38 protein-coding genes are annotated in these 42,365 nt (G+C 64.5%); 19 read left to right on the top strand and 19 right to left on the bottom strand.

The annotated features are described in order from the left end of the window. Positions 1 to 337: 337 nt before the first annotated feature. The gene (locus tag DFS21_RS26205; RefSeq protein ID WP_102684702.1) at positions 338 to 1,213 is read left to right on the top strand and encodes a formate/nitrite transporter family protein; all 876 of its coding nucleotides are present in this window, start codon (positions 338 to 340) and stop codon (positions 1,211 to 1,213) included. On the opposite strand, the gene DFS21_RS26200 is transcribed toward DFS21_RS26205, so the two are convergent. Next, positions 1,210 to 2,304: an MBL fold metallo-hydrolase gene (locus DFS21_RS26200; RefSeq protein ID WP_111533450.1), complete on the bottom strand. Its 1,095-nt coding sequence runs from the start codon at positions 2,302 to 2,304 to the stop codon at positions 1,210 to 1,212. The genes DFS21_RS26205 and DFS21_RS26200 overlap by 4 nt on opposite strands. A 125-nt stretch (positions 2,305 to 2,429) precedes the next feature. On the opposite strand from DFS21_RS26200, the gene DFS21_RS26195 reads away from it, so the two are divergent. Both DFS21_RS26195 and DFS21_RS26190 read left to right on the top strand, forming a co-directional pair. Next, positions 2,430 to 3,506 carry a diguanylate cyclase gene (locus DFS21_RS26195; RefSeq protein ID WP_178082062.1) on the top strand — a complete coding sequence of 359 codons (1,077 nt, stop codon included), beginning with the start codon at positions 2,430 to 2,432 and terminating at the stop codon, positions 3,504 to 3,506. A 52-nt stretch (positions 3,507 to 3,558) separates the two neighbouring features. Continuing rightward, complete coding sequence (locus DFS21_RS26190) at positions 3,559 to 6,141, top strand: EAL domain-containing protein (RefSeq protein WP_111533449.1); 2,583 nt, start codon at positions 3,559 to 3,561, stop codon at positions 6,139 to 6,141. A gap of 16 nt (positions 6,142 to 6,157) precedes the next feature. Here the strand turns inward: DFS21_RS26190 and DFS21_RS26185 are convergent, their stop codons facing one another. Continuing rightward, positions 6,158 to 6,478 (bottom strand): DUF2025 family protein, encoded by a 321-nt coding sequence (locus DFS21_RS26185; RefSeq protein WP_110704414.1) that lies wholly within the window; start codon positions 6,476 to 6,478, stop codon positions 6,158 to 6,160. Between the two features lie 183 nt (positions 6,479 to 6,661). Between DFS21_RS26185 and DFS21_RS26180 the strand changes: the two genes are divergently transcribed. Next, positions 6,662 to 7,876 (top strand): GAF domain-containing sensor histidine kinase, encoded by a 1,215-nt coding sequence (locus DFS21_RS26180; RefSeq protein ID WP_110704412.1) that lies wholly within the window; start codon positions 6,662 to 6,664, stop codon positions 7,874 to 7,876. On the opposite strand, the gene DFS21_RS26175 is transcribed toward DFS21_RS26180, so the two are convergent. After that, positions 7,815 to 8,732, bottom strand: coding sequence for a LysR family transcriptional regulator (locus DFS21_RS26175; RefSeq protein WP_110704410.1), 918 nt, complete (start codon positions 8,730 to 8,732; stop codon positions 7,815 to 7,817). The genes DFS21_RS26180 and DFS21_RS26175 overlap by 62 nt on opposite strands. Before the next feature lie 113 nt (positions 8,733 to 8,845). On the opposite strand from DFS21_RS26175, the gene DFS21_RS26170 reads away from it, so the two are divergent. After that, a complete protein-coding gene (locus tag DFS21_RS26170; RefSeq protein WP_110704408.1) occupies positions 8,846 to 9,604 on the top strand; it encodes an SDR family NAD(P)-dependent oxidoreductase in 759 nt (252 codons plus the stop codon). 21 nt (positions 9,605 to 9,625) lie between these two features. Here the strand turns inward: DFS21_RS26170 and DFS21_RS26165 are convergent, their stop codons facing one another. Continuing rightward, complete coding sequence (locus DFS21_RS26165; protein WP_102684694.1) at positions 9,626 to 10,405, bottom strand: LysR family transcriptional regulator; 780 nt, start codon at positions 10,403 to 10,405, stop codon at positions 9,626 to 9,628. Between the two features lie 101 nt (positions 10,406 to 10,506). Here DFS21_RS26165 and DFS21_RS26160 point away from each other — a divergent pair, with 101 nt between their 5' ends. Continuing rightward, positions 10,507 to 11,235 (top strand): SDR family oxidoreductase, encoded by a 729-nt coding sequence (locus DFS21_RS26160; RefSeq protein WP_110704406.1) that lies wholly within the window; start codon positions 10,507 to 10,509, stop codon positions 11,233 to 11,235. Positions 11,236 to 11,344: 109 nt separating this feature from the next. Here the strand turns inward: DFS21_RS26160 and DFS21_RS26155 are convergent, their stop codons facing one another. The 7 genes from DFS21_RS26155 to DFS21_RS26135 form a co-directional block, all read right to left on the bottom strand. Next, positions 11,345 to 12,205, bottom strand: coding sequence for an HlyD family secretion protein (locus tag DFS21_RS26155; protein ID WP_110704404.1), 861 nt, complete (start codon positions 12,203 to 12,205; stop codon positions 11,345 to 11,347). Positions 12,206 to 12,216: 11 nt separating this feature from the next. Further along, on the bottom strand, positions 12,217 to 12,423 hold the full coding sequence (locus DFS21_RS26150) for a DUF1656 domain-containing protein (protein ID WP_046854496.1): 207 nt from the start codon (positions 12,421 to 12,423) through the stop codon (positions 12,217 to 12,219). Next, entirely contained in the window at positions 12,410 to 14,398 is a 1,989-nt protein-coding gene (locus tag DFS21_RS26145) for an FUSC family protein (protein WP_111533448.1), read from the bottom strand. Before DFS21_RS26145 ends, DFS21_RS26150 begins: the two co-directional genes overlap by 14 nt. Before the next feature lie 176 nt (positions 14,399 to 14,574). Then, the gene (gene ccoM / locus DFS21_RS27125; RefSeq protein ID WP_023629476.1) at positions 14,575 to 14,691 is read right to left on the bottom strand and encodes a cytochrome c oxidase subunit CcoM; all 117 of its coding nucleotides are present in this window, start codon (positions 14,689 to 14,691) and stop codon (positions 14,575 to 14,577) included. A gap of 135 nt (positions 14,692 to 14,826) precedes the next feature. Next, positions 14,827 to 14,988 (bottom strand): hypothetical protein, encoded by a 162-nt coding sequence (locus DFS21_RS26800; RefSeq protein WP_172670873.1) that lies wholly within the window; start codon positions 14,986 to 14,988, stop codon positions 14,827 to 14,829. A gap of 59 nt (positions 14,989 to 15,047) precedes the next feature. Beyond that, positions 15,048 to 15,374 (bottom strand): aspartate-semialdehyde dehydrogenase, encoded by a 327-nt coding sequence (locus DFS21_RS26140; RefSeq protein ID WP_110704400.1) that lies wholly within the window; start codon positions 15,372 to 15,374, stop codon positions 15,048 to 15,050. Between the two features lie 112 nt (positions 15,375 to 15,486). After that, a complete protein-coding gene (locus tag DFS21_RS26135) occupies positions 15,487 to 16,179 on the bottom strand; it encodes a M949_RS01915 family surface polysaccharide biosynthesis protein (RefSeq protein ID WP_110704398.1) in 693 nt (230 codons plus the stop codon). A gap of 124 nt (positions 16,180 to 16,303) precedes the next feature. Between DFS21_RS26135 and rapA the strand changes: the two genes are divergently transcribed. After that, positions 16,304 to 19,150, top strand: a complete 2,847-nt coding sequence (gene rapA / locus DFS21_RS26130; protein ID WP_110704396.1) for an RNA polymerase-associated protein RapA — start codon at positions 16,304 to 16,306, stop codon at positions 19,148 to 19,150. 257 nt (positions 19,151 to 19,407) lie between these two features. Then, entirely contained in the window at positions 19,408 to 21,672 is a 2,265-nt protein-coding gene (locus tag DFS21_RS26125; protein WP_111533447.1) for a bifunctional diguanylate cyclase/phosphodiesterase, read from the top strand. Here the strand turns inward: DFS21_RS26125 and DFS21_RS26120 are convergent. Continuing rightward, positions 21,572 to 22,459: an NAD(P)-dependent oxidoreductase gene (locus tag DFS21_RS26120; RefSeq protein WP_110704392.1), complete on the bottom strand. Its 888-nt coding sequence runs from the start codon at positions 22,457 to 22,459 to the stop codon at positions 21,572 to 21,574. The genes DFS21_RS26125 and DFS21_RS26120 overlap by 101 nt on opposite strands. Positions 22,460 to 22,754: 295 nt before the next feature. On the opposite strand from DFS21_RS26120, the gene DFS21_RS26115 reads away from it, so the two are divergent. Then, a complete protein-coding gene (locus DFS21_RS26115) occupies positions 22,755 to 24,836 on the top strand; it encodes a hypothetical protein (RefSeq protein ID WP_371918144.1) in 2,082 nt (693 codons plus the stop codon). A gap of 160 nt (positions 24,837 to 24,996) precedes the next feature. Here the strand turns inward: DFS21_RS26115 and DFS21_RS26110 are convergent, their stop codons facing one another. After that, entirely contained in the window at positions 24,997 to 25,302 is a 306-nt protein-coding gene (locus DFS21_RS26110) for a DUF2288 domain-containing protein (RefSeq protein ID WP_046854488.1), read from the bottom strand. A gap of 359 nt (positions 25,303 to 25,661) precedes the next feature. On the opposite strand from DFS21_RS26110, the gene DFS21_RS26100 reads away from it, so the two are divergent. From DFS21_RS26100 to DFS21_RS26065, 7 genes are all read left to right on the top strand, one after another. After that, entirely contained in the window at positions 25,662 to 26,777 is a 1,116-nt protein-coding gene (locus tag DFS21_RS26100; protein WP_111533446.1) for a branched-chain amino acid ABC transporter substrate-binding protein, read from the top strand. A gap of 237 nt (positions 26,778 to 27,014) precedes the next feature. Continuing rightward, positions 27,015 to 27,938, top strand: a complete 924-nt coding sequence (gene livH, locus DFS21_RS26090; protein WP_028692119.1) for a high-affinity branched-chain amino acid ABC transporter permease LivH — start codon at positions 27,015 to 27,017, stop codon at positions 27,936 to 27,938. Further along, positions 27,935 to 29,191 (top strand): high-affinity branched-chain amino acid ABC transporter permease LivM, encoded by a 1,257-nt coding sequence (locus tag DFS21_RS26085; RefSeq protein WP_102684683.1) that lies wholly within the window; start codon positions 27,935 to 27,937, stop codon positions 29,189 to 29,191. Before livH ends, DFS21_RS26085 begins: the two co-directional genes overlap by 4 nt. Beyond that, complete coding sequence (gene livG, locus DFS21_RS26080; RefSeq protein WP_023631159.1) at positions 29,188 to 29,955, top strand: high-affinity branched-chain amino acid ABC transporter ATP-binding protein LivG; 768 nt, start codon at positions 29,188 to 29,190, stop codon at positions 29,953 to 29,955. Before DFS21_RS26085 ends, livG begins: the two co-directional genes overlap by 4 nt. After that, positions 29,956 to 30,657 carry an ABC transporter ATP-binding protein gene (locus DFS21_RS26075; RefSeq protein WP_102684682.1) on the top strand — a complete coding sequence of 234 codons (702 nt, stop codon included), beginning with the start codon at positions 29,956 to 29,958 and terminating at the stop codon, positions 30,655 to 30,657. Positions 30,658 to 30,778: 121 nt separating this feature from the next. Then, complete coding sequence (locus DFS21_RS26070) at positions 30,779 to 31,456, top strand: COG3650 family protein (RefSeq protein WP_046854484.1); 678 nt, start codon at positions 30,779 to 30,781, stop codon at positions 31,454 to 31,456. A gap of 103 nt (positions 31,457 to 31,559) precedes the next feature. Then, positions 31,560 to 33,173, top strand: coding sequence for an NAD(P)/FAD-dependent oxidoreductase (locus tag DFS21_RS26065; protein ID WP_111533445.1), 1,614 nt, complete (start codon positions 31,560 to 31,562; stop codon positions 33,171 to 33,173). A gap of 75 nt (positions 33,174 to 33,248) precedes the next feature. On the opposite strand, the gene DFS21_RS26060 is transcribed toward DFS21_RS26065, so the two are convergent. Beyond that, on the bottom strand, positions 33,249 to 33,713 hold the full coding sequence (locus DFS21_RS26060; protein ID WP_023632818.1) for a glycine zipper 2TM domain-containing protein: 465 nt from the start codon (positions 33,711 to 33,713) through the stop codon (positions 33,249 to 33,251). Between the two features lie 147 nt (positions 33,714 to 33,860). Between DFS21_RS26060 and DFS21_RS26055 the strand changes: the two genes are divergently transcribed. Next, the gene (locus tag DFS21_RS26055; protein WP_102684680.1) at positions 33,861 to 34,091 is read left to right on the top strand and encodes a hypothetical protein; all 231 of its coding nucleotides are present in this window, start codon (positions 33,861 to 33,863) and stop codon (positions 34,089 to 34,091) included. Positions 34,092 to 34,121: 30 nt separating this feature from the next. Here the strand turns inward: DFS21_RS26055 and pdxH are convergent, their stop codons facing one another. The 5 genes from pdxH to dinG all read right to left on the bottom strand — a co-directional run bounded on the left by pdxH (position 34,122) and on the right by dinG (position 41,550). After that, the gene (pdxH, locus tag DFS21_RS26050; RefSeq protein ID WP_110704384.1) at positions 34,122 to 34,769 is read right to left on the bottom strand and encodes a pyridoxamine 5'-phosphate oxidase; all 648 of its coding nucleotides are present in this window, start codon (positions 34,767 to 34,769) and stop codon (positions 34,122 to 34,124) included. Positions 34,770 to 34,787: 18 nt separating this feature from the next. Beyond that, positions 34,788 to 35,765 carry an OmpA family protein gene (locus DFS21_RS26045; RefSeq protein ID WP_110704382.1) on the bottom strand — a complete coding sequence of 326 codons (978 nt, stop codon included), beginning with the start codon at positions 35,763 to 35,765 and terminating at the stop codon, positions 34,788 to 34,790. Positions 35,766 to 35,864: 99 nt separating this feature from the next. Beyond that, complete coding sequence (locus DFS21_RS26040; RefSeq protein ID WP_111533444.1) at positions 35,865 to 37,010, bottom strand: serine hydrolase domain-containing protein; 1,146 nt, start codon at positions 37,008 to 37,010, stop codon at positions 35,865 to 35,867. 97 nt (positions 37,011 to 37,107) lie between these two features. After that, positions 37,108 to 39,324, bottom strand: coding sequence for a beta-galactosidase (locus tag DFS21_RS26035; RefSeq protein WP_111533443.1), 2,217 nt, complete (start codon positions 39,322 to 39,324; stop codon positions 37,108 to 37,110). Between the two features lie 81 nt (positions 39,325 to 39,405). After that, positions 39,406 to 41,550: an ATP-dependent DNA helicase DinG gene (dinG, locus tag DFS21_RS26030; RefSeq protein ID WP_110704376.1), complete on the bottom strand. Its 2,145-nt coding sequence runs from the start codon at positions 41,548 to 41,550 to the stop codon at positions 39,406 to 39,408. Positions 41,551 to 41,648: 98 nt separating this feature from the next. Between dinG and DFS21_RS26025 the strand changes: the two genes are divergently transcribed. Both DFS21_RS26025 and DFS21_RS26840 read left to right on the top strand, forming a co-directional pair. Continuing rightward, positions 41,649 to 42,113: a CopD family protein gene (locus DFS21_RS26025; RefSeq protein WP_111533442.1), complete on the top strand. Its 465-nt coding sequence runs from the start codon at positions 41,649 to 41,651 to the stop codon at positions 42,111 to 42,113. After that, positions 42,067 to 42,365, top strand: a 299-nt coding sequence (locus tag DFS21_RS26840; RefSeq protein ID WP_218281301.1) for a hypothetical protein, incomplete at its 3' end; no start/stop codon positions are given. The genes DFS21_RS26025 and DFS21_RS26840, both read left to right, overlap by 47 nt.

Raw genomic sequence — 42,365 nt, 5'->3', positions numbered from 1 at the left:
CACCCACACGAATTGCTTGATTCAATTTGTTAAAGAGCGTTTGGCTAAGCGCTTTTCGTCTCAACCGAGGCGCGCATTCTACGCTTTCCTCATTTGCTGTCAAGCGTTTATTTTGAAGTTTTTCAGAAGTCGCTTTTTGCAAAACACCTTCTACCTCAACAACTTACCGCTTGCCTCGTGGCGTTCAACGCTGCGAGGAGGCGAATAATACGCGGTTTGATTTCAGAGTCAACACCTTGATCTGAAAAAACTTTCGATCACCATCCAGCGGCACGTCGGCAACTATTCGCCACGCTTGCCGCTCTGTAGAGAAACACGCAAGCGGAGCGGCTTTGCCATGAGCGATGCACAGAATGAGAAGACCCCGGGGCTGTCGGCGGACGAAGAGCAGGAAGTCAGCCACAACCAGCCGCCGCGGGCGGCAGTGTTGCACGAGATCATCCGCTACCAGGGTGACCAGGAGCTGGAACGCACCCTCGCCGCCTTGTGGTGGTCGGCACTGGCGGCAGGCCTGACCATGGGCCTGTCATTGATGGCCATGGGGCTGTTCTATGCCCGCCTGCCGGAAGGCGACAGCGCCCAGGTGATCGCCAGCCTGGGCTACAGCGCGGGGTTCCTGGCAGTGATCCTGGCCCGCCAGCAACTGTTCACCGAGAACACCCTGACCGCCGTGCTACCGGTGATGACCGCGCCCACCCTGAGCAACCTCGGCCGGCTGTTGCGCCTGTGGAGCGTCGTGCTGCTCGGCAACCTGGCCGGCACGCTGCTGGTGGCCTGGGTGATGCTCGAACTGCCAATCTTCGACAGCAAGACCGACATCGCCTTCCTTGAGGTGGGCCGCAAGGTGATGACCAACGACATCAGCCAGATGTTCGCCAAAGGCATCGTCTCCGGTTGGATGATAGCCACCATGGTCTGGATGATCCCCTCCATGGAGCACGCCAAGATCTGGATCATCCTGGTGATCACCTACCTGATGGCCCTGGGTGACTTCACCCACATTGTCGTGGGCTCGGTGGAAGTGTCATACCTGGTCTGGGCCGGCGATGAAACCTGGCAGGCGTTCTGGCTGGACTTCGCACTACCCACCCTGGCGGGCAACATCATCGGCGGCAGCTTCATCTTTGCCCTGATCAGCCACGCCCAGGTTCGCAGCGACAGCGGCAAGCCCCCCTCGCAATTGCTCAAGGATGAAAAGCCGAAAAAGGACTAGCGCGCCGCAACCGCCCGCTCGGCTCCCCTGCCCCGCTGCGGCAATGGCCGTGGCCGCCACCAGTTCTGCCCGGGGTGTGGCGAGTCGAGGCTGACCCGCTCGCCCATCTGCGGCGTGCTCAATTGCACCTGGGCGGCGTTGGTCAGGGCCAGGATACGCTCGAAGGGCTCCTGCCAACCGTGGATGGACAGGTCGAAGGTGCCGTTATGAATCGGCAACAACCAGCGGCCTTGCAAGTCCAGATGCGCCTGCAGGGTCTGCTCCGGCTGCATGTGCACATTGGGCCAGGCAACGTTATAGGCGCCAGTCTCCATCAGGGTCAGGTCGAACGACCCATACTGCTCGCCGATTTCACGGAAACCGTCGAAATAGCCAGTATCGCCGCTGAAGAATAGCCGCAGCCCTTCGTCGATCATCACCCAGGACGCCCAGAGCCTGCGGTTGCTGTCGAACAGCCCGCGCCCGGAAAAGTGCTGGGCAGGCGTGGCGATGAAGCGCACGCCTTCGACTTCGGTTTCCTGCCACCAGTCCAGTTGCCGCACCTTGGCCGGCGGCACGCCCCACTCGACGAGCAGGTCCCCCACGCCCAACGGCGCGAGGAAATGCTCGGTGCGCGGTGCCAGCTGGCGGATGGCCTGCTCATCCAGATGGTCGAAATGGTCGTGGGAGAGAATCACCGCGGTCAGAGGCGGCAGGTCGCTCAGCGCCAGCGGCGGCGCATGGAAGCGCAACGGCCCGGCCCACTGCACCGGCGAGGCGCGCTCGGCGAACACCGGGTCGGTAATGAAGAAGCGCCCGCGTAACTTGAGCAGCACAGTGGAATGGCCGAGGCGCCACAAGCTGTGATCCGGTGCGTCAGCCACCTGCTGGCGCGTCATCGGCTGCAGGCTGAGCGCTGCGTCTGGCCGGGTCTGTGGTGGCTTGCGCAGCAGCAGGTACTTGACGCCGATGCGCAACTTCTTGAGCACGCCGTCCTTGGGCAGTTCGACCTGGTTGTGAAAGCGCCCGTCCCGATACGGAGCCGGCTCGCCAGCGGGGGTAGCCATGGAGACCATGAGCAACAGCACTCCGCAAAAGAGGAAAGCCTTCATATTACTCCACAGGGTCGGATCAACCGTGAAATGGCTTGTAAGGTCATTTTTCGCCGATGAACGATTGTTCAACAATATTCACATTACTTATGCGATAAACGGCGCTCCACAGAAGAACGACAACCATGATCGACAATCGCAGCGGCAAGGGGCTCTCTTTCGTCAGGCGCATCTACCTGCCGCGCATCATCGGCCTGGGAATCGGCCTGTTCAGCGTGATGGCTGCCATCGCCCCGCTGACCCCACCGCCCTGGGCCTGGGCCCTGCTGCTGTTCAATGGCCTGGCCTGGCCACACGTGGCCTACCAGTGGGCCCTGCGCTCGGCCTCCCCGTACCAGGCCGAGCAGCGCAACATCCTGCTGGATTCGCTGATGGGCGGTTTCTGGACCGCAGCTATCCACTTCAACCCGCTACCCAGCGTCACCATCCTGTCGATGATGACCATGAACAACGTCGCCGCCGGTGGCAAACGCGTGCTGCTGCGCGGCCTGTTGGCGCAGCTGTGCGGCATGCTCTTGGCCACCACGCTGCTCGGCACCGGCCTGCAGGCACAGGCCACGCAGTTGCAGGTCCTCGCCTGCCTGCCGATGCTGACCCTCTACCCCCTGGCCCTGGGCTGGGTGTGCTACCAGTTGGCGATCAAGCTGGCCGAACACAAGCGCCGCCTCAGCGCCCTGAGCCGTACCGACAGCCTCACCGGACTGCTCAACCATGGCTCGTGGAAAGACCTGCTGCTGCTCAAGTTCCAGATCTGCCAGCAGCAGCGGCTGCCAGCGGTCATCGCGCTGATCGACATCGACCACTTCAAGAGCATCAATGATACCTACGGCCATGTGGTCGGCGACTGCGTGTTGCGCCAGCTCAGCCAGGAGCTCAAGCGCACCCTGCGCGAGGACGACCTGGCCGGGCGCTATGGCGGCGACGAATTCTGCGTGATCCTCCCCGGCACCCACGAAGCCCAGGCCTGCCAGGCCATGGAGCGCCTGCGCGAACGCGTGTCCGCCTACCGCAACCCGCACTTGCCGGGCTTGCGCATCAGCCTGAGCATCGGCCTGGCGGACTTTCGACCCGACCTCGCCTCGCCCGAGCATTGGCTGGAACAGGCCGACAAGGCCCTGTATGCCGCCAAGCGCCAGGGTCGCGACCAGGTCAATTTCGCTCGCGGCGAGGCCGCCACGCTCAGGCTGGCCTATCCTGACTGAACCTTCGCCCAGGCCTCGGGCGCAAGACAGCAGTTGAAGGAGTCGCCCGTACATGGACAGGAACGTCGACCTTTCACCCTCCAGCCCCACCTCACGCCTGCAGGTGCGCCGCCTGGTCGGCGGTTTCTGCGCGCTGTTCGGGCTCGCTTGCGTGTTCACCCTGGTGGCGCTGTTCAACATCGCCGCCACGCTGGACCGCCAGGCGCTGGAGCAAAGCACCTTCCAGGCCTCCCAGGCGCTGGAACAGCGGCTGGTGGCCTCGCGCCAGTTTCTCTCCAGCTACGCCGTCTGGGACGCCGCCTACGAACATCTGGTGGGCAAGGTCGACTGGCAGTGGGCGTATGACCAGAAGAACGTCGGTGAGTCGCTGTACAGCGCCAGCGGCTACGAAGGCGTGTTCGTGGTCGAGGATGGCCGCACCACCTACGCCCTGTTCAAGGGCAAACCCACCGATTCGCCGGCTAGCGCCCATATCGACAGCCCCCTGGCGGCAATCATCGACGCGGCGCGCAAGGCGGCCCCGGCCCGCGAGCAGGTAACCCACTTCGTACGCTTCAACGGCTGGCCCGCAGTGCTCAGCGCCGCGGCAGTACGCCCGGACAAGGAAGTGACCGAAGCAGATGTAAAACAGGCACCGGTGATGGTGTTCGTCGACCAACTGACCGAAGCCAAGCTCGCAGTGCTGGGCAAAGGCGCGGGTTTGACCGGCATGCGCCTGGAGAAAAACGCTGTTGCCCAGGCCGGGCAACCGCATATCGCCCTCGGCGAAACCGGTTATCACCTGGTCTGGAACACACCGTTGCCGGGCCGCCAACTGCTTCATGCCTTCCTGCCGCCGCTGCTGGCAGTACTGCTGGTACTTGGCCTGGTGTTGCTCTACCTGTTCCGCCACGCCCTGCGCAGTTCCCGGGCAATAGATGAAAGCCTGCTGCGATTGCAGCAGAGCAACCGCGCCCTGGAAGCCAGCGAGCAGCGCTTTCGCGCAGTGGCCGAAGCCGCCTCCGACTGGATCTGGGAAACCGACCGCCATCACCGCCTGACCTACCTGTCGCAGCGTTTCGTCAGCGTCACCGGCTACCGCATCGAGGACTGGCTCGGCCAGCCGCTCAACCAGTTGCTGGCCTGCGACACCACGCCCCTGCTGCCGTGGCTCGACAGCCAGGCCGACGACAACCCGCAGCAACTGGCCAACCTGCGCTGCAACTACGATGACGCCAGCGGCCAGAACCGCTACTGCCGCGTCTCGGCGCGCTCGATCGTCTACGAGGGCAAGCTCGCCGGCTTTCGCGGCACCGCCAGCGACATCACCGACGAGGTCGCCGCCCATGCCCGCATCCAGCACTTGTCGATGCACGATGCCCTGACGGGCCTCGCCAACCGCAACAAACTGTCGCGCCACCTCGAGCAGGCGTTGTTGCGCGGCAGCGATTCACCACCGTTGACCCTGCTGCTGCTGGACCTGGACAGTTTCAAGCCCATCAACGATTCCCTCGGCCATCCGGCCGGCGACGCAGTACTGCAGGAGGTGGCCGGCCGTCTACGCGACACCACCCGCGACAATGACCTGGTCGCTCGCCTGGGCGGCGACGAGTTCGTCCTGGTCTTGCACGGCCTGGACAACCGCAGTGAAATCGACCGTTTCTGCGCGCGCCTGCTCGACCTTTTGCAGCAGCCCATTGGCTTCGAGGAACACCAGTTGCACATCGGCGCCAGCATCGGCATCGCCCAGACCCGGGCCCAGGGTTACGATGCCGGCGAACTGATCCGCTGCGCCGACATCGCCCTGTACCAGGCCAAGGCCGACGGCAAGAACACCTGGCGCTACTTCTCGCTGGAGATGAACCAGCAGATCCAGTACCGTCGCCAACTGGAAAACGACCTGCGCCGGGCGATCAAGCAGCACGAGTTCGTGCTGCACTACCAGCCACGCTACCGCCTGGACGATCTGCGCATCGTTTCGGTGGAAGCCCTTTTGCGCTGGGAGCATCCCCAGGAAGGGCTGATCGGGCCCGACACTTTCATTCCCTTGGCCGAACAGAGCGACCTGATCGTCCCGCTGGGTCGCTGGGTGCTCGAAGAAGCCTGCCGCAATGCCCGTGACTGGCCCGAAGAACTGCTGGTCTCGGTCAACCTGTCGCCCGCGCAGTTCTCCCGCAGCGATGTGGTCGCCGATGTGCGCCAGGTGTTGCTGGACACCGGCTTCCCGGCCCAGCGCCTGGAGCTGGAAATCACCGAGAACGTGATGCTCAACGATATCGAAGGCGCCCTGGGCACCATGCTCGCACTCAAGGAACTGGGCGTGCGCCTGAACATGGACGACTTCGGCACCGGCTACTCGTCACTGGGCTACCTGCGCACCTACCCCTTCGACAGCATCAAGATCGACAAGCGCTTCATCGCCGGGTTGAGCAGCCAGAGCGGCAACGACCGGGCCGTGGTCCAGGCGATCATCAACCTGGGCAAGGCCATGGGGCTGACGGTGACCGCCGAGGGCGTGGAGACCGAGCAGCAATTGAAGGCGCTGGACAAGGAGCAGTGCCATGAGGTGCAGGGCTACTACCTGAGCAAGCCCGTGGACCGGGCAGGGTTCGAGGCGCTGCTGGCGAACCGCGAAGTTCGCCAGGATGCGTCCTGAATGCACTGCCCTGGCGTCAACGCAGGTTACGCTCGGCGACGATTTCGGGCAGGTCGGTACGGTTGAGGTAGATGCGCAATGGCTCGCCGATGTTCAACCGATCGTCCACATGCTGCTCCAGCAGCAACGCCAGGCGCTCCCGGCTCAATGCCATGCGCGCATCGGCCTCGGGCCGCCAGACGAACTCGCTGCAGGGGGTGATGCTGTCGTCGGCCACGTCCATGCCGAACGCGTCCTCTGAAAACCGCACGATATGGGTGCCACGTTTGCCGTGAAAGCCGACGAAGCCCTTGAGCTGGTCGGCGGCGATGCAGATGTCCTGGGATGTGATGGCCATGGCGTAACCTCGCAAAGAATTCGGAAGTGACGCACGCAGAGGGGGCGGTCGCCTCTGGCGGGCAACGCGCAAGTGCCAGCCTAACCCAAGTGCCAGACCGTTCGCCAAGGTTTTTCACCCCTCGCGCCAAGGCCCGCTAGACTGGATTTTCGAGCCCCTTCGTCGTTATCGGATCTGCCCCTCATGACCCAGGCCGTCATCGCCGACATCGCCATCATTGGTCGCATCAACGCAGTGCCGGCCATCCTCCAGGTCATCTGCGAGACCACTGGCCTGCGCTTTGCCGCCGTGGCCCGGGTGACCGAGAGCAGCTGGACGGCCTGCGCGGTGCTCGACACCCTGGGATTCGGCCTCGAGGTAGGCGGCGAACTCGAGGTCGCCACCACGCTGTGCCACGAAATCCGCAGCACACGCCAGACCATCGTGATCGACAAGGCCAGCGAGGACGAGCAGTACTGCCGTCACCACGCCCCGCGCCAGTACCGCTTCGAAAGCTATATTTCGGTTCCGGTGCTACGTACCGACGGCAGCTTCTTCGGTACCATCTGCGCCCTGGACGCCAAACCAACGCCGCTCAAGGGCACGGCGATCCAGCCAATGATGGAATCGTTCGCCCGCCTGCTGGCCATCCAGATCGAAAGCGAGGAAAACGCCCAGCGCACCGAGCTCGCCCTGCACAAAGAGCGGGCCATGGCCGAGGTGCGCGAGCAGTTCATTGCCGTGCTCGGCCACGACCTGCGCAACCCGCTGTTCGCCATCACCGCCGGTGCCGAACTGCTCAGCCAGCGCCTGACGCACGACAAGCAACGGGCCATTGCCCAGCATATCCTCACCTGCGGCCAGCGAGCCACCGAGCTGGTGCGCGACATGCTGGATTTCGCCCGTGGCCGCCTTGGTGCCGGGATCCCCTTGAACCTGCAACCCTGCCACGATCTGCCGGACGCCCTCGGCCATGTGGCCTCCGAGCTGCAGCGTGTCCACCCGCAGCGGCGCATCATCCTCGACATCGGCCAGGTCGGCGGCCTGCTGTGTGACCGCGAGCGAATCATGCAACTGTTGTCCAACCTGATCGCCAATGCCCTCCTTCATGGCGACCCACAAGGCCCGGTGACCGTGCGCGCCAGCCTCAGCGACAGTACGTTCGACCTGAGCGTGCACAACCAGGGCACGCCGATCGCTCCGCAAACCCTGCCCTTGCTGTTCGAACCTTTCAGCCGGCCGATCTCTGGCGCGCCCCAGCCCGGCCTGGGCCTGGGGCTGTACATTGCCAAGCAGATCGCCCTCGCCCACGGCGGCCGCATGGAGGTGACCTCCAGTGCCGAGGGCGGCACCCTGTTCAGTTTTCGCCTGCCGAAGGATCGACCTGGGACTCCAGGAGCACCGCCAGCCAGTTCATGAACGCCTGGACCCGGCGCGGCACATGGCGCTGCCGCGCATACAACAGCGACACCGGCATGGCCCGCGCCTGCCAGGGCTCGAGCAGCGACACCAGTTCACCCGCGCGCAGGTGTTCATCGACACCTACCGCCGGCACCTGGATCAGGCCTAGCCCAGCCAGGCAGGCGGCGGAATAGGCCTCGGCGTTGTTCACCGTGACCACGCCGGCCATGGCCTGGAAGCGCAGTTCGCCGCCCTGCTCGTATTCAAACCCGGCACTGCGCGCGCCGAGGTTGCGCACGTAGTGGACCAGCCGGTGGCTATCCAGGTCCTCCAGGCGGCGCGGCACACCGTGGCGTTCGAGATAGGCGGGGCTGGCGCAATTGCGCATGCTCAGGCGCCCGACCGGGCGCGCCACCACGTCAAGGTCGCTGAGCGCGCCGATGCGCATCACGCAATCGAAGCCTTCGCGCAACAGGTCGACCTGGCGGTCGGTGCAACTGATCTCTACATCCAGGCGCGGGAAACGCTCGAGAAAACGCGGCAGCGCCGGCACGATGACCCGCCGCGCCATCATGGTCGGCAGGTCGATGCGCAGGCGCCCGGCCAGCTCGGCGTCGTCGGCGCTGAACAGGCTCTCGATCTCGTCCATGCCCGACAACAGGTCCTTGCTGCGCTCGTACAGCAAGGCGCCGTCCTGGGTCGTGCGCACCCGGCGCGTGGTGCGGTTGAGCAGGCGGGTGCCGAGCAGGTTTTCCAGCGCCCGCACCTGTTCGGAAACGGTCGAGCGCGGCAGGCCCAAGCTTTCGCCGGCCAGGGTGAAACTGCTCAGCTCGCTGACCCTGACAAAGGTACGCAGCAGCTCCAACTTGTTCATACGGCCTCTGATTGTCCAATTGGCGCGAACAGTATTTCCGGATCTCCTGGATTTAACAGCACCTGTCCGACCAATAACCTGTCAGCCACAGCCACCCATCAAAGGTAACCGACATGACTCGCAAGATCGCACTGATCACCGGCGCCAGCCGCGGCCTGGGCAGGAACACCGCCGAACACCTGGCCGCCCGTGGCATCGACATCATCGGCACCTACCATAGCAAGGCCGACGAAGCCCGCGCCGTGGCGGCCACGCTGGAGCAGGCCGGCGGGCGCGCCGCCATGTTGCAATTGGATGTCAGCGACAGCGCCAGCTTCGCAGGCTTCGCCGAACGCCTGGGCGACACCCTCGAACAGCAGTTCGGGCGCCGTCAGCTGGACTTCCTGGTGAACAACGCCGGCATCGGCCTGAACGTGCCATTCAGCGAGACCAGCGAGGCGCAGTTCGACCAGTTGCTGAACATCCAGCTCAAAGGCCCGTTCTTCCTTACCCAGCGCCTTCTGCCGCTGCTGGCCGATGGCGGGCGCATCGTCAACATCTCCACCGGCCTGACCCGCTTCGCCCTGCCCGGCTATGCCGCCTATGCGGCCATGAAGGGCGCCATGGAAGTACTGACCCGCTACCAGGCCAAGGAGCTGGGCGCGCGCGGCATCCGTGTGAACATTCTCGCGCCGGGCGCCATCGAGACCGATTTCGGCGGGGGCGTGGTGCGTGACAACCAGCAGGTCAATGACTACATCGCCGGCAACACCGCGCTGGGCCGGGTCGGCCTGCCCGACGATATCGGCGCGGCCATCGCCTTGTTGCTGGAAGATGGCAATGGCTGGATCAACGGGCAGCGGCTGGAGGTGTCGGGGGGCATGTTCCTCTGAGGCGCACGCTGCGCAATGCGCTCAAGCTCGGTTCAAGGCCTGGTGCAGCGCAGCGACGGCAGGAAGTGACAAAGCCTCATGGGTGATGCACAGGCCGACCCGGCGCCGCAGTGCCAGGCCGCTGCCGGGCCGCCAGTAGACCCCGGGACAGCGCTCGGCCAGGGACTGCGGCAACCATGCCGCGCCCAGCCCGGCGGCGACCATGGCCAGCGCCAGTTGTAGCGAACCGGCCTGGCCAACCTGCTCGCCTTCGCCGTACAACCCCATCAGGCGCTGGTGCGAAGGATGCTGCGGGCAGGTGATCCAGCGCCCGTCCGGCTGGCTGCCGGTCGCCATTACCAGCACGAAGGCCTCCTCCCACAACGGCAGGAACAGTTCGTCCTCGCAGCGCTGGGCCTCGTCGGCCAGCCGCGCATCCCCGTCGCACCCCGCCAGCAAGGTCAATTGCAGGCCCGCAACCGCCTGGCTGGCCAGGCGCACGCAAGCCTCGACCTGGGCCGGCGCGATGTCCGCCTCGATGCCCAGGGCCAAAGGCACCCGCTCCTGCCCCTGGCGAAAGCGCAGGCGCAGCGCGTCGGCCTCGGCCACCATGCGGCAGGCCTGGGGATACAGCTCACGCGCCTGCTCGCTGACTTCGACCCCACGGGCCTGACGCAGGAACAGCTCGGCGCCCAGGTCGTCCTCCAGCTGGCGGATGGTCACCGACAAGGTCGGTTGCGCCACGCACAGGCGCTGGGCGGCTACCGTGATGTTGCGCGCTTCAAAGACCGCGATAAATGCCTTGAGGTGACGGATATCCATAGATAGAACCGATGCCAGCCAGAGAAATAAGCCGTTTTTCATGGCCGAAAGGGCTATCTAGAATCCTGGCCATCGAAAGCGATTATGCCTGGGAGGCAACCATGAACAAACCCCTGATCATCATCACCGGCGCCAGCTCCGGCATAGGCGCCGCCACCGCCCAACGCTTTTCCGCCGCGGGCCATCCGCTGTTGCTGATCGCCCGCCGCCTGGATCGCCTGGAGGCGCTGGCGTTGCCCGATTGCCTGTGCCGCGCCGTGGACATCCGCGACCGCGCAGCACTGGTCGCCGCCGTGGCCGAGGCCGAAGCCGTGTACGGGCCCGCCGATGCCTTGGTGAACAATGCAGGGGTGATGCTGCTGGGGCAAATGCACGAACAGGACCCGGAACAATGGGAGCGCATGTTCGACATCAACGTCAAAGGCCTGCTCAACGGCGTGCACGCGTTGGTCGGCGGGATGGTCGAGCGGCGCCATGGCACCCTGATCAACGTCAGCTCGGTGGCCGGACGCAAGACCTTCCCCAACCATGTGGCCTACGTAGGCAGCAAGTTCGCCGTGCACGGATTGTCGGAGAACCTGCGCGAGGAGCTGGCGCCACACAATGTGCGAGTGGTGACCATCGCGCCGGGCGCAGTGGAGACCGAGCTGCTCGGGCATACCACCGACGCGGGCATCAAGCGCGACTACGAGGCCTGGAAGGCTAATGACATGGGCGGCGTGGTGCTGTCGGCGGAAGATGTTGCTGGGGCAATCGTCTGGGCCTACCAGCAGCCGCAGCAGGTATGCATTCGCGAGATCGTGCTGGCAGCGACTGCCCAGCAGCCTTGAGGCTGAGTACCGGGGGCGCCATGCGCCCCTTTCGCCGGCCAGGCGGTTCCCACACCGACCGCGCCGGCCTCAAGTCATGTGCAATCCCAGTGGGAGCTGGCCTGCCCCCTCAAGGCGCTTCATGCACCTGCACGCTGGCCGTCATGCCGGCGCTCAGGGTCACGCCCTCCGGCACCTGGTCCAGGCGGATGCGCACGGGTATGCGCTGCGCCAGCCGCACCCAGTTGAACGTCGGCTCCACCTCTGGCAGCAACTGCCCATCCGGCGTCGAGTTGCGGTCGGTGATCCCCCGGCTGATGCTTTCTACCTGCCCTTGCATCGCGTCGCCGGCGCCCATGAGCCAGACCTTGACCGGGTCGCCGACGCGAATCCGCGGCAGCTTGGTTTCTTCGAAATACGCCTGGATATAGAAAGTGGCATCGTCCACCAGCGCCATCACCGACTGCCCGGTGTTGACGAAATTGCCCTCGGCCAGGCGCAGATTGGTGATATGCCCGCCCCGCGGGGCGCGTACTTCGCTGCGGGCCAGGTTGATCTTCGCCACTTGCAACTGAGCCTCGGCCTCGTGCAGTTCGCCACGGGCGACAGCGGCGTTGATCTGGGCGTTTTCGCGCAGCTCGGCGCTGATTGCCTCCGGCCCCAGCGCGGTGCGCCGGGCGGCCTCGCGCTCACGCAGGCGCAACTGCTGGGTACGCGTCTCGACCACGGCGGTGGCCTGGTCGTAGGCGGCCTGGAAGCGTTCGCGGTCGATGCTCATCAGCAGGTCGCCGGCCTTCACCTGCTGGTTGTCATGCACCTTCAACGCGCTGACCCAGCCCGACACGTCGGGGGCGATCACCACCACATCGGCACGTACCCGGGCATCCCGGGTCCAGGGCGTGAGCATGTAGTACTGCCACAGTTGATAGCCGGCAAAAACAGCGAGGATCACCACACACAGGGTGACCAAGGTACGTACGACTGTACGCATGGACTTACTCCTTACAAAGGGCCTGACAGGCGCACCACCCCATACAGCACACAGACGAACAGCGCCGCGTCGAACAACGCCTCGTGCCAGATCCAGCGCCCCAGGGGGGTGGCCTGCACAACGAAGCGCAACAGCCCGGTGAGCACCAGCGCCAGCAACACATAGATCAGAAACGGGCTGAGCAGCACGCCGCCCAGTGCCCACTCACGCAACCCCATGGGCTTCCTCCTGCCAGCGGCACCACTTGCCCCAGCTCTTGCGCAATTGCAGCACCGCGCCGATGGCCAGGCGCAGCGGGTCACTGGGCGGCTGGCGGCGCAGGGCCTCGATGAACTGTTCACTGGCGGCGTCAAGGCGCTGGCCCCGCCCCGGCGCCGGGCCGCTGGCGAGTACCGCCTGCAACTGCTGCAGGTACTGGCGCTCGGCATTGCCCAGCGGTGCCTTGGCCACGGCCAGGCACATGCGCAGGTGCACCAGTTCGTCACCGATATCCAGGCCGTGCAGGCCGTCGTCCCAGCGCTTGCGCTCGGCTTCGGGCAGCTCGCTGGCATGCCGCGCCAGTTGCATCAGGCGGTCGGCCATGCGCCCACCGAACCAGCTGTCGGCGCCGCGCAGGTCGCGCCGGGTCAGGCGCACCAGGTCGCCTTGCGTGGCCGCGCGCAGGCGCCGGCCAAGCCAGGCCGGGTGGCGCAGCACCAGCAAGCGGAACGCCATTACCGCTGCGCCCACGCCCAGCAGCATAGCCTGGGCGCTGTTGAGCATGGTCGCCACATCGAAATGCATGGCATTGAGCGGCGCGACCAGGACGATGAAGTGCAGGCAATAGGACGTGGCGGTCGCCCCGGTACGCGGGTGGGCCATGCCCAGGGCGCCGAAGAACAGCGGCACGCCCATACCCAGGCAGAGCATGGCGAAGCTGCTCCATTGCGGCAGCAGGATCTGCCCCACCAGAAACGCCACCGGGATGGCCAGGAGAATACCGCGCAGGAAACTCAGGCCGATTTGCGCGCCATTCTCGCGGCTGGCGAACAGGCTGCAGACCACACAGGTGAGTACCAGGCCGCCTGGCGCCGATGGCCAGGCCGTGGCCAGCCAGAAACTGCTCATGGCCAGGAAGGCCAGGGCGCTGCGCGAACCGAACAACAGGGCAAGGGACAGGTCGCGATGGGTTGCCAGGCTCTGCGTCGACTGCCTTGGCGCCCGCCCCTGCTCGACGTCGTCGAGGGCCTGGGCGCAAGACATCGTGTAGTCCAGCAGCAAGCTCAGGCGCGCCAGGCAGTAATGCTCGGCGGGGCTGATCCGCTCGTCGTGGGCGGCGTCCCAGACACGCTGGCGCAACACCAGCAAGCTGGGCTGCTCGGGGCTGGCCAGGTGAGCGCGCACCTCGTCCAGCCATGGCGCCAGATGCCTGGCTTCACCCTCGTCAAGCTGGCGCCACTGCCTGCGCACCGAGCGTGAGATGCGCAAAAGCACCATCAGTGTCTGGCTCAGGCCGCTGATTGCCCGGGCGCGTTGGCGGCCGCGGCTGCCTTCGAACCAGGCGTGTTCGCGCTGGGCATCGATGGCGACGATGCGCCCGAGGCTGTCGAGCAGGCCGCTGCGGGCCTCGTCTTCGCCGCCAAGCATGGCGTTGGCCGCCTGCAGGCCGTTCTGCCAGGCCTGGCGGGCTTGGTCGGCCAGTTGCTGCTCCACGCGCATGGGCCAGAGCAGCGCGCTGGTGACGGTGGCGCAAACGATGCCCAGGCAGATCTCGGTGCAGCGCGCCACCGCCTGGTCGAATACCTGCAGCGGGTGGTCGATCGCCGGCAGGGCGATGATCGCCACGGTGTAGCCGGCCAGCACGAACGCGTAGGCCCAGGCGCTGCGCAGTTGGGTCGAGGCAGCGGTACACAGGGCCAGCCACAAGGCCAGGGTCAGCAGGAACAGCCACGGGGTCTGGGCGAACAGGCCGATGAACACCACCGACATGCAGGTGCCGACCAGGGTGCCGGCCAACCGCGCCAGGCCCTTCTGCACCACCATCCCCGAGAGCGGCTGGGCGACGATGAAGGCGGTCATCAGCGCCCACGCCGGTTGCTCCAGGCCCCAGCGCATCGCCAGCCACAACGCCAGGCCGCCACCAAGCAAGGTCTTGATGGCGAACTTGAGGGCAAGGCTGCTGGGGGCAAACAGGGCCTGGAAGGTGATGGGCACGAAACGGACCTTGGGCGCGCTGGGGTAATAGGAAGAAAGATAGACAACGGGAGGGAGGATAAAGCGCAAACGAGTAATTAGCTAGCTAATCATCTAAGCAGTCAGTTTTTCGCAGGCAAAAAAATGGGCGACCGAAGTCGCCCTAAATGCCTTGCGTGCTCGTGTATCGGGAAGGATCAGCGCTGGTTGCGCTTTTTCGAGTCCTTCCAGATGAAAATGCCCAGACCGGCGAAGAAGGCCAACATCAACCCGACTGTTACCACCCCGGCGATAACCACGTTGTCGAAGAACATGTCGGCTCCTCCCTTGATGTGCCGTCATCCGATGGGTGCAAGGTAACCAATGCGAGGAGGAGGAAAATTGACCGGAGTCAATGGCGCCCGGAGCCGGGCGCGGAAGGCGGGTGCAGGGTTGACCTGCATCAAGTTTCAGCGCTTCTTCGGTTTGCCCTTGGGCTTTTTCTTCTTGGCCTGGGTCAGCGGCATGGCCTGCTCGAAGGCCTGGCGCATGTCGTCCAGACGCTTGTCATTGAGGTCGTGAATGCGTTTGGCGCGTTCGGCGCCGAAATCGATCAGGTTGTCTTGGCTCATGGTGGGCTCGACGGACAGCAGAGGCCCCAATAATGAAGGCTTGCCAGGGCGCTGACTAGTCAGACTTCGATATCCACCAGCAACCCCTGGCGCGTGCGCTCGCCCATCGGCGCCACCGGCACGGTGTTGTCGGCATTGAGCTCCTCACCCGGCACCGCCTCGTACCGATCGCCTTCAGCCTGCTTGCGCCTTTTTTGCTGGCGGCGTTGCTCGTCACGCAGCAGCAAGGCCTGCTCTTCGGGATCACGATGATTCTTCAGGTCGATGGTGCCATCGCTGGATGTCGGCTGGGTGGGCACCACCGGTGGAATGGTCGGCGGTGGTTTGACCGGGTCGTGTTGCGAGGTCACGGGGGCGGCACTGAGCGGGATGATCGGCGGCAGCATGGGAGGTCTCCTGTAGCCTTGTTGTCGGCTGGTGGCGCGCCGCCTTGAATGCCTGCGGTCGAAGGTGTGCGGCGTGTCACAACGCCGCATCGGGCTGGAGTATAGCGCGGGCCTACTCGGCGTCTTCGTCCGGGTCGTCGGGTGAAGGGCTCGACTCGCTCCATGGCCGCTTGTAGACCTGCTGCCAGACCGCATCCATATGTGCGCGCACACCTGGCGGTGCGTTCTTCAACGAGGCGCTGTCTTCGCGCTCGCCGCCGAACGGGTCTTCACCGGGCGGGCTGATCAGCGACTGGCCGGTGATGGTGTAGATCGCCTGGCCTTCACGCATTTCGATGGCGATGTCGTGGGGGTCGATACCGCCACCGCAGAAGGCATGGTTGGCCACTGTCACTTCAGCGACACCGTCCTTGTTCAGGTCGCCGACATCACTGACATCGGTATAGAAGTCGACGTCGAGATCGAGGCCGGCACAGGTGGTCTCCTGCTCGATCTGCCAGCGCGCCTTGAAGGCATCGCCGTCGGCAGCGCGGCCATACAGGGTGGCCTTGAGCACCACCTTGTCGACTTCCTCCTCGGTATCAGGGTCGGTGGCCTGGCCGTCGACCCGACTCAGCACCAGCAGGCCCTCGCCCTCGCGGTCATGGAAATGCACGCTCTTGATCGGCGTCTGCACGCCGAGCACTTCCAGTTGCTCGACCGGGATCGGCGGCAGGATCTCGAAACTTTTCTGTTCACAGGCGGCCAGCAGCGCCAGGCTGCCCAGGCCCAAGGTGACGTTCAACCAGCGGTGCTTGGCAAACATGTTGGCGCATGGCCCTCGTGACGGGTGTTCGTCGATGAACACGCTAGACTCACTGAGATTCTTTGGTCTGGCGCAGCCGATCCGGTAACATGGCCAGCTTTTTCACCGCGGGAGTTTTGGCAGTATGGCGCAGCAGTATCAACCGGGGCAACGCTGGATCAGCGACAGCGAGGCCGAGCTCGGTCTTGGGACCATCCTGGCGCAGGATGGCCGCCTGCTGACCGTGCTCTACCCGGCCACGGGCGACACGCGCCAGTACTCGCTACGCAATGCGCCGCTGACCCGCGTGCGCTTCTCGCCAGGCGATCTGATCACCCATTTCGAAGGCTGGAAGCTGACCGTGCAGGAGGTCGAGGACATCGACGGCCTGATGGTCTATCACGGCATCGACCCGCAGAACCAGCCACGCACGCTGCCCGAGACGCAGCTGTCCAACTTCATCCAGTTCCGCCTGGCCAGCGACCGCCTGTTCGCCGGGCAGATCGACCCACTGTCGTGGTTCTCACTGCGCTACAACACCCTGCAGCACACCAGCAAGCAGATGCTCTCCACGCTGTGGGGCCTCGGTGGCGTGCGTGCCCAGCCTATCGCCCACCAGTTGCACATCGCCCGTGAAGTGGCCGACCGCATCGCACCCCGCGTATTGCTGGCCGACGAAGTAGGCCTGGGCAAGACCATCGAGGCCGGCCTGGTCATCCACCGCCAGCTGCTGTCCGGTCGCGCCAGCCGCGTGCTGATCCTGGTGCCGGAAAACCTCCAGCACCAGTGGCTGGTGGAAATGCGCCGGCGCTTCAACCTGCAGGTTGCGCTGTTCGACGCCGAGCGCTTCATCGAGAGCGATGCCAGCAACCCGTTCGAGGATGCCCAGCTGGCGCTGGTCGCGCTGGAGTGGCTGGTCGAGGACGAAAAGGCCCAGGACGCGCTGTTCGCCGCCGGCTGGGACCTGATGGTGGTCGACGAGGCCCACCACCTGGTCTGGCACGAAGAGCAGGCCAGCCCCGAATACTCGCTGGTCGAGCAGCTGGCCCAGGTGATTCCCGGCGTGCTGCTGCTCACCGCCACGCCTGAACAGCTCGGCCAGGACAGCCACTTCGCCCGCCTGCGACTGCTCGACCCCAACCGCTTCCACGACCTGGCCGCCTTCCGCGCCGAAAGCGAGCACTATCGCCCGGTGGCCGAAGCGGTACAGGAGCTGCTCGACGAAGGCCGCCTGTCGCCGAAAGCCCACGCCACCATCCAGGGCTTCCTCGGCGCCGAAGGCGAAGCACTGCTGGCCGCGGTCAGCGATGGCGACAGCCAGGCCAGCGCGCGCCTGATCCGCGAACTGCTCGACCGCCACGGTACCGGCCGCGTGCTGTTCCGCAACACCCGTGCGGCGATCCAGGGCTTCCCCGAGCGCCAACTGCACCCCTACCCGCTGGCCAACCCCGAGGCCTACGCCGACCTGCCTTCGGGCGAGCGTGCCGAGCTTTACCCGGAAGTGGCCTTCCAGGCCCAGGGCGAAACCGGCGACGACGAGCGCTGGTGGCGTTTCGACCCTCGGGTCGACTGGCTGATCGACACCCTCAAGATGCTCAAGCGCACCAAGGTCCTGGTGATCTGCGCCCACGCCGAGACCGCCATGGACCTGGAAGACGCCCTGCGCGTGCGCTCCGGCATCCCGGCCTCGGTGTTCCACGAAGGCATGAGCATCCTCGAGCGTGACCGCGCCGCCGCCTACTTCGCCGACGAAGAGTTTGGCGCCCAGGTGCTGGTGTGTTCCGAGATAGGCAGCGAGGGCCGCAACTTCCAGTTCGCCCATCACCTGGTGATGTTCGACCTGCCGGCCCACCCGGACCTGCTCGAGCAACGCATCGGCCGCCTCGACCGGATCGGCCAGAAGCACACGATCCAACTGCACATCCCGTACCTGCAGGACAGCCCGCAAGAGCGCCTGTTCCAGTGGTACCACGAAGGCCTCAACGCCTTCCTCAACACCTGCCCGACCGGCAACGCCCTGCAACACCAGTTCGGCCCGCGCCTGCTGCAACAGCTGGCCGGTGGCGACGACAAAGGCTGGACCCAGCTGGTCGGCGAGGCCCGTGCCGAACGCGAGCGCCTGGAAGCCGAGCTGCACACCGGTCGCGATCGCCTGTTGGAACTCAACTCCGGTGGCGCCGGCGAAGGCCAGGCGCTGGTCGAGGCAATCCTCGAGCAGGACGACCAGTTCGCCCTGCCGATCTACATGGAAACCCTGTTCGACGCCTTCGGTATCGACAGCGAGGACCACTCGGAAAACGCCCTGATCCTCAAGCCGAGCGAGAAGATGCTCGACGCCAGCTTCCCGCTGGGTGACGACGAAGGCGTGACCATCACCTACGACCGTGGCCAGGCGCTGTCGCGCGAGGACATGCAGTTCCTCACCTGGGAGCACCCGATGGTCCAGGGTGGCATGGACCTGGTGCTGTCCGGCTCGATGGGCAACACCGCCGTGGCGCTGATCAAGAACAAGGCGCTCAAGCCCGGCACCGTGCTGCTCGAACTGCTCTACGTCAGCGAAGTGGTGGCACCGCGCAGCCTGCAGCTGGGGCGCTACCTGCCACCGGCCGCGCTGCGCTGCCTGCTCGATACCAACGGCAACGACCTGGGCCCGCGGGTGGCCTTCGAAACCCTCAACGACCAGCTCGAAAGCGTGCCCAAGGCCAGCGCCAACAAGTTCATCCAGGCCCAGCGCGACGTGCTGGCCAAGCGCATCGCCGCTGGCGAGGCCAAGGTCCTGCCAACCCACGACGAGCGTGTGGCCCAGGCCCGGCAACGCCTGACCGCCGAAGCCGACGAGGAGCTGGCGCGCCTGACCGCGTTGAAGGCCGTCAACCCGAGCGTGCGCGACAGCGAGATCGACGCCCTGCGCAAGCAGCGCGAAGAGGGCTTGGCGGCGCTGGAAAAAGCGGCACTGCGCCTCGAGGCGATCCGGGTGCTCGTCGCCGGTTGATCGCCATAGAGGCCATCGCGGGGCAAGCTCGCTCCCACAATTCCGGCTCGGGATTGGTGGGAGCCGGCTTGCCCCGCGCTCGTTTCGTCCTGAAAGCCATCCATTTAGACCATCTGGCTATTGCTTTCATATCCAAATGGTAGAAATCAAATTGCCATTAATCAGGAAGGCTTAGGTACTGGTTCCTATACTCCAGCAGGAACAGTCTCCATCCGTGCTTTTTGGGGACGAGTGAAGACTCGACGAAGAGGCCTGCAATGGAGTGGCTGGGACTGCAATTGTTCGCTGAGCTGCCGGCGAACGGACAGATCATCCTCGACTGCCGACACAACCCCTTCCTGGTGCTGCTTGCCTTCATCGTGGCGAGCGCCGCCTGTTTCGCCACCCTGGACATGAGCGAACGCCAGAGCCAATGCGAAGACCGCTTCGCCCGCCGGCAATGGCGCGTGCTCGGCGCCTGCTGTCTGGCCGGGGGCATCTGGGCCATGCATTTCATCAGCATGCTGGCCTTCCAGGCGCCCCTGGAAATCCACTTCGATGCCCCACTGACCGGCCTGTCGCTGCTGGTGGCCCTGTTGGCCGCCTGGCTGGCGATGAACAGCCTCAACCGCAGCCAGATGCGCCTGCGCCACTACCTGCAGACCGCGCTGTTCATCGGCCTGGGCATCAGTGTGATGCACTACACCGGCATGGCCGCCCTGCAGACCAGCGCCCTGCAGTACTACCAGACCGGCCTGCTGTTTGCCTCCGTCGGCATCGCCGTGCTCACCAGCCTGGTGGCACTGCTGATGGCGCGCTATTTCAACAAGGGCAGCGGCACCCTGCACCTGCTGCTCAAGTACGGCGCCAGCCTGCTGATGGCCGCAGGTATCGTCCTGACCCATTTCACCGGCATGGCGGCGATGACCCTGGTGATCCCCAGCGAGACCGCGCTGCGACTGCCTTCGGCCGACAACAGCCTGCAATTGGCGCTGACCATTGCCGTCATAACCCTGCTTATCAGCGCTGGCAGCATCAGCGCGGCGCTGGCCGACAAGAAGCTGCAGAGCAAGGAGCACGACCTGCGCCGGGTCAATGTACTGCTCAGCCAGCTCGACCAAGCCCGCGCCTCGCTGCAGCAGGCCGCCCACTACGACGCCCTGACCAACCTGGTCAACCGCCGCGGCTTCAACCAGGTCTTCGCCGAGCGCCTGGCCGAGCAGGCTGCCCATGACGGTATGCTGGCGGTGATGTTCCTCGACATCGACCACTTCAAGCGGATCAACGACAGCCTCGGGCATGCCGCCGGCGACGAGTTGCTCAAGGTGATCGCCGATCACATCAAGGCCGCCACCCGTGGCCAGGACCTGGTGGCCCGCTTCGGCGGCGACGAGTTCTGCATCGTTACCAGCCTCAACAGTCGTGACGAGGCACGCCACCTGGCCCAGCGCATCATGCAGCGCATGAAGGAGCCGATCGATCTGGCCGGCCGGCGCATGGTGATGACCACCAGCATCGGCATCAGCATCTTCCCCGACGACGGCCAGAGCACCGAAGAGTTGCTGAAGAACGCCGACCTGGCGCTTTACCAGTCCAAAGGCTGCGGGCGCAACAGCCTGAACTTCTTCAACAACGGCCTGAAGACCCGCGCCACCCTGGAGCTGCAACTGGAAGAAGAACTGCGCGTGGCGCTGTTCGAAGAGCGTGGCCTGTGCGTGCACTACCAACCGATCTTCGACCTGCGCAGCGGCCAGGTGGCCAAGCTCGAGGCGCTGGTGCGCTGGCAACACCCACAGCATGGCCTGCTCAGCCCCGACCGTTTCATCTGTATTGCCGAAGCCAACGGCCTGATCGCCGAGCTGGACCTGTGGGTGCTGCGCCGGGCCTGTGAGGACCTGGCCCAGCTCAATCGTCATGGCTATGGCGATCTCAAGGTCACGGTGAACTGCTCGGCCCTCACCCTTGGCCGCGAGGAGCTGGCCACCGAGGTGGAAATGGCCTTGTTCCAGGCCGGCCTGGCGCCGCGCCAGCTGGAGCTGGAGGTCACCGAAAACGCCCTGATGGGTGACATCCACCACACCATCAGCCTGCTAAAGCGCATCCGTGCCCAGGGTGTGGCGCTGTCGATCGATGATTTCGGCACCGGCTATTCATCGCTGGCCTACCTCAAGCGCCTGCCGCTGGACGTGCTGAAGATCGACCGCTCGTTCATCCAGGACGTGCCCGGCAGCCAGAAAGACCGCGAGATCGTCCAGGCGATCATCATCATGGCCCATACCCTGCACCTGAAAGTGGTCACCGAAGGCGTCGAGACTGTCGAGCAGCACGAGTTCCTCGCCAGCCACGGCTGCGACTACCTCCAGGGCTACCTGCTCAGCCGGCCAGTGCCGCTGGCCGAGTTGCGGCCGATCCTCGAACGGCTCGACCGCCAGCCGGGCGAGCTCAGTCCTTGCTGCGATACAGCGCTACCAGGGTCGCCGGATCTTTTTGCAGATAACCCTGGCTACCGTGCAGGCGCATCAGTTGCGCGGCGAGGCCACTGAGCGGCGTCGCCGAGCCCTGCTCGCGGGAGAATTTCACCGCGCTGTCGAGGTCCTTGAGCAAGGTGCGCACGTGCCACTTGACCGGCTCGAAGCGGCTTTCGGCCATTTGCGGGGCGAGGATCTGCAAGGGTTTCGAGTCGGCAAACCCGCCGGCCAGCGCCTCGGCGATCAGCCGCGCATCGACCCCTGACTGCTCGGCCAGCGCCACCACCTCGGCAATCACCAGCGCGTTGCAGGCCACGATCATCTGGTTGCACGCCTTGGTCACCTGGCCGGCCCCCACCGCGCCCATGTGCGTCACCCTTTGGCCCAGGGTCAACAGCACCGGCCGCGCCCGCTGCAGATCGCTCGCCTCGCCCCCGACCATGATCGCCAGGGTGCCGGCCTCGGCCCCCGGCGTGCCGCCGGACACCGGGGCATCGAGCCAGGCCATGCCGCACAGGGCCGCCAGCTCTGCCGCCATCTCGCGGGTGGCGGTCGGCTCGAGGCTGGAGAAGTCCACCAGCAGCTGACCGCTGCGCCCGCCACGGGCGATGCCCTGCTCACCGAACACCACCTCGCGCACCACCGCCGTGTCGGCGAGGCACAGCAGCACCATGTCCGCCGCCTGGCACAGCTCGGCAGGGCTACCGGCCAGATGGGCGCCGGCGGCGACCAGTTCGGCGCATTTGTCCGGGCTGCGGTTCCACACGGTCAGCGGGTACCCCGCAGCCAGCAGACGACGGCACATCGGCAAGCCCATCAGGCCGATCCCGGCAAACCCCAACGAAGGCAATGCAGTACTCATGAGCAACTCCAGATTAAAGAAGCGTGACAAACGGACGATGCAATGCGGGTGAGAAAGGAAAAACCTTAGAACGACTAAGGAAACCCCCTATCGCACAAGAAAAAGACGCACTGATAAAGTCGCGAAATTTCTCCGTGATGGCTAGATGACATGTCTCACCGGGAAGCCAACCACTCCAGGCAAATGGCGCACTATGACTTCTACGAACACTTCTGCCAATGCGGCTCCCGAGCCCTCCCTCAGCACCACCTCGCTGACCGCCGGCAGTGCTCGAGACCTGCCCACGGCGCGCAGCATGCCGGCGCAACAGTACCTGTACTTCACCGAACAGGACATCCAGCGCATCCTCGACAACCTCGATGGCCTGCGCGACCTGGTCTTCCCGCCAAACCTGCACGTGGAGGACGAGGACCAGCTGCGCCTGGAGCAGCAGTTCCCGTCGGTGTGCCTGATCGGCCTGGGTCGCTGCGGCTCGAACATCGCCCTGGACGTGGCGGAACTGGTTTACAACGCCCGCACCTTCTTCCTCAACGAGTACAACAACGAGGACCGCTTCAAGGGCGAGGCCGGCTACAGCCCGGCGCGCTGGATCCGCCAGAACCTGCGCCTGGTACAGAACAAGGCGGCCAAGCCGGTGTTCCTGGTCGAGCCGCTGGTGATGCTCGGCGACCTGGACAAGGACATCGCCGGGCGCATCCGCTTCTCGCGCAAGGGCGAGCGCGGCGGCTTCTTGCGCGACTACAGCAAGATGAAAATCATGGACCTGTCCGAGGTGCATGCCGGCGGCGCCGGCAACGCGCCGATCCTCGGCCAGTACCTGGCCAAGATCATCCTCAACAAGGACACCCAGCGCTTCTCCAGCGCCGACTGGAAGCTGATCCACTCGTACCTGATCGACTCCTGCGGCATCAAGGCCAACCAGTCGCGCCTGTACTTCTACATCTTCAGCGCCGGCGGCGGCACCGGCTCGGGCATGGCCTCGGAATTCGGCCTGGCCCAGCAGTACTCGTACATGAACAAGACCTTCGATACCAAACCGGCCGACGAGAACGACGGCAAGAGCGGGCATTCGTTCGTGTTCGAGCCGATCTTCACCAGCGGTATCTGCGTGCTGCCCAATGCGTCCGATCACCGCAGCGAAATGTCCGAGGCGCTGCACATCAACGCCGGACGCCTGCTGTGCAAATACCTGTCGGAGGAATGGGACTTCTCGTACAACTTCGACAATGAAGACAGCAGCGAAGCCAGCGTCATGGGCCGCATCCGCCCGTGGAACGCGATGATGCTGATCTCCAACGACATCATGCGCTACGCCGAGGAGAGCGACGACGGCACGATCCAGAACATCGACGTCAATGCCATGGAGAAGCACGCCAACCAGTACATCTCCCAGCAGATCTTCAACATCCTCACGGCGCAGGCGGTGACCACCGACTACGACCAGAACTACTTCCGCCGCGCCGGCATCGATATCGGCGAGACCATCCGCCTGGACGCCAACGACCTGTTCATGAGCCTGGCCGGCCCCGTGGCCATCGCCTATGCCGAGTCGGTGGTGCCGGAAGTGCCGCCGGCAGGGTCGGACAAGTTCAAGGTGTTCGAGCGCGAGCAGCCGCGCCTGGACATCGACGACCTGTTCTTCCGCTCCATCGACCTGCCGCACTTCAACAAGCAGACCCAGGCCATCGAAGGCATCAGCCTGCTGCCAATCGAGTCGCGCCGCTACCGCGCCGCGCTGGAGCAGTACCAGGCCTCGGGCTACGACGCCGCGGCGCTGCACGACCTGCATTTCTTCAAGAACTGCTCGTCGGTGGTGTCGATCGTGTCGCTGCCCAAGGATTACAAACTGTCGTACATGGACCTGAACCGGCTCAAGACCCACCTCAACAGCCTGTTCCCCAACACCACGCTCAAGCGCTATGCGCTGGTGATCGGCGCCTCGGCCAACCTGTCGCTGACCACCCTGATCGCCAAGAGCCCGTGCCTGTCGGACGATTTCCTCACGCTGATCGTGGCGTTCATCAAGCGTTGCTTCGCGCGCAACCCGTACCGTTTCGACGACACCATGGACAATGCGATCCTCGAGTTCATCACCAGCGAGCACTTCGATGAAGACAGCATCGATGACCTGCTCAACGAGTTCGAGAACCCGGCAAAGATCCTCGACACCAACTGGTACGCGATCAAGCCGATGTACGAGAAGAAGTACCGCGAGCTGATCAACGACAAGAGCCGTTTCGTCTCGATCAACGATATCCGCCTGTCGCGCGAGTGCGTGAAGAAGGCGGTGAAGTACCTGCGCGAGATCTTCAGGCACCGCATCGGCAAGACCCGGGTGATTTCGCTGAACAGCCATACCGGGCGTGTGGACTACTGATCCAGTTGGGGCCGCAAAGCGGCCCCATTTACGCATCCCGTAAACTGTTACCGCCCCGCCGAATCACCCCGCCACTGTTACCAACTTCCACCTTACGTGAGCGTCAATGCGCACCATTGCGGAGCGTTTGCGCGTTTTCACGCACTAAAAAAGCCCGCGCTTATTCCGCTTTCTTCGCCTGGATCACGATGAACGGCGAAACCACCACCGCCCAGATCTCTGGATCGCGGGTTTGCAGGTCGAGCGCCTGCTCGGCGGAGACCGGCCCGACAGTGCCATCATTGCGCCACTTGGCGAAGATCTCGCCGCGATTCTCGGCCATCGCCTCGGCAACGGCGATCAGGTCGAGGCTGGGGTCGACCCAAATCAGGTCACCCTTGGCCCAGAAACGCTCCAGGGCTTTCCACTCGATGACGGCGGTCTCGCCGAGCAGTTTGGCATAGAGGGTGCTTACTTGATCAGTCATGGGTTTACCTGCGCAAAGATCGGCCAACAAAAAGGCCGGCATTTTTGCAGAAAAACCCGGTTTCAAATACGTAATTTGGTCGATCAGGCCCGAACTTGTGGAGGCGGGCCGGGAATACAGGCAAAGTGATGGCGCTTTTCTGTATCTTTATGTCGATTACGCGACACCCCTTGAGACAGACGCTTTTCGCCCGCTTTTCAAGCGCTCGGACAGCGCTCTACACTGTACCGGTACAGTTCCGGGACATGTTCCGGGGGAAGGTGGGCTTACGGCATTGGCGTAGCCAGGCCGCGAATCCCGCCCGGTCTGTAGCCCTGGCCTCAGGACTATAAGAATTACAACAGAATGAGTGGAGCACTATGATCAAGATTTCCAAGCTGTTTGCCGCGATGGTTCTGGCCGGAGTCGCCAGCCATTCGTTTGCCGCCGACACCATCAAGATCGGCATCGCCGGTCCCAAGACCGGGCCGGTGACCCAGTACGGCGACATGCAGTTCGTTGGCGCCAAACAGGCCATCAAGGACATCAACGCCAAGGGCGGCGTCGATGGCAAGATGCTCGAAGCCAAGGAATACGACGACGCGTGCGACCCTAAACAGGCCGTGGCCGTCGCCAACAAAGTGGTCAACGATGGCGTCAAGTACGTGATCGGCCACCTGTGCTCCAGCTCCACCCAGCCTGCGTCCGACATCTACGAAGACGAAGGCGTGATCATGATCACCCCAGCCGCCACCTCCCCGGAAATCACCGCCCGTGGCTACAAGCTGATCTTCCGCACCATCGGCCTGGACAGCGCCCAGGGCCCGGCCGCCGGCAACTACATCGCCGACCACGTCAAGCCGAAGGTCGTTGCGGTGCTGCACGACAAGCAGCAGTACGGCGAAGGCATCGCCACCGCAGTCAAGACCACCCTGGAAGGCAAAGGCACCAAGGTCGCCGTCTTCGAAGGCCTGAACGCCGGTGACAAGGACTTCTCCTCGATCATCCAGAAACTCAAGCAGAACAACGTCGACTTCGTCTACTACGGCGGCTACCACCCGGAGCTGGGCCTGATCCTGCGCCAGGCACAAGAGAAAGGCCTGAAAGCCAAGTTCATGGGCCCGGAAGGCGTGGGTAACGACTCCATCTCGCAGATCGCCCAAGGCGCCTCCGAAGGCCTGCTGGTGACCCTGCCCAAGTCGTTCGACGCTGCACCTGAGAACAAGGCCATCGTCGACGCCATCAAGGCCGACGGCAAGGACCCAAGCGGTCCGTTCGTGTTCCCGGCCTACTCGGCTGTCGAACTGATCGCCCAGGGCATCAAGGCTGCCGGCTCCGAAGACACCGACAAGGTGGCCGCCGCCATTCACAAAGGCACCTTCAAGACCCCGACCGGCGACCTGTCGTATGACGAAAAGGGCGACCTGAAAGACTTCAAGTTCGTGGTCTACGAATGGCACTTCGGCAAGCCGAAGACCGAAGTCTCCCCTCAGTAACTGCGTGACTAATAGCTGACCGAGAAGCCCACTGTGCGAGCAGTGGGCTTTGTTTTACGAGGTTCATGAGCCTGATTCCCGTGATCCGGGAGCCGGTTCACCTGAAAATCTTAAAACCGTCACCCGCGGTTTCCTGGCCGTGCCCGCAAAAAGATCACGTGGCGAAGACCACGAGAACAAGGGGCCGGGGTCATCCCCCGCCAGAGAAATGCAAATCAGGTTTTTAGGAGCGCTGTAATGCCTGAGATCTACCATTTCCTACAACAACTGGTTAACGGATTGACCATCGGCAGTACCTACGCGCTGATCGCCATCGGTTACACGATGGTGTACGGCATCATCGGCATGATCAACTTCGCCCACGGCGAGGTGTACATGATCGGTTCCTACGTGGCCTTCATCGCCCTCGCCGGGCTGGCCATGATGGGCATCCACTCGTTGCCGATCCTGATGACCGTGGCCTTCGTCGCCACGATCTTCGTCACCAGTGCCTACGGCTACAGCATCGAACGGGTCGCCTACCGGCCGCTGCGCAACAGCAACCGGCTGATCCCGCTGATCTCCGCCATCGGCATGTCGATCTTCCTGCAGAACACCGTCCTGCTGTCACAGGACTCGAAAGACAAGTCCATCCCCAACCTGATCCCCGGCAGCTTCTCGTTCGGCCCGGGGGGCGCTGAGGAAGTGCTGGTCTCGTACATGCAGATCCTGGTGTTCGTGGTAACCCTCGTCGCCATGACCTGCCTGACCCTGTTCATCTCCCGTTCCCGCCTGGGGCGCGCCTGCCGCGCCTGCGCCGAGGACATCAAGATGGCCAACCTGCTGGGCATCAACACCAACAACATCATCGCCCTGACCTTCGTCATCGGTGCCGCGCTGGCGGCGGTGGCGGCCGTGCTGCTGAGCATGCAGTACGGGGTGATCAACCCCAACGCCGGTTTCCTGGTGGGCCTGAAGGCCTTCACCGCGGCGGTACTGGGCGGCATCGGCAGCATCCCGGGCGCCATGCTCGGCGGGCTGGTGCTGGGCGTGGCCGAAGCGTTCGGCGCCGACATCTTCGGCGACCAGTACAAGGACGTGGTGGCATTCGGTCTTTTGGTTCTTGTCCTGCTGTTCCGGCCGACCGGCATCCTGGGCCGCCCGGAGGTTGAAAAAGTATGAACAGAAATCTCAAACAGGCGTTCTTCAGCGCCTTGCTGGTCTGGGCCGTGGCCTTCCCGGTGCTGGGCCTGAAACTCAGCATCGATGGCATCAGCCTGGTGGTGCATAGCCAGGGTTCGTTCACCATCGGCATCATCGCCGCGTGCTCGGTGCTGATGTTCCTGCGCGTGCTGTTCGACAAGCAGTGGAGCTCGGTGATGGGCCGCCGCTCCGACCGCAAACTGGTACCGTCGTCGGTGAGCAACTTCCTCACCCTGCCGAAAACCCAGCGCTGGGTGATCATGGGCCTGATCGTCGTCGCCCTGATCTGGCCGTTCTTCGGCTCCCGCGGCGCGGTCGACATCGCCACGCTGATCCTGATCTACGTGTTGCTGGGCCTGGGCCTGAACATCGTGGTCGGCCTGGCGGGCCTGCTCGACCTGGGTTACGTCGGCTTCTACGCCGTCGGCGCCTACAGCTACGCCATGCTCTCCCACTACCTGGGCTGGAGCTTCTGGGTCTGCCTGCCGATCGCCGGCCTGATGGCCGCCACCTTCGGCTTCCTGCTCGGCTTCCCGGTGCTGCGCCTGCGCGGTGACTACCTGGCGATCGTGACCCTGGGCTTTGGCGAGATCATCCGCCTGTTCCTGCGTAACCTCACCGACTGGACCGGCGGCCCCAACGGCATCAGCAACATCCCCAAGCCGGAGTTCTTCGGCCTGACCTTCGAGCGCCGCGCCGCCGAGGGGATGCAGACCTTCCACGAGTTCTTCGGGCTGGAATACAACTCGATCAACAAGGTCATCTTCCTCTACCTGGTCGCCCTGCTGCTGGCCCTGCTGGCGCTGTTCGTGATCAACCGCCTGCTGCGCATGCCGATCGGCCGTGCCTGGGAAGCGCTGCGCGAAGACGAGATCGCCTGCCGCGCGCTGGGCCTGAACCCCACCGTGATCAAGCTCTCGGCGTTCACCCTGGGTGCCTGCTTCGCCGGTTTCGCCGGCAGCTTCTTCGCCGCCCGCCAGGGCCTGGTGACACCGGAGTCGTTCACCTTCATCGAGTCGGCGATCATCCTCGCCATCGTCGTGCTGGGGGGCATGGGTTCGCAGTTGGGCGTGATTCTCGCGGCCATCGTGATGATCCTGCTGCCGGAGATGATGCGTGAGTTCAGCGAATACCGGATGCTGATGTTCGGTGCGCTGATGGTGTTGATGATGATCTGGCGTCCGCAGGGCCTGCTGCCCATGCAACGTCCGCACATGGAGCTGCCTCGATGAGCCGCGAAATTCTGCAAGTCAGCGGCCTGAGCATGCGCTTTGGCGGCTTGTTGGCGGTCAACGGCGTGGCCCTGACCGTCAAGGAAAAACAAGTGGTGGCACTGATCGGCCCGAACGGCGCTGGCAAGACCACCGTGTTCAACTGCCTGACCGGCTTCTACAAGCCCAGCGGCGGCACCATCCTGCTCGACGGCCAGCCGATCCAGGGCCTGGCCGGCCATCAGATCGCCCGCAAGGGCGTGGTGCGAACCTTCCAGAACGTGCGCCTGTTCAAGGAAATGACCGCGCTGGAAAACCTGCTGATTGCCCAGCACCGCCACCTCAACACCAACTTCTTCGCCGGCCTGTTCAAGACCCCGAGCTTCCGCCGCAGCGAAAAAGAGGCCATGGAGCGCGCGCAGTACTGGCTGGAGAAGGTCAACCTGACCGAGTTTGCCAACCGTACCGCCGGCACCCTGGCCTACGGCCAGCAACGGCGCCTGGAAATCGCCCGCTGCATGATGACCCAACCGCGAATCATCATGCTCGACGAACCGGCCGCCGGCCTGAACCCCAAGGAGACCGAGGACCTCAAGGCCCTCATCGCCTACCTGCGCGAATCGCACAACGTGACCGTGCTGCTGATCGAGCACGACATGAAGCTGGTGATGAGCATTTCCGACCACATCGTGGTGATCAACCAGGGCACGCCCCTGGCCGACGGTACGCCGGAAGAGATCCGCGGCAACCCTGATGTGATCAAGGCCTACCTGGGGGAGGCGTAAATGCTGAAGTTCGAGAACGTTTCCACCTTCTACGGCAAGATCCAGGCGCTGCACAGCGTCAACGTGGAGATCAACCAGGGCGAGATCGTCACCCTGATCGGCGCCAACGGCGCCGGCAAGTCCACCTTGCTGATGACCCTGTGCGGCTCGCCCCAGGCGAGCAGCGGTAGCATCAAGTACCTGGGTGAGGAACTGGTCGGCCAGCCGTCCTCGCACATCATGCGCAAGAGCATCGCGGTGGTGCCGGAAGGCCGCCGTGTGTTCGCCCGCCTGACCGTCGAGGAAAACCTGGCCATGGGCGGCTTCTTCACCAACAAGGGCGACTACCAGGAGCAGTTGGACAAGGTCCTGCAGTTGTTCCCGCGCCTGAAGGAGCGTTACATCCAGCGTGGCGGCACCATGTCCGGTGGCGAGCAGCAGATGCTGGCCATCGGCCGGGCACTGATGAGCAAGCCCAAGCTGCTGTTGCTGGACGAACCATCGCTGGGCCTTGCGCCGATCATCATCCAGCAGATCTTCGACATCATCGAACAGCTGCGCCGCGATGGCGTGACCGTGTTCCTGGTGGAGCAGAACGCCAACCAGGCACTGAAGGTCGCCGATCGGGCGTATGTGCTGGAGAACGGCAAGGTGGTGATGCAGGGTACCGGTGAAGCATTGCTGACCGACCCGAAGGTACGCGATGCGTACCTCGGGGGTTGAATGATCAAAGGGCCTTCGGGCCCTTTTTTCTTGCGCCGCGATGAGGCCGTGCCTCTTGTAGAGGCCCGGCAGGCTCGGTAACGTGACCGGCACTTTTTGCCCGAAAACCGGAGCCCGCCTGATGCGCCTCACCCCTTCCCTGCTGCTCACCGCCCTGCTGCCGCTGTTCGCAGGCTGCCAGATGCTGGCCGAAAAACCGGTCGACCCGAACCTGGGCACTACCCGCCTGCAAGGCGAACTGAGCGCGGCCGGCGGCCATCTGCTGTTCAAACCCTGTAACGAAAGCCGCCGCTTCATCGTCAACGACGCTGCTGGCACCGGCATCCTGCAAGAAGCCGCCACCCTGGCCGACGACGCCGGTGACAAGCTGTTCGCCGATGTCCGTGCGCGCATGGCCGGCAGCAAGCAGGCAGGCAGCGACGGCCAGCTCGACGTGACCCGCCTGTACCGCCTCGACACCTCCGAATACCGTGGCTGCGAAGACCCCAACTTCAAGCAGTTGACCCTCCGCGCCGGCGGCCACGAGCCGGACTGGGACATCAAGGCCAGCGGCAAGGGCATGGTGCTCAACCGCATTGGCCAGGAGCCGTTGCCACTGCCTTACCTGGAGGAAGCACTGCCCGGCGGCGGCTTGAGCCTGTCCAGCGAGGCTAACGGCCAGCGTGTCGAACTGTGGGTCGCGCCCCAGCGCTGCGTCGACGGCGCCACCGGCGCCATCCGCCACCTCAAGGCCGAGCTGCGCATCGACGGCAAGACCCTGCAAGGCTGCGCCTACTACGGCGGCGCCCGTGACCTCTGATCACCGGGTGCTTTTATCCTGCCAGTCAGGGCGGCTAACAGCTTATACTTGGCGGTTTGTGTAAAGCCGCCGGCCGCCCATGGCCGGGATACTGGACCCTGCCATGCTACGAATCACCGAACTGAAGCTGCCCCTGGACCACTCCGACGACGAGTTGCGCGCCGCCATCGTCCAGCGCCTGGGCATCAGCGATGAGCAACTGCTCGGCTTCACCCTGTTCAAGCGCAGCTACGATGCGCGCAAGAAGAACAGCGAGCTGCTGTTCATCTACACCATCGACCTTGAAACCAGCAACGAAGACGAACTGCTGCGCCGCTTCGAAGGCGACGCCAAGATCGGCGTGGCCCCGGACGTCAGCTACAAGTTCGTCGGCCAGGCCCCGGCCGAGCTGCCTGCGCGCCCGATCGTGGTCGGCTTCGGCCCCTGCGGCATCTTCGCCGGGCTGGTCCTGGCGCAGATGGGCTTCAAGCCGATCGTGCTCGAGCGCGGTAAAGAGGTGCGCCAGCGTACCAAGGACACCTGGGGCCTGTGGCGCAAGAGCGTGCTCAACCCCGAATCCAACGTACAGTTCGGCGAAGGCGGCGCCGGGACCTTCTCCGACGGCAAGCTGTACAGCCAGATCAAGGATCCGAACCACCACGGTCGCAAGGTGCTGGAAGAGTTCGTCAAGGCCGGTGCGCCCGACGAGATCCTCTACATCAACAAGCCGCACATCGGTACCTTCCGCCTGACCAGCATGGTCGAGAAGATGCGCGAGGAAATCATCAGCCTGGGTGGCGAGGTGCGCTTCGAGCAGAAGGTCACCGACCTGCTGGTGGACGGCGAACAGCTCACGGGCGTGGTACTGCAGAGCGGTGAACAGCTGCACTCGCGCCATGTGGTACTGGCCCTGGGGCACAGCGCCCGCGACACCTTCCGCATGCTCCACGCCAAGGGTGTGTTCATGGAGGCCAAGCCGTTCTCGGTCGGTTTCCGCATCGAGCACCCGCAGTCGCTGATCGACAAGGCGCGCCTGGGCAAGTACGCCGGCCACCCGAAACTCGGCGCCGCCGACTACAAGCTGGTGCACCACGCCAAGAACGGCCGCTCGGTCTACAGCTTCTGCATGTGCCCGGGCGGTACCGTGGTCGCCGCCACCAGCGAACCTGGCCGCGTGGTCACCAATGGCATGAGCCAATACTCGCGCAATGAACGTAACGCCAACTCCGGCATCGTCGTCGGTATCGACCCCGAGCGCGACTACCCAGGTGGCCCGCTGGCCGGTATCGAGCTGCAGGAGCGCCTGGAAGCCCATGCCTACGTGATGGGCGGCAGCAACTACCAGGCACCGGCGCAGCTGGTCGGTGACTTCGTCGCCGGGCGCCCGTCCACCGCGCTGGGCAGCGTCGAGCCGTCGTACAAACCGGGCGTGACCCTGGGCGACCTGGCACCGAGCCTGCCAGACTTCGTCATCGAGGCGATCCGTGAAGCGCTGCCGGCCTTCGACCGCCAGATCAAGGGCTACAACCTGCACGATGCGGTGCTGACCGGCATCGAAACCCGCACCTCATCGCCGCTGCGCATCACCCGTGACGCCAGCTTCCAGAGCCTCAACCTCAAGGGCCTGTTCCCGGCAGGTGAAGGCGCAGGCTACGCGGGCGGCATCCTGTCCGCCGGCGTCGACGGGATTCGCATCGCCGAAGCGGTGGCACGGGATATCCTCGGGTTGAACGACTAACCCGATCGTCTTTCGCAGACAAAAAGAAACCCCGACACGGCCAAGCCGGTCGGGGTTTTCTTTTCAAGCGTGCTGTCAGTGAGTGACGCGGCTGGTGCCGTCGACAGTCATGATGCGTACACGCTCACCCACACGGAAGATCTCGTTCTGCTGCACTTGCTGCACGTAGGCACGCATGCTGCCGTCGTCTTCACGCACGGTGATTTCGACACCCTGGGTACGGGTCAGGCCTTCTTCAGCGGCGGAGCCCGCCAGGCCACCGGCCACGGCACCGATGACTGCGGCAACGATACTGCCACGGCCACCACCGACGGCACTGCCGGCGACACCACCGACAATTGCGCCAGCACCGCCACCGATTGGCGTCTTGGTGCCTTCGATCTTCACCGGGCGCAGGGATTCGATGGTACCCATGCGCACGGTCTGCACGCGGCGGGCCTCATCACGGGAGTAGCTGTCGCCGGTCAGCGACGATTGACAGCCGCCCAGCAGCAGCGACACGGTGGTGAAGCTGGCCAGCAGCAAAGCGGATTTACGCATGGGGACAATCTCCGTAAGACAGGTGTCCATTAGACTCCGCGCCTTGACAAGTGTCACGGCGCAAACGTTATAAAATTGTTTTCATTCAGCTCAGGTACAGCCGTTGCTGGCTGAATTGCGGGCCTACAGGTGAGACCAAGGATAGCCATGGATTACTTCATCGTCGTCGTCGTGACGGTCGCCGGGCTGTATTTTCACGGGTGGCTGTATGTGCGCATGCGCCGTTGGATGGACCGGGACCTGGCGCTGTCGCTGGCCGGGGAGGATCCGGCGAAGCAGGACTTCATGCTCAAGTTGCTGGAGCGGGCGCGGGTGGAGAAGGTGCGGCGCAAGGCGTTGGCGGCGTGGCTGGAGCGCGAAGCGGCGGGGTATCGTTGATAATGGGGCCGCGTCGCGGCCCCATCCTTGTCAGGGCGCCAGGCGTTCGCGCGCCCACTGGCCATCGACCAGGCGGTAGTTCAGGCGGTCATGCAAGCGGCTCGCACGCCCCTGCCAGAACTCGATGCGCTCGGGCAGCAAGCGGTAACCGCCCCAATGCTCCGGGCAATGCGGCTGACTGTCGGAAAAGCGCGCCTCGGTGGCCTTGACCAGGCCTTCCAGCTCCTCGCGATCGGCAATCACCCGGCTCTGCGGTGACGCCCAGGCCCCCAGCCGGCTGCCCAGCGGGCGCACCTGGTAATAATCGTCCGACTCCTTGGCCGTGACCTTCTCCACCCGTCCCTCGATCCGCACCTGGCGCTCCAGCGCCGGCCAGAAGAAGGTCATCGCTGCATAAGGGTTGGCCGCAATGTGCTGGCCCTTGGCACTTTCATAGTTGGTGAAAAAGGTGAAACCGCGTGCGTCCAGCGCCTTGAGCAGCAACACCCGGCAATGCGGACGCCCCTCGGCATCAACGGTGGCCAGGGTCATGGCATTGGCTTCCACCGGTAGCTGCTCGGTCTTCACCGCATCGGCGAACCAGTGGTGGAACAGCGCGAACGGCTCCCCGGGGGCCTGGGCTTCGGCCAGGCCATCTCGGGTATAGTCGCGGCGCATATCGGCCAGGGATTGGGTCATGCTGCGTTTCCTTGACGATCAGTTGGTCTTCGCAGGGCTGTTGGCGGCGACTTTCTTGTCGGTGGCGGCCTTCTTCGCGGCTGGCTTGGCCGGAGCGGCTTTCTTCTTGGCGGTGGTGCTGGCCTTGGCTGGCGCCTTGGCTTTGGCGGCAGGCTTTTTCGCAGCCGGCTTGGCGGCGGCCTTGACGACAGGCTTGGCGGCCGGGGCCTTGGCGTCCTGGGTGGCAACCATCGCCGCCGGAGCCGGCGACGGGGCAGCCTGCTGGTACTTGGCCAGCAGCGCAACCATGGTGTTCTGCGGGGTCAGCAGCAGCTCGACTCGGCGGTTCAAGGCACGGCCTTCAGCGCTGTCGTTGGCGGCACGCGGCATCACCGCGCCCATACCCTTGAGCATCAGGCGGTCGCGCTGCAGGCCGCTGAGACGGAAGATCGCCGACACCGAAGCGGCGCGCTCGAGGCTGAGTTTCTGGTTGGCGGCCATGGCGCCGCTGGTGTCGGCGTGGCCGAGGATCAGCACAGCGGTCTTGGTATCGGTCTCGATGACCTTGGCAACCTGGGTGATCGGGCCAAGGGTCGCGGGCAGCAGCATGTTCGGGCGATCAGGGTTGTAGGAGCTGTCGACCGGGATGGTTACCGCCAGCAAATCCTCGCGGCGCTCCAGCTCGAACTTGCTGCCCTTGATCGCTTCGCGGACCTTCGGCTCGTACTGGTCAAGCCAGGCCTGCGTGGCCTTGTGGTCGATCTTCGGCACCGCCGCGACCTTGTCCTTCTTCTCATCGCTGCCAAACGGCCACCACCAGCGGCTGCCGCTTTCGGACTTGGCGTCGGCCTTGGCCACGTTCTCGACGACAGCCTCCTTCACTTCCTTGTCAGCGACCTTGTCCGAACCAAATGGCCACCAGTTCAGGCCACCGTCCTTTGCGGCGTCCGGGGAGTGGCTGGCACAACCGGTCATGGCCAGGCACAGGGCGAGTGCTAAGGTTTTATGTGAAGACATCAGCGATACACCATGAAATAGAAAGAAATTTTGCCCATACGCTTCAGGCGTTGGCATTGAGGATAGTCAAAGGGACGTGGCAATACCCGCGTTACCCGATCAAAGGCAACTGCCAAGCACCCGCACCAGATTCTGTGCGCGGGGGTCCATCAGCACGTAGGGGCCGAGGGTATTGGTGACGAAGCCGAAGGCCACGTCATGCTCGGGGTCGGCGAAACCGACCGAGCCGCCGGCGCCGGGGTGACCGAAGGCACGCGCGCCAAGGCCGAAGGTGGCGTTGGCCACGTCTGGCTGGTCAAGCATGCAGCCCAGGCCGAAACGGGTCTGGGTGAGCAGGGTGCGGTCCTGGCCGAGGCTGTGCTCGCGGGTCAGCTCGTCGAGCAGTTCGGACTCAAGCAGGCTGCCATCGAGCAGGCCGGCATAGAAGCCCGCCAGGCTGCGGGCATTGCCATGGCCATTGGCCGCCGGCTGCTGCATGCGCCGCCATTCAGGCTTGTTGGTGCTGGTGAGGATCGCCGGCGGGTTGGTGAAGGCCCGAGTGGACAAGGCCTCGGGCTCGCGCATCGTCACCTGCAGCAGGCGCTGGGCGGCGGCATCGCCAGGGTTGCCCTTGCCGCGGGCGATATGCGCCACGCGGTGGAATTCTTCATCCGCCAGGCCGACGTGGAAGTCCAGGCCCAGCGGCTTGGCGGTGCGAGCGACGATGGAGTCGCCCGGACCACGGCCATCGGCGCGGCGGATCAATTCGCCAATCAGCCAGCCGTAGGTGATTGCCGCGTAACCGTGCTCGCTGCCGGGCGTCCACCAGGGCGTTTCAGCGGCGAGGGCATCGACCATGGCCTGCCAGTCATACAGGGCTTCGGCCGGCAGCAGCTCGCGGATGGCCGGCAGGCCGGCGCGGTGGCTGAGCAATTGGCGCAGGGTGACCTGCTCCTTGTCGGCCTGGGCGAACTCCGGCCAGTAGCGCGCCACCGGCGCATCGAGGGCGAGCTTGCCCTCGCCCACCAGTTGCAAGGCGGTGACGGCGGTAAAGGTCTTGGTGCAGGAGAACAGATTGGCGATGGTGTCGCTATGCCAGGCCTCGCGGCCATCCTTGTCGGCACTGCCGGCCCACAGGTCGACCACGGTTTCTCCGCCGACTTGGATGCACAACGCGGCACCACGTTCCTGGGGATCCTCGAACAACGCGGCGAAAGCATCGCGCACCGCCTCGAACTTCAGCTCATAGTGACCCTGGATCTGCACCCGACTACCTCTCTTTACTGCCTGGCTTGCAAAGGGGTGCATTGTTTCAGTAGTTGGGCGATTTGCCTACTGAAGATGGCTGGGTGGTTATCCGGAACTACGGCTTGTCCAACGCTGCGCGCAAATGCCCAAGGACTTGCAGGTTGCTGCGGCGTACCGCCTCGATGAACCCCGCATAGGGCACATCGGTGACAGCGACCAGGCCAAGATGACCGTTCTCGCCATCGAGCAGGCGCCCGCTGGCGGGTTGATCGAGGTACTGGAACCAGTGCGCACCGACGATCATCGGCTGGGCCATGGCCGCCTTGAGGAAGTTGGCATACGCCGGGCCACGGTCTTCCTCGCGGGCCACCTCCAGCGGCCCGGGCCAGAATGGGCCGCGGTCACGTGAACCGAACTGGAACTCCGAGACCAGCACCGGCTTGTCGAGCTCGGCCAGGCGGGCGAAGTCGTAGCCGTCGTCAGGCTTCAAGGTATAGAAGTTGAAGCTCAGCACATCACAGAACTCGGCGCAGGCCTTCACCGCCTCGGGGGTGCTGACCGCGTAGCGGCCACCGAGCAGCAGATGGTTGGGCGCATGCCATTTCAGCGCTTCGGAAATGGTCTTGAAATAGGTTTCGGCAAACACCTGCTGGAAATACTGGTAGTCACGCTCGATTTCCGGATGCTCAGGATTAGGCAAAGGCGCCTCGAACCCCGGGTCTTCCATCAGCTCCCAGGCGGTCAGCTCAATACCCCAGGCCTTCGACAGCCCCTGCTGGTTGCGGTACTTGTCGCGCAGTTGCTTGAGGAAAGCGCGCTTGGCCGGCACATCGGTGGTCAGACGCAAGGTGCCATAGGCAAGGCCATAGCGAGCCTTGGGGTCGTCCCCCGGCGCGGCCCAGGCCAGTTCGTTGTCGGCGAAGTAACCGATCAGCCAAGGGTCGTCGCGGTGATCCCGGGCAGCAATGGCCACGGCACGCTCGGTAGCCATGGCGAAACGCGGGTCGAACGGGTCGGGCATGCGCCCCCACCAGTCCATGCCAGTGCTGATGCTGGCGTAGTCACCGACGATCGATAGCGGCAAGGTGTACGGCAGGCGCTTGGCTTGCCCGAGCGACGCATCGCTCCAGTTGCCGAGGGTGTTGAAGCCCCAGGCCTGCAGGCGATCCAGGGTATGGGCCTGCCAACGCTGGGCGTCCAGCACCGCCACCGGGCACGCCACCTCTCCCTGCGGGCAAGGCTTGCCATAGGTGCGCTGAAGATTGGCCGCGTAGAAGTCGAACCAGCGCCCCTGCTTGAAACCACGGCCTTGGGACGACGCATTGCCGTCATCGTTGTTGCCTTCGCCATAGAAGGCACTCAGGGTGTCGCCTTCTCCCGGCAAGGCTTTGAACATGCCCTCACGGCCGGCGACATAGGTGCGCCCGCCATCTGCGGCGACGGCATTGACGCCGAGCGAATAGAACGGATGCCCTTCCGGCGTCACCAGGTACCAGCGTCCGTCGCGTTTCTCGGTACGGAAGAAACCCTTGGCTTCGAACGCAGGCCCCTCCAGCAGGCCGCCATAGGTGTCCAGTTTGAGCTTGTCGCGCTCGGCCAGCCAGCCCTTGAGCTGTGCCTGTTCACGGCTGTCGGCAGCCTTGAGCTGCTCGTCGTTGACGATTTTTTCCGGCCAGCGGCCACGGGTCGATTGCCCATAACCATCGATCAGCTCGGCGTAGGCGGCCTTGAACGCCTGATCGTCATCCTGCAGGCCGACCTTCTCGATCAACAGGCTCTGCGCCACCTTGGGGCCGGGGATGCTCAAGCTGACCGAAGTGACCTGCGCCAGGTCAGCTCCTCCTTCGCTGCTAGTCAGCAACAGGCGCTGGCCTTCGTAGGTCCAAGGCATCGGCGGCCCGGCACGCATGCCCTGGCTCAGTGGTGAACGGGCCTTGAGCGGAATCATCACGGTCTGCGCAGGCCCGGCCGGCAGGTCGATGCGGCTGGTGAGCGTGCGCCCGTCGCTGCTTTGCACCACCACATCGACGGTCAGCGCCCAGTCCATGCCACTCTGCAGGCGCAGGGTCAGCGCCTGGCCGGCAGACCAGTCCCACGCCCCGCTCTGCGGCGCGAGGCGCAGTGTCGGCTGCGCCACCGGGTTGAACACCACGCGCCGCAACACTTCGCCTTCGGCTGTCTGTTCCGCGTTGTACTGCGGCAGGTTGGTGTCCTGGGTGATGACATTCACCACCGAGGCCGGGCGCACGAAGCTGAACAGGGTCTGCTGCCCGGCCAGCAAAGGCGCACTGAACAACACGGAGAACACGACAGGCAAGGCGCGGCGGATCATGGGGCGGTGGCTCTCCTTCGGAGCCCGTCATGGGCTCGCAATCGAGTAATGGACAACGGGTTGTGCGTGTTGCTCCGGCGGTCAGCCGATTTCCCGTCGGAAAGGTGGCAGCGCATTGAGAATAGCCTTGCCATAGCGTTGCGTGACCAGACGGCGGTCGAGCAAGGTGATCACGCCACGGTCCTGCTCGGTACGCAGCAGCCGGCCGCAGGCCTGGATGAGGCGCAGCGAGGCGTCGGGCACGGCGATTTCCATGAACGGATTGCCGCCACGGGCTTCGATCCATTCGGCCAGCGCGGCCTCGACCGGATCGTCCGGCACCGCGAAGGGGATCTTGGCGATCACCACATGCTCGCAATAGGCGCCCGGGAGGTCGACACCCTCGGCGAAGCTGGCCAGGCCGAACAGCACGCTGTGTTGGCCGTCGTCGACCCGCGCCTTGTGCTTGTTCAGGGTTTCCTGCTTGGACAGGTTGCCCTGGATCAGCACCAGCTTGCGCCAGTCACGGTCCAGACCGTCGAACACGTCCTGCATCTGTTTGCGCGAGGAGAACAGTACCAGCGCGCCGCGGGCATCCTCGACGATGGCTGGCAGCTCGCGAATGATCGCCGCGGTGTGCGCCGTGGCATCGCGCGGATCGGCACCCAGGTCGGGCACCCGCAGCAGCCCGGCGTCACCATGCACGAACGGGCTGGGCACCACGCACTGCACCGCGTCGCGTGGCAGGCCCGAACGCATGCGGAAGCGGTCGAACTTGCCCAGCGCAGTGAGCGTCGCCGAGGTCACCAGGGCGCCATAGGCGACGTTCCACAGGCTCTTGCGCAGCATCTCGGCAGCCAGGATGGGGCTGGCGTTGACCTCGATATCGAATAGCGCGCCGCTTTCGGCCAGGGTCAGCCAACGGGCCATGGGCGGGTTGTCTTCGGGGTCTTCCGCGGTAAAGGCGGTCCACAGCTCCCAGTTGCCCTGGGCCCGGGTCACCAGGCTGCCGAACAGCGGGTACCACTCCTCGGCCTGGTGGCTGGCGATACCGATGTTGTTTTCGCCGTCCATGCCTTCCTTGAGCAGGTCGGCCAGGCGGGTGAACAGGTCGTTGAGACGAGCGAAGCCTTTCTTGAGCTCGATGCCTACTTCGCGGATCTGCTCCGGCACCACGCCGCCCTCGAATCGATAGCGCGGGCGGTCGCGGCCTTCCATGTCCTCGCCGGCGCGGAAGTCCGCCACCTGCTCGCACAGGGTGAACATGAATTGCTGCTGGGTACGCACCTCGCGGGCCAGCTCCGGCACCTGCTCGATGTACTTGCCGAGGTCGCCCGGCAATGGATGCTGGGCCAGCAGCTTGGTCAGGTTCTTGGCAGTCTGCTCCAGCCAGTCGGCCGTGGAGCGCAGCCGCGAATAATGAGCAAAATGGCCAATGGCCTTGTCCGGCAAGTGGTGGCCTTCGTCGAACACGTACATTGTGTCGCGCGGGTCGGGCAGCACGGCGCCACCGCCGAGCGCCAGGTCGGCCAGGACCATGTCGTGGTTGGTGACGATCACGTCGACCTTGCCCATGCCTTCACGGGCCTTGTAGAACACGCACTGCTGGAAGTTGGGGCAGTGCCGACCCGTGCATTGGCTGTGATCGGTGGTCAGGCGCGCCCAGTCCTGGTCCTCGACGGCCTCCGACCAGCTGTCGCGGTCGCCGTCCCAGCGGTTGCCGGCGAGCTTTTCGATCATGCTGTTGAACAGTTTCTGGCTGCGCTCGTCGACCTCGATGCGAAAGCCCTCTTCCTCGAACAGCTGGGCGGTGGCCGACTGGGCGTGGCCTTCCTGCAACAGGACGTCGAGCTTGGACAGACACAGGTAACGGCCACGGCCCTTGGCCAGGGCGAAGCTGAAGTTCAGCCCACTGTTGCGCATCAGGTCGGGCAGGTCCTTGAAGACGATCTGCTCCTGCAGCGCCACGGTCGCGGTGGCGATCACCAGGCGCTTGCCGGCGGCCTTGGCGGCGGGGATCGCGGCCAGGCTGTAGGCGACGGTCTTGCCGGTACCGGTACCGGCCTCGACGGCAACCACCGCGGGCTCGCCGGCACGGCGGCCTTCATCGTCGCAGGCGATGTCGCCGAGCACCTTGGCCACTTCGGCGATCATCAGGCGCTGGCCGTAACGCGGCTTGAGGCTTTTGGCTTCGAGGAAACGCGAGTAGGCGCCCTGGATGGTGGCTTTGAGTTCGTTGCTGATCATGGTCTGCAGGCGCCCGGAGGGCTGGATATATTTTCAGTGTTTCGCATGGGCCGGCTATCATACCCCGCTATTGCCCTTTGTGCCGCATGGAGATCCCGATGCTTGCCTTTGCCCTGCCCTACACCTTGCATGTCCTGGCCGCCCTCGTCTGGGTCGGCGGGATGTTCTTCGCCTGGCTGGTACTGCGGCCAGCCACGGTTGCAGCGCTGGAAGGGCCCGCGCGGCTGCGTTTGTGGGTGGAAGTTTTCCAGCGGTTCTTCAGATGGGTCTGGCTGGCGGTGGCGGTGCTGGCTGTCAGCGGGGTCGGGATGATTCACCTGCGGTTTGCCGGGTTCGAGACCGCGCCCCGTTATGTGCAGGTGATGATTGGCGGGGGGATTGTCATGTTTGCGTTGTTCATGCGGGTTCAGGGGTTGTTGTTGCCTGAGTTGCGTGCGGCGATGGAGGCTGGGGATTGGGCTTCGGGGGCTGGGGTGTTGGGGCGGATTCGGCGGTTGGTTGGGGTTAATTTGTTGATTGGCGTTGTGGTGGTGGGGGTGGCGAGTTCGCGGGTTTTGGTTTGAGGGGTTCGGGTTCGGGTTCGGCTTCGGCTTCGGCTTCGGCTTCGGCTTCGGCTTCGGCTTCGGCTTCGGCTTCGGCTTCGGCTTCGGCTCGATAGATTGTTTTGGTATTTGCAAGCACATTCGTAGACGATGTCGACATTTCGTCACCTTTCCGCCTTTACGGCGGCCGACTTTTGTCGTGGCAAAAGTCGGCAAAACCGTTCGGCTCCGTTCATACGGCCCCTACGCTTCGCTCCGGGGTTCCCTCGCTCC

Source organism: Pseudomonas sp. 2848 (genome assembly GCF_003253945.1).
GTDB lineage: Bacteria > Pseudomonadota > Gammaproteobacteria > Pseudomonadales > Pseudomonadaceae > Aquipseudomonas.
The sequence above is the reverse complement of the archived record's forward strand: the minus strand, read 5'-3'. Positions and strand labels throughout refer to the sequence as shown.

Coding starts and splice junctions, on each gene's coding strand:
- DFS21_RS26205 (WP_102684702.1), top strand. CDS start 338: ATGAGCGATGCACAGAATGAGAAGACCCCGGGGCTGTCGGCGGACGAA.
- DFS21_RS26195 (WP_178082062.1), top strand. CDS start 2,430: ATGATCGACAATCGCAGCGGCAAGGGGCTCTCTTTCGTCAGGCGCATC.
- DFS21_RS26085 (WP_102684683.1), top strand. CDS start 27,935: ATGAACAGAAATCTCAAACAGGCGTTCTTCAGCGCCTTGCTGGTCTGG.
- rapA (WP_110704396.1), top strand. CDS start 16,304: ATGGCGCAGCAGTATCAACCGGGGCAACGCTGGATCAGCGACAGCGAG.
- dinG (WP_110704376.1), bottom strand. CDS start 41,550: ATGATCAGCAACGAACTCAAAGCCACCATCCAGGGCGCCTACTCGCGT.
- DFS21_RS26185 (WP_110704414.1), bottom strand. CDS start 6,478: ATGGCCATCACATCCCAGGACATCTGCATCGCCGCCGACCAGCTCAAG.
- DFS21_RS26065 (WP_111533445.1), top strand. CDS start 31,560: ATGCTACGAATCACCGAACTGAAGCTGCCCCTGGACCACTCCGACGAC.
- livH (WP_028692119.1), top strand. CDS start 27,015: ATGCCTGAGATCTACCATTTCCTACAACAACTGGTTAACGGATTGACC.
- DFS21_RS26055 (WP_102684680.1), top strand. CDS start 33,861: ATGGATTACTTCATCGTCGTCGTCGTGACGGTCGCCGGGCTGTATTTT.
- DFS21_RS26165 (WP_102684694.1), bottom strand. CDS start 10,405: ATGGATATCCGTCACCTCAAGGCATTTATCGCGGTCTTTGAAGCGCGC.
- pdxH (WP_110704384.1), bottom strand. CDS start 34,769: ATGACCCAATCCCTGGCCGATATGCGCCGCGACTATACCCGAGATGGC.
- DFS21_RS26140 (WP_110704400.1), bottom strand. CDS start 15,374: ATGCTGCCGCCGATCATCCCGCTCAGTGCCGCCCCCGTGACCTCGCAA.
- DFS21_RS26070 (WP_046854484.1), top strand. CDS start 30,779: ATGCGCCTCACCCCTTCCCTGCTGCTCACCGCCCTGCTGCCGCTGTTC.
- ccoM (WP_023629476.1), bottom strand. CDS start 14,691: ATGTTCTTCGACAACGTGGTTATCGCCGGGGTGGTAACAGTCGGGTTG.
- DFS21_RS26025 (WP_111533442.1), top strand. CDS start 41,649: ATGCTTGCCTTTGCCCTGCCCTACACCTTGCATGTCCTGGCCGCCCTC.
- DFS21_RS26190 (WP_111533449.1), top strand. CDS start 3,559: ATGGACAGGAACGTCGACCTTTCACCCTCCAGCCCCACCTCACGCCTG.
- DFS21_RS26060 (WP_023632818.1), bottom strand. CDS start 33,713: ATGCGTAAATCCGCTTTGCTGCTGGCCAGCTTCACCACCGTGTCGCTG.
- DFS21_RS26175 (WP_110704410.1), bottom strand. CDS start 8,732: ATGAACAAGTTGGAGCTGCTGCGTACCTTTGTCAGGGTCAGCGAGCTG.
- DFS21_RS26155 (WP_110704404.1), bottom strand. CDS start 12,205: ATGCGTACAGTCGTACGTACCTTGGTCACCCTGTGTGTGGTGATCCTC.
- DFS21_RS26135 (WP_110704398.1), bottom strand. CDS start 16,179: ATGTTTGCCAAGCACCGCTGGTTGAACGTCACCTTGGGCCTGGGCAGC.
- DFS21_RS26150 (WP_046854496.1), bottom strand. CDS start 12,423: ATGGGGTTGCGTGAGTGGGCACTGGGCGGCGTGCTGCTCAGCCCGTTT.
- DFS21_RS26125 (WP_111533447.1), top strand. CDS start 19,408: ATGGAGTGGCTGGGACTGCAATTGTTCGCTGAGCTGCCGGCGAACGGA.
- DFS21_RS26110 (WP_046854488.1), bottom strand. CDS start 25,302: ATGACTGATCAAGTAAGCACCCTCTATGCCAAACTGCTCGGCGAGACC.
- DFS21_RS26200 (WP_111533450.1), bottom strand. CDS start 2,304: ATGAAGGCTTTCCTCTTTTGCGGAGTGCTGTTGCTCATGGTCTCCATG.
- DFS21_RS26800 (WP_172670873.1), bottom strand. CDS start 14,988: ATGAGCCAAGACAACCTGATCGATTTCGGCGCCGAACGCGCCAAACGC.
- DFS21_RS26160 (WP_110704406.1), top strand. CDS start 10,507: ATGAACAAACCCCTGATCATCATCACCGGCGCCAGCTCCGGCATAGGC.
- DFS21_RS26120 (WP_110704392.1), bottom strand. CDS start 22,459: ATGAGTACTGCATTGCCTTCGTTGGGGTTTGCCGGGATCGGCCTGATG.
- DFS21_RS26075 (WP_102684682.1), top strand. CDS start 29,956: ATGCTGAAGTTCGAGAACGTTTCCACCTTCTACGGCAAGATCCAGGCG.
- DFS21_RS26045 (WP_110704382.1), bottom strand. CDS start 35,765: ATGTCTTCACATAAAACCTTAGCACTCGCCCTGTGCCTGGCCATGACC.
- DFS21_RS26180 (WP_110704412.1), top strand. CDS start 6,662: ATGACCCAGGCCGTCATCGCCGACATCGCCATCATTGGTCGCATCAAC.
- DFS21_RS26170 (WP_110704408.1), top strand. CDS start 8,846: ATGACTCGCAAGATCGCACTGATCACCGGCGCCAGCCGCGGCCTGGGC.
- DFS21_RS26100 (WP_111533446.1), top strand. CDS start 25,662: ATGATCAAGATTTCCAAGCTGTTTGCCGCGATGGTTCTGGCCGGAGTC.
- DFS21_RS26115 (WP_371918144.1), top strand. CDS start 22,755: ATGCCGGCGCAACAGTACCTGTACTTCACCGAACAGGACATCCAGCGC.
- livG (WP_023631159.1), top strand. CDS start 29,188: ATGAGCCGCGAAATTCTGCAAGTCAGCGGCCTGAGCATGCGCTTTGGC.
- DFS21_RS26035 (WP_111533443.1), bottom strand. CDS start 39,324: ATGATCCGCCGCGCCTTGCCTGTCGTGTTCTCCGTGTTGTTCAGTGCG.